This window comes from Aeromonas sp. AE23HZ002T15, from assembly GCF_054165525.2.
Genome location: NZ_CM201342.1, coordinates 976,011 through 1,032,157 on the forward strand (window position 1 = coordinate 976,011; position 56,147 = coordinate 1,032,157).

Consider the following 56,147-nt stretch of genomic DNA (forward strand, 5'->3'; position numbering starts at 1 on the left):
TATGAATTCATGAGCACTCTTTCCTGCACATAAGCGAGCAGCACATGGGTCTTGATCACGGCTTCCCAGCAAGATCGTGGACAGGTTTAGACCGGGTTATCGATATCGATAAAGGTGACATCCAGCCCATGCACTGTGGCGAGCCATTCCCCCAGCGCCTTGACGCCGTAGCGTTCTGTGGCGTGATGGCCGGCGGCGTAGAAGTGCATGCCCATCTCGCGGGCGGTGTGGATGGTCTGCTCGGAGGCTTCGCCGGAGATGAAGGCATCTATGCCCTGCTCCGCCGCCAGATTGATGTAGCTCTGGCCGCCGCCGGTGCACCAGGCCACGGAGCGGATAAGCTCGGGGCCAGTATCGCCGCAATAGAGCGGCTCGCGGCCGAGGCGCTCGGCAATCAACTTGGCGAAGTCCGGCCCGCTCATGGGCTCCTCCAGCTTGCCCACCATGGCCACGCTCTTGCTGTTCCAGGGCTCCAGGCCACGGCGCACCTTGATGCCGAGCAGCCTGGCGAGCTGGGCGTTGTTGCCCACCTCGGGGTGCACGTCGAGTGGCAGATGATAGGCGAACAGGTTGATGTCGTGGGTCAGCAGAGTCTTGAGGCGACGCTGCTTCATGCCGGTTACCTGGGCCGGTTCACCGCTCCAGAAGTAGCCGTGATGGACCAGGATGGCGTCGGCGTTGACCGCCACAGCCGCATCGAGCAGGGCCTGGCTGGCGGTGACGCCGGTCACCACCTTGCGGATGCGCTCACGCCCCTCCACCTGCAAGCCGTTGGGACAGTAGTCCTTGATGGCATGGGGTTCGAGCAGGTGGTTGAGCAGGGTTTCCAGTTTTCGATGAGAGATCATGGGGGTCTCCTAACAGGGGCTGGCGCCGGCCATGGCGGCGCTAGCCCGGATACGGAACATCAGGTCCCCATGATAATCGAGCCGGGCCAGCAAGGCCACGGCGCAGGAGGGCGAGTGTCAGGCGGGCAGCTCGATGCCGGCGTCCCGCATCTGTGCCAGCTTGTAGCGCAGGGTGCGCGGGCTGATGCCGAGCCGATCCGCCACCGCCTTGCGGCTGCCGTTGCACTCCTGCAGGGTGTCCAGGATGATCTGGTGCTCCTGCAATTTCAACTCGCTGCCGAGCCCCTCGCTCGCGGCCGGTCGCTCCAGCGGGCGCAGGGCCTCGTTCATGTCCTCGTCGCTCTCCTCCAGCAACAGCTCGGGCTCCCCGATCACCCCGTCCGGGCTCAGGATCAGGGCGCGCTGCACCACGTTGTCGAGCTCGCGCACGTTGCCGGGCCAGGGGTGGGCCAGCAGCCGTGACTTGGCGCTCTCTTTGAGCCTTGGGGCTGGCAGCCCCATCTGGCTGGCGTGCAGCGCCAGCAGGTGCTCCGCCAGGGGGATGATGTCGCCGGGCCGCTCCCAGAGCGCCGTCCAGCGCAGGGGGAAGACGTTGAGGCGGTAGTAGAGATCCTCGCGGAACAGGCCATCCTGCACCGCCTTCTTGAGATCCCGGTTGCTGGTGGCGATGACCCGCACGTCCAGCGGGATCATCTTGCGGCTGCCGAGCCGCTCCACCTCTTTCTCCTGCAGCACCCGCAGCAGCTTGGCCTGCAGGCCGAGATCCATCTCGGTGATCTCGTCGAGCAGCAGGGTACCGCCCTGAGCCTGCTCGAACTTGCCGGGACAGCCCTGCACGGCGCCGGTGAAGGCCCCCTTCTCGTAACCGAACAGGGTCGCCTCCAGCATGTTCTCCGGAATGGCGGCGCAGTTGATGGCGATGAAGGTCTGCTCCGCCCGGTTGGAGTTGTCGTGAATGTAGCGGGCCAGCACCTCCTTGCCGGTACCGCTCGGGCCCGTCACCATGACGGTGGCCTCGCTGCGCGCGACCCGGGTCGCCAGCTGGAACAGCTCGGCGGTCTTGGGATCCCCATGGACCACGGCCCGCTTCTCTATCTTCTGGGGTGGCACGTAGCGGCTCACCTGGTTCAGCAGCACCTCGGGGGAGAAGGGCTTGGCGAGATAGTCGATGGCCCCCTCCCGCATGGCCCGCACGGCGCCGTCGATGTTGGCGTAGGCGGTCATCAACAGCACGGGCACCTGGGGATATTGCTGGCGGATGTTGGCCAGCAAGGTCAGGCCGTCCATGCCCCCCATCTGGATGTCCGAGATGACCATGTCGAAGCTCTGACGAGAGAGCGCCAGCAGGGCTCGCTCGCCGCTATCGGCCTCGCGGCACTCATAACCGCCGAGCAGCAGGGTATCCACCAGGGCCTCGCGCAGGCCGCCGTCATCCTCCACCACCAGAATACGGGCCTGAGTCATGCCACACCTCCAAGGCGCACCACGGCCTGATGCAGGGGGAAGGAGAGGGTAAAGCAGGTCCCCTCACCGGGCACGGAGGCGACGCTGACCTCCCCCTGATGGGCCCGCACCACGGATTGCACCACGGCCAGACCGAGGCCTGTGCCCTGGGAGCGGGTGGTGAAGAAGGGTTCGAAGATCTGGCCCAGCAAGGCGGCGGGCATCCCCTTGCCGTTGTCGAGCACCCGCAGCTCCACCCGGGCGCCGCGGCGCACCGCACTCACCAGCAGAGAGGTCGCACCGGCCTGCTGGGCGTTGGCGATCAGGTTGTTGATGGCCCCTGCCAGGGCGCTGTTGTTGGCGAGCAGGCAGAGATCCGGCTCGGGAGTCTCCATGTGCAGGGTGCAGCCCTGCTGCTGGCAGAAGGCCTCGGCCCCCGCCTGCACCTCAGCCAGTAACCCCTGTACCGAGACCGGGGCCACCACCTGGTTGTCGCCGTTTCGGGCGAACAGCAGGATGTCGTTGATCTGCTTTTCGAGATCCTGGAGCCTAGCCATCAGTTTTTGCTGGAACTGGCTGCGGGATTCGGGCTTGAGGGTACGGTTCGCGAGGTTGGCCGCATAGAGCATGGCGGCGGAGAGGGGGGTACGGATCTGGTGCGCCAGGGAGGCGGCCATGTTGCCGAGGGCAGACAGCCGCTTCATGTGGTTGACCCTGTCCTGCAATTGGCGGGTCTCGGTGAGATCCGTGATGAACACCAGCTGGCCGGGTTGATCCGCCAGGGGCTGGGTCGAGAGCTGGACCCGGCGCCCATCCCGCAGGGAGATCTCGTGGCCGTCGTCTTCACGGGGCTGGAAGCTGCGGGCGATGATCTCGCGCCAGGGCTGACCCTCCAGCGGCTCCCCCAGCAGCGCCAGGGCGGCCGGGTTGGCGCGGGTGATACAGCCCTCCCCGTCCAGCAGCAACACGCCGGTCGGCAGTGCCTGGAAGATGGCGTAGAGCTGGCTCACCTCGTGAGACTGGAGCGGATTGTCCTGCTGGAGAATTGTCATAAACCTGACCTCAAACTGGGTTTGGGGTAAGCCTATTCAATTTCCATGCCATTAAAATATCTGTTTAATATCAATATGTTGAAGTCAGGCGTCAAAGCCTTGACCTCAGGCTTCCTTGCTCATGCCGTACTTCTTCATCTTCTCCACCAGGGTGGTGCGGCGCATGCTGAGCAGGTCGGCGGCGCGGGCCACCACCCCGTCCTGGGACTCCAGGGCCTGGCGGATCAGCTCCACCTCCAGATCCGCCAGCATCTCCTTGAGATTGACCCCCTCCTGGGGCAGCTGCATGGGCAGTGCCACGGCGACCGGGGTCTCCAGCTCGGGGGGGCTCTGGAACACGGCGGCCAGGGCGTCCCGCTCATCCATCTCGGTGAGGCGCTCGTCCCGCGGCTCGCAGGGGAGCAACCGGTAGCGGCCGGGCAAGTCCGCCACGTCGACGATCTGGTTCGGGTACAGGATCAGCAGCCGCTCGATGAGATTCGAGAGCTCCCGCACATTGCCGGGCCAGGGGTACTGCATCAGGGATTCCATGGCGCGCTGGGTCAGGCGGATGATGCCCTTGTGCTGCTCCGCGTGGCGGTTCAGCAGCTCCTGCAGCAGCAGGGGGATGTCGTCCGAGCGCTCGCGCAGGGGGGGCGTCTCGATGGGGAAGACGTTGAGGCGGTAGTAGAGATCCTCCCGGAACACCTGGGTGCGGATCATCGCCTCCAGATCTCGGTGGGTTGCGGCGATGACTCGCACATCCGCCTGCACCGGCTTGCCGCCGCCGACCCGATCAAACTGACGCTCCTGCAGCACCCGCAGCAGCTTGACCTGCATGGGCAGCGGCATGTCGCCTATTTCGTCGAGGAAGAGGGTGCCGCCTTGGGCCAGCTCGAAGCGACCGCGACGGGCGGCGATGGCACCGGTGAAGGCCCCCTTCTCGTGGCCGAACAGCTCGCTCTCCAGCAGCTCGGCCGGGATGGCGCCGCAGTTGATGGGGACGAAGGGGCCCTGGCTTCGGGCAGAGAGTTCATGGATGGCGCGGGCCACCACCTCCTTGCCGGTCCCGGACTCACCGAGGATCAGCACGTTGGCGTCGGTCTCGGCCACCTGGCCGATGAGGCGGCGCACCTCCTGAATGCCCCTCCCCTTGCCTACCAGCAGGCGCAGCAGGGCCTGGCCCTTGTCGTGCAGTTGCTGGCGGGGATGCAGGGAGAGGAAGGCCTGACAGAAGTGCAGATGGCGGGTCAGGGATTCATAGGTGAAGGGCTCGTCGCTGCCACCGATGAAGTTGCTGTTGGAGTGATCCGCCTGCTGCAGGGAGAGGAAGGGAATACGGGGGAAGGCGCCGAGCAGCTCGACGAGGGGGCGCTCAAGCAGCTCGCCCGCCAGGATCCCTTGCAAGGGACCCGAGGATTCCACCGCCATGTCGAGCTCGGCCTCTTCCACCTCCTGCCAGGGGATCCCCATGAAGGAGAGCACAGTACCCAGTTGCTGACGCCGCTGTTCATCGGCATCGACAATCAATACCCCCATCGCCATCATATCCATCCTGTCGAAGCCTCTGAAATAACTTATTGTTTTTTAACTATTTTAATCTGGACGTGTCGATGCATCGCCCATTTTGTCGAGATGCACAAGGTGCCAAAATTCTGGCGGATTGTCAAAAAGTGTCGCATCTGACCCGTCCCTCTGTGGGCGGGATCACGGTGTGGGCATCTTGCCCGAGGAACAGGGAGAGAAGATGACAGGGGAAAGTCGGTAAAAAAGAGGAAGGGCCCGCAAGGGGGCCCTTTTGGAGACTCAGTGACGCATCTGCTCCCGGGGAGCGGCGTAACGGCATGCCGGGAAACGGCTGCAAGCCAGGAACAGACGACCGGCATGGGGGCCCTTCTTGGCCTCCCGCTCCACCAGCAGGGCATCGCAGCGCGGGCAGTGGGGCTGCGCCTTGGGATGCTCCTCTTCGTCATCCGGATCGCTGAACAGGTTGTCCAGCAGCTCGGGTTCCGGCAGCCCCTTCCCCGGTGCCGCCGGAGCTGGGTCTGGCTGCGGGCTGCCCAGCTTGTGCCCATGATGGCTCTCGCTCAAGTCCACCCCGTCGAGTTGCAACGGATTGAAGGTCGGCTCGCGGCGCTCACCGGGCAGCAGATCCTCGGTGGGGGTCACCGCCCTGGAGAGCAGCGGCAACAGCTGCTCGCGCAGCTCCTCCACCTGATAGTGGCTGCTGGCGGGGATCTGCAGCAGCGGTAGGCCGGCGCTGTCACAGGCCTCCTTCAGGAATTGATCCCGCGCCTTGCGCTTCTGGTGGCGGTGGGAGCTGTCATCGAGCTCGACGGCGCAGAGGAAGGAGAGATCCCCTGGGTGGCAGAGCAGGTAGTCAAAATGCTTGGCGCTGATCTTGTTGAAAGCCTGCTGCCACTTGCTCTTGCCCATGCGCGCCTCCGGCGTCAGCACGTCCGCCACCCGCACCTTGGCAAAAACCCGCGCCTTGTCACCCACAGCGAGATCCAGCACCCCGAGGAAGGAGCGCTCCGCCGGGCTGAACAGGGTCTCCTGCAGATCATAGGGCAACGTCTTGCCTTGCTTGCCGCGGGACCAGAAGATCGCCAGCAGCAGGAGCACCAATAACACCAATCCCGATACGACAAGGGTATTCATGAGGGCACTGTCCAGTTCACAAAATGAGAGAGAAGGGGCGCCACTCTAACACAGGGGGGCGACGACACGCATAGCCCCGCGAACGGCGATCGCGGGTATCGGTGTTTTTCATGGGATTTACGCGTGACGGGGCTTCATATGACCTGCCACAGCAGGCACAATGCTGGTGGAACTCATTCAAAGGAGAGCAGGATGCAAAAGCAATTGGTGGTCACCGTCATCGGGGCAGACAAGCCGGGTATCGTCGAGAGCCTGGCCAATACCATCAGCCATGAGCAAGGGAACTGGCTGGCCAGTTCCATGAGCGAGCTGGCCGGACAATTTGCCGGTATCTTGCACGTCAGCGTCCCCGATGAGCACTATCGCAGCCTGTGCGAGGCGCTGGTGATGCTGCCCGGCCTCACCGTGAGCTTCGCCGAAGGCCAGCTCAGCCCGGAACCCGCCCGCCAGGTAATGCTGAGTGTCACCGGCAACGACAGGGCCGGCATAGTCCACGAGGTGGCCAGCATCTTGCGCCAGCTCAACATCAACGTGGCCGATCTCACCACGGGCTGCGAGCCTGCGCCCCACTCCGGCGCCCCCCTCTTCTATGCCCATGCCCTGGTGGCCCTGCCCCCCCAGCTCGAGCTGGACGCCCTCATCCAGGCGCTGGAGTCCCTCTCCGATGATCTGGTGGTCGATATCGATCAAGACCTCACCGAATAGCGCTGGCTGTCATAAATTTGTCATGGTTTGACCCCATAACTGCCGCCCAGACGCAAGCTGATCACAGAGGCACATATGAGCACCGACAAGCAGTATGAAGAGAAAGAGCTGAGTTGGCTCTCATTCAATGAACGGGTGTTACAAGAGGCGATGGACAAGACGGTCCCCCTCATCGAGCGGGTCCGCTTCCTCGGGATCTTCTCCTCCAATCAGGATGAGTTTTTCAAGGTAAGGGTCTCGGACGTCAAGCGCCGCATCCTCATCAACGAGGTGCACGGCGGTGACGACGAGGCCAAGGTATTGCTGCGCGCCATCCAGCAGAAGGTGATGGCCCTTGGGGAGGCGTTCGACAACACCTACAAGGATCTGCTGATCGCCCTCGCCCGCCACAACATCTTCCTGGTCAACGAGAACCAGCTCTCCGACGCCATCCAGCAGTGGCTGCGGATCTTCTTCAAGGAGAAGGTGCTGCGCCACATCATTCCCATCCTGCTGAACAAGGAAGTGAACCCGGTCAAGTTCCTGAAGGACGAGCACACCTACCTCGCCGTCGAGATGAAAAAAGCCGGCCAGGTGATCCAGTACGCCCTGGTGGAGGTCCCCACCGACGATCTGCCCCGCTTCTTCCAGCTGCCGCCGGAAGGCACCCGCCGCAAGAAACAGATCATCATCCTGGACAACGTCATCCGCTTCTGTCTGGACGAGATCTTCAAGGGCTTCTTCGACTACGACGAGATCGCGGCCTATGCGGTCAAGCTGACCCGGGACGCTGAGTACGATCTCTCCGACCAGCTGGACCTCAGCCTGGTGGACAAGATGAGTGATGGCCTCAAACAGCGCCTCACCGCCATGCCGGTACGCTTCGTCTACGAGCGGGAGATGCCCGCCGCCATGATTAGCTTCCTCAAGCTCAAGCTGCAGATAAGCTCTTACGACGCCATCATGCCCGGCGGCCGTTATCACAACTTCAAGGATTTCATCGGCTTCCCCAACGTGGGCCGGGACTATCTGGAAAACCCCAAGCTGCCGGCCCTCGATTGCCACGACTTCGACGGCTTCGTCAACGCCTTCGACGCCATCACCAAGCAGGACATACTGCTCTATTACCCCTATCACAAGTTCCATCACTTCACTGAGCTGGTGCGCCAGGCGGCGTTCGACCCCATGGTGAGCGCCATTCGCATCAATATCTACCGGGTCGCCAAGAAGTCTCGCATCATCCACTCCCTCATCGACGCCGCCAACAACGGCAAGAAGGTGACTGTCGTGGTGGAACTGCGCGCCCGCTTCGACGAGGCGGCCAACATCGACTGGGCCAACATCCTCACCGATGCCGGGGTCAAGGTGGTGTTCGGGGTGCCCAGCCTCAAGATCCACTCCAAGCTCTGCCTCATCACTCGCCACGAGCACGGGGAGGCGGTGCGCTACGCCCACATCGGCACCGGCAACTTCAACGAGAAGACGGCCAAGATCTACACCGACTTCTCCCTGCTGACCCGCCACCCGGACATCACCGCCGAGGTGGAGGGGGTGTTCGAGTACATCGAGTACCCCTATAGGCGCTACAAGTTCAACCACCTGCTGGTCTCCCCCATCAACAGCCGTCGCCAGCTCTATCGTCTCATCGACAACGAGCTGGCCAACGCCAAGGCGGGGCAGCCCAGCGGCATCACCCTCAAGATCAACAACCTGGTGGACAGGGATCTCATCAACCGGCTCTATGCGGCCGGCCAGGCCGGGGTGCCCATCCAGATGATCATCCGCGGCATGTGCGCCCTGCGCCCCGGGGTGCCGGGGCTGAGCGAGAACATCCAGGTCATCAGCATCATAGATCGCTTCCTCGAGCACCCCCGGGTCATGGTGTTCCACAACAAGGGCAATCCCCAGCTGTTCATCTCCAGCGCCGACTGGATGAGCCGCAACATCGACGGCCGCATCGAGGTGGGCACCCCCATCTACGACGAACGCCTGAAACAACGGATCCTGGACATCCTCCAGTTGCAGTTGGGCGACACCTGCAAGGCAAGGGTCATCGATGCCGACCAGAGCAACGAATACGTGAAGCGGGGCAACCGCCGCAAGGTTCGTTCTCAGGTGGCGATTTACGATTATCTCAAACGCATAGAGTCAAACCATGGACAATAGTCTGTACGCCGCTGTCGATCTGGGCTCGAACAGCTTTCACATGGTCATCGCCCGCCTCGCAGAGGGGCGGATGCAGATCGTCGATCGCATCAAGGAGCGGGTCCGGCTGGCGGAGGGGATGGACGAGCAGCGCCGCATGTCCGAGGAGGCCATGGCCCGCGGCCTCGACTGCCTAGGCCTGTTCGCCGAGCGCCTCACCAACATCAAGCCGGATCAGATCCGTATCGCCGGCACCTACACCCTGCGCCGCGCCAGCAACGCCCGCGACTTCGTGCGCGAGGCGGCCCAGGTGCTCAACCACCCGGTCGAGATCATCAGCGGCCAGGAAGAGGCCCGCCTCATCTATCAGGGGGTGGCGCACACCCAGCATATCGAAGGCCAGGTGCTGGTGGTGGACATCGGCGGTGGCAGTACAGAGCTCATCATCGGCGAGGGGTTTGACCACAAGGCCCTCACCAGCCGCAAGATGGGCTGCGTCAGCTTCACCCAGAGCTTCTTTGCCAACGGCAAGCTGAGCGAGAAAGCCTTCAACAACGCCGTGCTGGAGGCCCAGCATCAGCTCGCCCCCATCGTCAACCAGTACCGCAAGCTCGGCTGGCAGAGCTGCCTCGGCAGCTCTGGCTCCATTCGCACCGTGCGCGACGTCTTGCAGGGGGAAGAGTGGACCGATGGCAGCATCACCCTGGCGGGGCTCGAGCGCCTCAAAGCCGAGATGCTCAAGCACAAGCGGGTCGATCAGCTCAAACTCGCGGGTCTGACCGAGGAGCGCCAGGGGGTGTTCGCCGCCGCGGTCGCCATCCTGCTCGGCCTCTTCACCTCCCTGCCCATCGAGCGGATGGAGTACTCTGACGGCGCCCTGCGCGAGGGCCTGCTGTACGAGTTCGAGGAGCGGCTGCAGCACCACGACATCCGCGAGCGCACCGCCCTCGCCCTCATCAGCCACTACCGCATCGACAAGCGCCAGGCGGCCCGGGTCGAGCAGAGCGTGCTCTCATTGTTCGACGCCCTGAGCGATCCCTGGCAGATGCCTATCGAGCCCTACCGCGCCATCCTCGGCTGGGCGGCGCGGCTGCACGAGATTGGCCTTGCCATCAACTACAGCGGCATCCACAAACACTCAGCCTACATCTTGCAAAACACCGATCTTCCCGGTTTCAACCAGGACGATCAGGCCCTGCTGGCGGCCCTGGTGCGCTTCCAGCGCAAGGGACTCAAGCTCTCGGAGCTGCCCGCCCTGCCCAACCACGACGAGCAGACGGTGCTGCGCTGCATCCGCATCCTGCGCCTCGCGGTGGCGGCCCACCACAGGCGTCAGGACAACTTGCTGCCGCCGCTGAAGGTGCTGGCCGCCGGGGATCAACTGGTGGTCACCCTGCCGACCGAGTGGTGCGAGGATAACCGCCTGCTGATGCAGAACCTGGAGAAGGAGCACCGCTATTGCCAGGAGCAGGGCTGGCCCCTGCTGTTTCAACTGAGCTAAACCCCCTCTCCCGATACAAAAGAGGCAGCCCATTGGCTGCCTCTTTTCTTATCGTGGGTTTGCTTGCCTGCTCAGTGCAACTCCGGCAACAGCAACTTGGCGATCTCGAAGTAGATGATGAGGCCGGTACCATCCACCAGGGTGGAGATGAAGGGGGCAGAGACCACGGCCGGATCTATCTTGAAACGGCGCAGCACCATGGGGATCACGGAGGCGACGGTGGCGCTCCAGAGCACGATGGCGATGATGGTCAGGGTCACGACCATGCCGATCTCGGGACCCACCCCCAGACTCCAGGCCCGCACCCAGGCCGCCAGGGCGATGGCCATGGAGATGAGCAGACCGGTGGAGAGCTCCTTCTTGAGCACTGTGCCGAGGTTCCTCATGCTCACCTCTCCCACCGCCATGGCGCGCACTATAGTGGTGGTGATCTGGGTGCCGCTGTTACCGCCGGTGCCGATCAGAAGCGGAATGAAGAAGGCCAGGGCGATGGCCGCCTCCAGCTGCTCCTCGAAGGCCCGCAGCACGGTGCCGGTATAGGCCTCCGCCACGAACAGGATCAGCAGCCAGCCCACCCGCTTGCGCCACAGCTGCCAGGGGGTCGCCTGCAGATAGGGAATATCCAGCGGCGAGGAGCCCCCCTGCAGCTCCGCATCCTCGGTGGACTCGAGCTCCAGGATGTCGGCGGCGTCGTCCACATGGAAGACCCCCACCAATCGTCCCTGATCCTCCACCGGCAGGGTCGAGATGTCGCGGTCAATGAGCAGGCGGGCCGCCAGTTCCTGATCCGCCCGGGCATTGATGCGCACCGCCTCCCGGTCCATCAACTCGCTCACCGGCCGCGAAGGGTCGGCGATGAGCAGGGACTTGAGAGAGAGGCTGCCGAGCAGGCGCTGATCACCGTTGACCACGAACAGCTGCTGGAACGGCTGGCCCTTGTCCCAGGCGTCGTGGAGCCGCTGCTTGGCACTCTCCACCGTCTCCCCCTCATGGATGGAGAGGAACTCGTGGCGCATGTTGGCTCCGACCGATTCACTCGGCCAGTTCAGCAGGGCATAGAGGCCCGACTGCACCGACTCGGGGAAGCGGGAGAGCAAGGTGTTGCGATCGCCGTCATTGAGCTTGCGCAACATACCCAGCAGCTCGCGCCGCGGCATGGCCCCCTGCAGCACGCCGACTATGCTGGCGTGCAGGCGCAGCAGCAGCCTGCCGGCGCAATCCGGTGGCAGGGAAACGAGCAGCTCGGCCCCCTTGGGGGTGGGCAGGGTATCGAAGATGCAGTTGAGCTCTTCCGGCCGCAGGGTCAGCAGTTGGTCGGCCCGCTGTACCGGATCCAGGTTGCGGGCAAGCCAGCCCTGCAGGGCGGGGAGATCGAGCAGTTGATGACGGTTGAGCAGGGTGTGTGTTTTCTTCATCACAGATGTCCTCATGTGATCCCGGGTCAGGCCCGGAAGCAGCCGATACGGCCGCCGTTTGCAAGAAAACAGCAATTTGATTGACGAGTAACAGGCAGGAAATGACGCCGTCCGGCGTGTATTCATCCCCACGTACCAGCTTTAGCACTGCATAACGTATCCGGCATGCCGGAAGCCACTTGGGTTAACACCTTAATCCGATGAAAACTGTCCTGATCTTGGGCGTCTCTGGACGTCGTGAGATCAGTGGCCTGTGTTTATGCAGGAGCCTCGCCTAACGAGATGCTGCGAAATAGGCAGGGCCCTTGGGCCATGCGGGCGGCATCATCGGCGAGGCGCCGGTCCGAGTCAAGCCAAACGGCCACTCAGCAATGGGTTGTTACAAATGGCGGGAAACAGGGCAGATAAGATGGAAACACGATGGAAGAGATGACGCAGCGGTGAGCGAGGCTCCCCCGCAGGGGAGCGCAACGGTCAATGGACAGGCATCAGCGGATATAGTCGAACAGGGTCAGCTGGCTTATCTTGCTGAACGCGAGCTGGGAGGCGCTCATGGCCGCATCTTCCTTAGAGAGGGTCGCGATCACTTCATACATGTCCGCCTCCGAGACCTTGGCCCGCGCCTGCTGATTCAGGGTGCTGAGGCCATCATTCGAGCTCATCACCTGCTCCAGGCTGTTGAGCCGGCTGCCCAGATCCCCCTGCCCCCGATCGACCTGGGTCCTGGCATTGCTCATGTGGGTGGTGGCATCGGCCACCGCCAGCTGGAAGTCATCCGCCGAGATATTGGGGTCGCGCAGGGCCGAGATGAAGTCGGACATGCCGTTGAGCACGTTGTCGTTCTTGGGGGCATCGAGGGCGAAGGTCTGATCCGCCCCCCCCGCGGGCAGGTCCAGGGTCAGCTCCAGCCCGTTGAACGAGATCTTGTTGCCCGCGCTGTAGTCGCCGCTTTGCATCACGGTGCCGCCGGCATCCTTGATCTCATAGCTGGCCGGCGGTCCCGCCAGGGTGCTCACCGTGAAGCTGTTGCTGGCCAGGGACGAGTCATAGTTGTTGCGATAGAAGCTCTCGAAGTTGCCCTGATCCCCCACCCCCACCTTGATGTTGGCGCTGGTGGCGCTGGCGGTGCGCCGGGTCGCCACCATCTCGAACAGATCGAACCCCGAGTCGTTGGCCGGGATCTGCACCGTGGGGGAGACCTGGATGCTGCGCTGGCCCGTGTCCCCCTGGAACACATAGTTGCCGCTCGCATCCTTGACGAAGGGCTGGGTCTTGCTCTGGTTGCCGCCGAAGATGAACTCTCCCTGGGAGTTCTTGCTGTTCATCAGGTCGAACATCTGCTTTTGCAGCCCTTCCAGCTCGCTCGCGATGGCGTTGCGCTCCTCGGAGCCCATGGCCGAGCTGTTCGCCTTCTGGATCAAGGTCTTGGCACTGAGCATGGCGTTGTTGATGGAGGTGAGCACAGTATCCGCGTGGCCCAGGCTGTTCTCCAGCAGGCTACCGTTGACGCCGTACTGCTTGAAGAGATCTATCTCCTTGGTCAGGGCCAGCTTCTGGCTCATGCCGGAGGGATCCTCCCCCGCCCGGGTGAACTTGTCCCCTGTCATCAGCTGGTTGTAAGCCGTGTTCTGACGCTCGCTGACCTTGCTCATGGTGGCCAGGTTGCGATCGTAGATCATGTTGGTGGTGATGCGCATGGATTACCTCACGGAGGAGAGCAGGGTGTCGAAGATGGTCTTTGCCGTGTTGACTATCTGGGCCGAGGCGGCATAGGACTGCTGGAAGCGGATGAGGTTGGCCGCCTCCTCCTCCAGGTTGACCCCGGAGACGCTCTCGTAGATGCCGGTGCTCTGGGTCAGCTTGGCCTCGTTGGCCTGCAGCAGTGTCTTGGCCTGGCTGGTCTTGTTGCCCACCCCTGTCACCAGGGCGCTGTAGGCGTCGTTGAAGGTCATCTTGTCGTTGCTGGTGGCGGCGTTGTTGTTCTTGCGCACCAGCTCCTTGTTCTGCAGCTCCGCCAGGGCCAGACCGTTGGCGTTGTCGGCAAAACCATTCTTGTTGTAACTCAGGGTGAAGCTGTCTTTCGCCTCCACCTTGCCGGTAATGCTGAAGTCATACCCCGGCGCCGTCTTGGGATCGGCATAGACCTTGGGGCCTCCCAGCGGGCTCTCGAGGGCGGCCATCAGGTTCTGCCCCTTGCTGGAGGCCGGCGCCACCCCGATGAGGGTGGTGCCATCCGCCGCATAGACTTCGTAGTTGCCGCTGTTGTCTATCTTCACTACCTGAGGCGCCGCGGGATCCAGGTTGTTGGTACCAAAACCCGAGCCTGTGCCCGTGTTGTAGACACCTGTCATCTTTATCTCGCCAGAGCCGATGTTCTGAGCGTTCTTATCCGCCTTGATGGGGGAAGCCAGCGCGATATCCTCCGGGCGAGTGATGGCGGCTTCGAGTCCTGCGGCGGCATGCTTGGTCGGCTGCAGCAGTATCTTGTCGCCGGCGGCCGGGGTACCGGAGAGATCGATCTCGATGCCATGCCCCGCCACGCCCACCTTGGCGGGCGGCGTGGTACCCGTCATGAGGGAGGTACGGTTGCCGCTGCCATCGATGGAGAAGATCTCATAGCCGGTGGCGCTGCTGAACTGCACCTCGTAATCGAAGGTGGTCACCTCGGTGCCCTTGCCGGGTACGAAGCTGACGCTGGCGGCGCCGCTGCCGGTGTTACTGCCATAGGGCAGCCCCTGGCTGGGCTTGAGGGAGAAGAGATCCCCGCCAATCTCGTTGTCCAGATCCATCCCCAGGCGGTTTTGCTGGTTCATGGCATCCGCCATGGCGGCAGCCAGCTGCCCCAGCTCCCGCTTGGAGGGCTCCAGATCCCGACGGGCGGCGAAGAGGCCGCCGATGCCGCCACCTATGTCCTTGTCGTTGACATCGGCCTTGTTGTTGCCGAGGGTGAGCTGCAGGGTCGAGTCCCGGGAGTCCGGGTTGCCCGCGACCACCTTGAACTGTGCCACCCCGCCGTCCAGCACCAGGGAGTGACCCGTGCTCATGTTCACCAGCATGCTGCCGTTGGGCTGGGTCACGGTGCGGATCTCCATCTTCTCGGAGAGCTGGCGCACCGCCTCGTCCCGCTGATCGAACAGCATCAGGCTCTCTTCCGGCGTCCCCTGGGTACGGATGATGGCCTGGTTCAGATCGTTGATACTGTTGAGCAGGCTGTTGACCCCGTCGGTCTCGTCGCTGATGGTGGCGTTGATGGTGTCGGACTGCTTGTCGAGCTGGGCGGAGAGGGTGTGGTACCTGTTCACCATGCCGTTCAGCTCGCTAAGCGTGGTTTTGCGACCACCGATCTCGGCCGGCGACTCGTTGGCGGTGTGGAATGCCTTGAAATAGGAGGTGATGGTGGTGCCCACGCTGTTGCTGCTGTCGCCGAGCAGGCTGTCGAGCTGGAACAGCTGGTCGTAGCGATTGCCGGAGGCGTGGTAGGCGGAGGTATCGCGGCGCACCTCCCCCTGGGCATAGCTGTTGATGACCCGCTGGGTCACCATGTCCCCCGTCCCCAATCCGACGGAATTGGTGTACACCAGGGTACGCTCACGTACATAGCCCTGGCTATTGACGTTGACGATGTTGTTACTGGTGGTCTGCAGCAACCGCTGCTGGGCCATCACACCCGAGGTTCCAATTCCAAGCAGATCGCTTGCCATAGCTTACAACTCCATCTCTGTGTTGCTGCTTGCGGAGTAGCCGGCGATGGCGTCACTGCGCAAGACCTGTTTCAGTTTGCTGGCGTATTGGGGATCAGTGGCATAACCGGCCTGCTGCAGTGCCTCGAAGTAGCGATCCGGACTGTCCACCTTGGCCAGCGCCCCCTTGTAACGGGAGCCGGAGGTGAGGAAGTCCACGTAGTCGTTGAAGCTCTCCTCGAACGACTCGTAGGAGCGAAACGCCGCCTTCTGGCGAGAGGCCACCCCTTGCTCATACTCCAGGGTACTCACCACCGCCTTGGGCCCCTCCCAGCGGGGATCGGCCTTGATGCCAAACAGGTTGTGGGTTATCTGCCCCTCCCCGTCCTTGATGACCCGCTTGCCCCAGCCGCTCTCCAGCGCCGCCTGGGCCACCAGTACCGCCGGGCTCAGCCCCAGCTTGTCCGCCGCCTTCTTGGCGAGCGGCATCAGCCTGTCCACGAACTCTTCCGGGCTGTCGAACACCAGCGCCGTCTTGTCCAGGGCCCGGTCACGATGCACGGCCTGTATGCCTTGCGCCGGCCCCATGGGGGGAATGGCGCGACGGCGGTGGGAGCTGGCCGTCGATTGACTCCCCCCCATCTCGTTATCAGCAAAATCTTTGCCAACTTTTGAGGCGGCAATCAGATCGTTCGGCGCCGAGGTGGGGGGCTGGTAGGGTTTGTAGACCCGCTCGGTACGCTCCGGCAGCCTGAGCACCCGGCCGTCGTTGTGAGTGAAGGTCTTCTGCTCGGGGGCCAGCTGCTTGGCCACCATCTCGGCGATGCCAATCCCCCCCTTGCTCGACATGTCGGCCACCCGCTGCTCGTCCAGCATCCCCTCGTAGAACTGGGTGTAGCTGCTGTTCATGGGATTGCCTTCCGTCAGCACAGAGTTGGCCTGGCGCATCCCCTTGAACAGGGTCTGGGTGAAGATGGACTCGAACTGGCGGGCCGCCGCCATCAGCGCCTCCCCCTTGCCTTCCTTGCTCTGGCTCATGCGGCGCAGCTTGTCCAGGTTCTGGACGTCCTGCACCATGCCAAGGTTGATCCCGCTCTGGGTGTCGAACTCTGCCATAACCTACCTCTTTGCCGCCCGTGGCAAGCCCTTGCCGCCCAACACCGACCGGATGGCCGCCCGCCCAGCGGCGAGGCCCGTCATCCCCTCATCACCCCAGCGGCCCATTTACAGGATCACCAGCTGACCCTGGATGGCGCCCGCCTGCTGCAGGGCCTCCAGGATGGCCATCAGATCGCCGGGAGCCACTCCCACCTGATTCACCGCCCGCACCAGATCGTCCAGGGTCGCGCCGGTGTCGAGTTTGAACATGCGCCCGGGCTCCTGCTGCACGTTGATGGTGGAGTTGTTGGTGATGGCAGTCTGGCCGCCCGCCAGCGGATTGGGCTGGGAGACCTGCTGGTTCTCGGCGATGGTGACCGTCAGGCCTCCGTGGCTGATGGCCGCCGGCCGCAGCTTGACCTGGCTGCCGATAACTATGGTGCCAGTGCGCGAGTTGACGATGATCTTGGCGGCTTCGCTCGCCGGATCCACTTCCAGGTTCTCTATGGTGGAGAGATAGGAGACCCGCTGGCCCGGATCCCGCGGCGCGAACACCTTGATGGAGGTGGCATCCAGCGCCTGGGCGGTGTTCGGCCCCACCAGATCGTTGACCACGTCCGCCACCCGCCTGGCCGTGGTGAAGTCGGGCCGGTTCAGGTTGAAGGTGATGGTGTCCCCCTGGCTGAAGGAGTTGGGCACCTCCCGCTCTACGGTTGCACCGTTGGCGATGCGCCCCACGGTCGGGGTGTTGACCACCACCTTGGAGCCATCCGCACCCTCGGCCCCGAGGCCCCCCACCACCAGGCTGCCCTGAGCCACCGCATAGACACGGCCGTCCAGACCTTTCAGAAAGGTCTGCAGCAGGGTGCCGCCCCGCAGGCTCTTGGCCTCGCCGATGGCGGAGACGGTGACGTCTATGGTCTGGCCGGGCTTGGAGAAGGCGGGCAGATCCGCGTGGATGGCCACAGGGGCCACGTCCTTGATCTTCGGCTTGATGTTATCCGGCACCTTGATGCCGAAGTTGTTGAGCATGGTCCTGAAGGTCTGCTCGGTGAAGGCGTTGTTCTTCTCCCCCGTGCCGGGCAGGCCCACCACCAGGCCGTAGCCGATCAGCTGGTTGCTGCGCACCCCTTCCACCGAGGTGAGATCCTTGATGCGCGAGGCGTGCGCCAGCCCGAGCGGCAGGCAGCAGCACAGCAAGGCGAGCAGACGAAGTCGATTCATGAGAGCTCCTAAAAGACCACCAGGGCCCTGAATGCTAGATGGGCCACCAGGGGCCGTTGAAGAAGCTGGTGAGCCAGCCCTGTTCCTGGGTGTTGGCCAGATCGCCGGTGCCGCCGTAATGGATGCGCGCGTTGGCGACCCGCTGGGAGGAGACGCTGTTTTCTGAGCTCACGTCCTCCGGGCGCACCAGACCGGTGATGCGGATGTATTCATTGCCGTTGTTGAGCATGATCCACTTCTCGCCGCGCACCAGCAGATTGCCGTTCGGCAAGACCTTGACCACGCTGACCGAGATGTTGCCCTGCAGGCTGTTACTCTGATCCGCCTTGGCCTGGCCCTTGAAGGCGCTGCTCTGATCCACGGAGGCGGACAGATTGTAGGGGCTGGCCGTCACCGGCACCCCGCCAAGACTCACGGGTGACAGGTCAAAGCTGTTGTCCTTGCCGCTCTGGGTATTGGCCTTCTTCGACGCCGAGGTGGACTCCGCCAGCTCTATGGTGATGATGTCACCGATCTTGTGGGCCTTGATGTCCGAATAGATGCCGTTGACCTGCTCAGGTTGGAAGATGGCGCCGGTGGGGCGCACCGACACGGGCTCGGATTCGCCGTAGACGGGGGCGAATTCGGGATCGTCGGGTCTGGCGGTGTTGGGGGTACTGGTACAGCCAGCCAGCGTCAGCAGGCTCAGCATCCATATGGCTTTCATCATGGGTCTCCTACATCAGGTGCGCTGGGTCAGGAAGGACACTAGGACCTCCACCGCCAAGCGTTGCCAAGATAGTCTCTTTATCACGCCGCCTTCCCTTAGGTCCGCTGAGTCAGGAAGGACATCATGGAGTCCACCGCCGAGATGACCTTGGAGTTCATCTCATAGACCCGCTGGGCCTGGATGAGGTTCACCAGCTCCTCGGTTACGTTGACGTTGGAGGTCTCCAGCATCCCCTGCTTGATGACCCCTAGCCCGTCCGCACCGGCGGTGCCCTGGATGGGCGCGCCGCTGGACTGGGTCTCGAGGAAGAGGTTTTCCCCCATGGGTTGCAGGCCTGTGGGGTTGACGAAATCCGTGGTGTTGATCTGACCCACCACCTGGGACTGACCATCCCCCTTGAGCTGCACAGAGACCTGCCCATCCTCCCCTACTGTCACGCTCTGGGCATTCTCGGGGATCTGGATCTCCGGCTGCAGCGGATAGCCGTTGCCCGGGGTGACGATAGTGCCCTCATCGTTGAGGGTAAACTGGCCGTTGCGGGTATAGGCGGCGCTGCCATCCGGCAGCTGAATTTCGAAGTAACCGCGCCCGCTTATCATCAGATCCAGGGAGTTGTCCGTGGTCTGCACATTGCCCTGGCTATGGTTCTTCTGGGTGGCGACCACCTTGGCCCCCGCCCCCAGCATCAGGCCGGAGGGGAGTTCGGTGTCCGCCGAGGAGCGCCCACCGGGCTGGTTGATGTTCTGATAGAGCAGATCCTCGAAGATGGCGCGGGCCTTCTTGTAGCCGACGGTGCTGGCGTTGGCCAGGTTGTTCGAGGTGACCGATATGTTGGTCTGCTGGGCATCGAGGCCGGTCTTGCTGATCCAGAGTGCAGGATTCATTTAATGCTCCTTGATTAGCTGATACGCAGCAGCTGGGTTTGGGCCTCGTCATTCTCCTCGGCGGTCTTCATGATCTTGACCTGAGTTTCGAACTGACGTTGCAAGCGAATGAGGTTGGTCATCTCGTCAACCACGTTGACGTTGCTGCCTTCCAGCGAGCCCGCCAGCAGGCCGACATTGGCGGAGGCCGGTTCGGTCTGGCCATCCTTGCGACGGAACAGGCCATCCTGCCCCTTGGCCACCGCATCGGCGGGAGGATTGACCAGCTTGATGCGCTGGAAATCCTCCGGCAGGTTGGCGGCGGCCCCTTCCGGGCGACCGCTGATGGTGCCGTCCCGGTTGATCTCGATCTTCTCCATGGGCAGGGGCAGCACGATGGGCTGACCGCCGTCATCCACCACGTTGAGACCGGTGGAGGTCTGCAGGTTGCCGGCTTCGTTCAGCTGCAGGTTGCCCATGCGGGTATAGGCCTCACCGCCGTTAGGATCCTGCACCGCAATCCAACCCGGACCGTCGACGGCGACGTCAAGATCCCGACCCGTGGTCTGCAGCAGGCCGTGCTGCAGGTTCTGACCCGGACTCTCCGTCATGGCAAACACCCGCGTGGGCAACCCTTCGCCAAACGCCTGCATGCTGCGCGCCTGCTCGAAGTCAGACTTGAAGCCGATGGTGTTGGCGTTGGCCAGGTTGTTGCCACGCACAGCCAGGCTGTTCATGTTCTCCTTGGCCCCGGACATGGCGATATAAAGCAGGTGATCCATGGGATCCTCCGTCAAACTGATGACTCTCGGGGGACAACTGCAAGTAGGATGCCAAGTGAGGGTAGTGGCGAGACAGGCAAGGAAAAAGACAGGGAATATAGAGAACGACAAGGGGCGCCGAAGCGCCCCTTTATCACCGACCTGCAGATTAGCGGATCTGCAAGATGCTCTGCTGCAGGGAGCTGTTCACTTCTAAGGAACGGGAGTTCGCCTGGAAGTTGCGCTGGGCGGTGATGAGATCCACCAGCTCAGTGGTCAGGTCCACGTTGGACTGCTCCAGGGCCGAGGACTTGATGGAGCCGAAGGTGCCGGAGTTCGGGGTACCCGGCAGGGCGTCACCGGAGAGCATGGACTGACGCCAGGAGGTGTCCCCCACCTGGGTCAGCCCCTGGGAGTTGGCAAACTTGGCCATGGCCACCATGGCCACCTTGACGGTGGTGGCGTTGCTGTAAGTGGCGGAGACGATGCCGTCCGCCCCGATCTCGACCTTGGTCAGACGACCGACGGTGGAGCCATCCTGGGTCAGCTTGCTCACTTCAAAGGGCGAGGCGTACTGGGTCACTGTACCCAGTTTGAGCTCGATCTCCTGGGTGCCGTCGGCACCGTTGGTGATGATGCCGGCCCCCGCCGCCCCCAGTTGTTCGGTTTTGATGACGGCCGGCGTGGTCGGCGTCACCATCTTGCCGGAGGCATCGAAGGTCACACGGGCACTCAGAGGCGCCTGGCTGACGCCGGTCGCCATGGTAGTGGCAACCCCACCCGCGACGTCGATGGGCTTGTCCCCTTGATAGAGGTACATGCGCCAGGCCGTCGGCACAGCCGCCTGGGTCGGGTCGGCCGGGTCGGCTTCTTTCACGAAGTACTGAGTGATGGTGTGGGGCTCACCCAGAGAGTCGTAGACCACCACTGAGGTGGAGGATGAGTAGGTGCTCGAATCCTTGGGATCAAATTTGGAGGCATCCCCCGCCCCATTGCCCGCCGCCAGCGCCTTTGCCGTAGAAGGCAGGTTGAAGCCGGCCTCGACCTTGGAGGTCTGTACCGGCTCACCGGCCCTGTCCGGGATCTGGATAGGCTTGGTGGCGTTGATGCTGACCGCCTTGGGGGTGCCGTCGGAGTTGATCTCATACCCCTGCAGGTAGCCGCCGGAGTTGCTCACCATGTAGCTGCTTTCGTTGAGCTTGAAGGCGCCGGAGCGGGTGTAGGTACGATCCAGATTGGACAGGCCATCGGATGTCACGAAGAAGCCGTTGCCCTGGATGGCGAGATCCAGCGCGTTGTTGGTAAATTGCAGCGCCCCCTGGTGGAACTGCTGAGCCACGGCGCCGGTCGCCACACCATTACCCACCTGGGTCTTGGCGTTGACGAAGATGGAGTTCGCATAGACGTCTGCAAACTCGGCGCGGGACTCCTTGAAGCCGGTGGTGTTGACGTTGGCAATGTTGTTCGCGGTGACGTTCAGGTCTTTTTGAGCCGCATTGATGCCACTGAGGGCATTGTTGAATGACATGTCTTTATCTCCTTAGATCACTGCGTTAGGGGTCGGTTCCGGGGTCGTGGTCGACTTGCCGTTCGTCCCGCCAATTTCCAATACATCGGTCAGATAGATGCCACCCAGTCCCTTGAGTTTGAGGGTGCTGGGGTTGGAGCTGGTACCCAGGGTCACGCTCTCCACCTTGGCGTAGGTGAGAGCCGGCATGCTCTCGGACTTGCCATTCACGGTACCGTGCGCCTCGATACTGTATTTGCCGCTCTTGACCAGGTTGCCGTCCTTGTCCTTGCCATCCCACTCGAAGGCCACGTTGCCCTTCTTGTCTCCCTCGAGGGAGAACTCCTTGATGACCTGGCCGCTCTCATTCTTCACCGTCACCTTGATGTTGCTGGCGCCGTCGCCGGTGGCGATCACACCCGAGATGTTCTCCCCCTTCTCCAGGTAACCGGTATTGGAGGGTATCAACACGTTCTGGCCCACCAGGGCCGACGCCTGCAGCGCCTGGCTGGAGGTCATCAGGCTGTTGAGACTCTCCATCTGGGTGGAGAGGCTGCTGATCCCCTGGGAGGTCGACATGGATGTCATCTGGGACAACATCTGGGCGTTATCCACCGGCTTGAACGGATCCTGATAGGAGAGCTGCATGGTCAGAAGCTTGAGGAAAGACTCCTGATCCAGCTCCTTTTTCTGGGTGCTGGTGTTGGCCGTACTGGTCTGGTTCGTGGTCCGGTTGACCCCCAGCAGGCTGTCGTAGGTATCTGCCATCTATGCGCCCCCTTATCAGGACTTGCCGAGGCCAAGGGTCTGCTGCAGCATCTTCTTGGCTGCATCGGCGACCTGGACGTTGGTCTGGTAGCTGCGGGAGGCGTTGATCATGTCCGCCATCTCTTCCACCATGTTGACGTTGGGCTTGAAGATGAAGCCGTCCTTGTCCGCCATGGGGTGATTGGGGTTGTACTCCTTGAGCAAGGGGGCATCGCTCTCGACTATGCCCTTCACATCCACCCCGACCGAGGCCTGCTTGTCGGACATGGCCTGATCCAGCTGGGCGGCAAAGACTGGCCGCCTGGCATGGTAAGTTTTTTCCACGCTGGAGCTGACGCTGTCGGCGTTGGCCATGTTGCTGGCCACCGTGTTGAGGCGAACGGACTGCGCGCTCATGGCAGAGCCTGCAATGTCAAAGACCTTGAACAAACTCATTACTGTTCTCCTTTCAGCGCCTTGAGCAGGCCGCTTATCTTGCCGTTCATGAACTCGAGGGAGGCCTGGTACTCCAGGCTGTTGCGCAGGAACTCGCTGCGCTCCTCCTGCACATCCACGGTATTGCCGTCACCGGTATCCGGTTGCAGGGGGTTGCGGTACTGGGTCGTGCCCGGGGCATCCATCTGCAAGGCGAAGTGTTTCTCGCTGGTGGTGGCAAGACCGAACCCTTGCTGGCTCTGGGCTTGTTGCAACGCCTGTGAGAAATCGATGTCCCTGGCCTTGAAGCCCGGGGTATCCGCGTTGGCGATGTTGCTGGATAGCACCTCGGCACGCTTGGCGCGAACGCTCAGCGTGTACTGGTGAACCCCAAATGCCTTGTCGAATGAAATTGCCATAGCACACCTCCTGCTTCACGAATGTTTAGCAAGAGGTGTGCCAAAGAGGGACTAGAAGGGTGTTATTTGACTTTGTAGACGATGCCGGGGTTGCAGCGGATCATCTCGAACTTGTCGGTGAGGCCGGCCAGGGACTCCGAGGCTCCCAGCATCAGATAGCCGCCAGGATTGAGGCTGCTGGCAAACTGGTTGAGGATCTTGGACTTCACCTCGGGGGCGAAGTAGATGAGCACGTTGCGACAGAAGATGATGTCGAACTTGCCGAGCAGGCTGTAGCTCTCCAGCAGATTCAGGGGGCGGAAGCTGGTCAATTTTCTGACACGCTCCGACACCCGCATCTTGTTGTCACCGCAGGGCTCGAAGAACAGCCGCTTGCGCTCGGGGGAGAGGCCTCGGGCCAGGGCCAGGCTGTCATAGACCCCCTCCTTGCACTGGTTGAGCATGGTGCTGGAGATGTCGGTGCCCACGATCTGCACCCCCCCCGGCAGGGTACCCGGCCGCTTGACCTGCTGCTCCAGAGCCGTCATGGCGATGGAATAGGGCTCCTGGCCGGAGGAGGAGGCGGCAGACCAGATCTTGATGGGACGGCCGCTCTTGCCCAGTTCGGGGAAAATCTTGTCGCTCAATAACTGAAACGGATAGGTATCGCGAAACCACAGGGTCTCGTTGGTGGTCATGGCGTCCACCACGGCCATCTTCAGCTCCCGCTCCCGGATCCCCATGGAACGGGTCACCAGTTCAGACAGACTCTCGATACCAAACTGAGTCATCAAGGGCGACAGGCGGCTCTTGACCAGATACTGTTTGTTGTCACCCAGCACGATCCCGCTCTGTTGCGCCAGAAAATTGCTGAATTGTTTGTATAAGTCGTCCGAAAGTGTCTTCATGCAGTTTTTTCTTCTTTATTAGAGTGCGCCTTGTACGGCCTTGGCCAACTCATCCGGCTGGAACTTGGCGATGAAGTTGTTTGCACCAACCTTCTGAACCATGGCCTGATTAAACACCCCACTGAGGGAAGTGTGCAGAATAACATGCAAATCCTTGAGTGCGGGATTGTTGCGGATCTCGGCGGTGAAGGTGTAACCGTCCATCTCCGGCATCTCGATGTCCGAGATGACCAGGGCCAGCTGATCCAGGATGGGCCCCTGCTTGGCCATCTCCAGCAGCATGTTGAGGGCCTCACGCCCGTCCTTGGCCAGCACGCACTGCACGCCGATCGCCTCCAGCGCCCGCTGCACCTGCTTGCGCGCCACCGAAGAGTCGTCCGCCACCAGCACGGGACGGCCATGGGGATTGCGCTCCACGCTGGCATCCACCAGCTCGGCGCTCACCTCGGTGGAGACCGGCGAGATCTCGTTCAGGATCCGCTCCACGTCCAGAATTTCCACCAGCTCGCCGTCCACCTCAGTCACCGCCGTCATGTAGTTGATGCGACCGGCCCCCTTGGGAGGTGGCAGGATGGACTCCCAGTTCATGTTGATGATGCGCTCGACCGAATGCACCAGGAATCCCTGAATGGATCTGTTGTACTCGGAGATGATGATGAAGCACTTGGAGAGATCCTGGATGGGGCGCTTGCCCATCGCCATGCTGAGATCGATGACCGAAATGGTCTGGCCACGGATGTGAGCCACCCCGCGGATGCAGGAGTTCAGCTTGGGCATGACGGTCAGGGGAGGACACTGCAGCACCTCGCGCACCTTGAAGACGTTGATGCCAAATCTTTGACGTCCGTTGAGACGAAACAACAATAACTCCAGCCGGTTTTGCCCCACTAGCTGGGTACGTTGATTGACCGAATCGAGAATACCCGCCATAAACACTCCCTAAAAACGCTTGGCATTAATCATGCATATGTCTTCGCATACAGGCTGGCGTGCGTCAGACTCTTGTTGTCTGGGCTGCCGAATTCTGCAGCAAGCATAGTTAACTACGGTGGTATACGTGAACAGCTTATCGACCGGCAAGCAAAAATGATTAGTAGACTTTTCCTCATCTTACTGCCCTTTTGCGGCCTCTCTCAGGCCATGGCGTCCGAGGTCACCCAATACCTGCAAGAGCAGGCACAGGAGTTCGTGCTCGGCCAGCTGGATATCCCCCTGGATGCCCAGGCTGAGGTGACCGCCGCCTCCATCGATGAACGCCTCCCCTTGAACCGCTGCGAAGAGGCGCTGACCATCTCCTTCCCCGGCAAGATAGAGATCCGCCGCAACACCACCGTCTACCTCAAGTGCGAGGGGGAAAAGCCCTGGGATCTCTACCTGCCGGTGCGGGTCAGCATCCAGAAACCCTATGTCACCGTTTCGGTCCCCGTGGCCAAGGGGGATATCCTGAGCGAGGGCATGCTGACCCTGGCCTATCAGGATCAGACCCTGATCCGCGGCGACTATCTCAGCGACCCCGCCCCCCTCATCGGGGTGCGCAGCAAGCGCGAACTCAAACCGGGCCAGCCCATCCGCCTCACCCAGGTGTGCGTGGTGTGCAAAGGGGATCAGGTCACCCTGAGCGCCGAAAACAGCAGCATGCAGATCAAAACCATGGCCCGAGCCTTGCAAGATGGCAGCTTCGGAGACATGATCAGGCTCGTCAACATCCGCTCGGGCAGGCAGGTACAAGGCAAGGTCGATGCCGTCGGCTCGGTGGTGGTCACGTTCTGATTGTTTTGTTAATGATCCGATATTTTTTTCTAAAGTTCTGACCGCCGTCACCGATAACCAGATAAGCGAACAGCAAAGCAGACGAAGGTAACCCTATGGCTATCAACAATATCAACAACTTGGCTAACAGCCGGCTGCAAAATAATGCAACCAGCACCGCCAACAAGTCTACGACTTCGGCCGAAGGCAGCCGCGCGACCCCCGTCAAGGCTGACTCTGTCTCCTTGACCAGCGAGGCACAGCAATTGCAACAGATGAGCAAAACCCTCAACACCGTCTCGACCGGCAACGAGAGCCGCGTCGAGAGCCTGAAGAAGGCCATCGCCAGCGGTGAATACAAGGTCGATAGCGAAGCCGTCGCCAAGAAGATGTTCAGCTTCGAAGCGGATCTGGATAAACGGCTCGGATGATGGACCTGCCTTCGCTGCTCCGCGCCCAGGACGACAACCTCTCCCAGATGCAAGGCGTACTGGCAGAGGAGTTTGACCTGCTCAAACAGCACAGGGCACTGGCCCTGCCGGCCCTGGCCGAGCGCAAGCAGCAACTGCTGACAGCCATCGAAGCCCTGGACAAGACCCTGGCCGAGCAGCCGGATCTGCGCCAGCAGCTCAGCGCCTTCCCCGCCCAGTTGCAAGCCCTGCAAAGCAAGCTGGATGCCTGTCAGGAGCAAAACGACCTCAACGGCCGCCTGCTCGAACTCAGCATCATCTCCAACCGCCGTCTGGCCAGCTTCCTCAGCAAGCTGAGAGACAGCAGCTCCCTCACCTATGACGCCAAGGGCAACACCCGCTCGGGGACGCGCTCCCTCGGCATCAAGGCCTGATAGCCCCTTTTCTTCCTCTTACCGTTACAACGCCAGCCGCATCAGCTCTGCCCCATCGGCGCAGCCGTGAATACTCAGGATGCCATCTTCGTAACGGCCATAACTTGCCGCCCACTCGCCCCGCGGGAAACAGACAGACCCCGGATTCATCAGCACCAACTCTCCCTCCCGTTTGAGCACTGGCAGGTGGGTGTGGCCGCTGATGAACAGGCTGCCCGCCGGCAGGGGCACCGCCTCCGGCTGATAGAGGTGGCCGTGGCTGACGAACCAGCGCCGCCCGTCCACCAGCAGCTGGTTGTAGGGCGCAGTAATGGGGAAGTCGAGCAACATCTGATCCACCTCGGAGTCGCAATTGCCCCGCACCGCCATGATCCTCGGCGCCAGCTGGTTGAGCCGCTCGGCCACCGCCGCCGGGGCATAGCCCTCGGGTACCGGATTGCGCGGACCGTGGTTGAGCAGATCCCCGAGCAGCAGATAGTGATCCGGTTGCCAGGGCTCTAGCCGCGCCAGGGTCGACTCCAGCGCCGGCAGGCTGCCGTGCAGGTCGGAGATGATGGCTATCTTCATGGTGCGCTCCCTTCCTGTGCCACAGACGGCTGGCTGAAATAGAGATCCTTGGTGGCGATGGATCCCTTGAGATTGCTGCTCGGCAGGCCGTGCAGGGAGGGATCCACCAACCGCATCTGGTTGTAGTGATAGACGGGAATGGCGGGCATCTCCTCCATCAGCAGCCGCTCGGCCTGATGGTAGAAGCCGTTGCGGGCGTTGCCATCCAGGCTGTCCGCCGCCTGTTGCAGCAGGGCATCGAAGGCGGGGTTGCAGTAGCCGCTCTCGTTCTGGGGATCCTGACAGCGGAAACTGCCGAGCATGGAAGACGGCTCGACATAATCACCAAACAAGAATGACCTGGCCAACATGAAATCACCGCTGTCCTTCGCCACCTGGTAGGCGTTCCACTCCATGTTGTTGAGCGCCACCTCCACCCCCAGGGGCTTCCACATGGCGGCCACCGCCAACGCCAGCTTCTTGTGATTCTCCGAGGTGTTGTAGGTCAGGGTCAGCTTGAGGGGGTGGGTGCTGTTGTAGCCCGCCGCGTTCAGCAGGGCCGTGGCCTTGGCGAGGCGAGTCGGCTGATCCAGCGTGGACCAGTCGGAGCCAAGCTCCTCATAACCCGGCATGGCTGGCAGCAGGGACCAGGCCGGCGGCTCCCCCTGGCCGCTCACCTTCTCGGTCAGCAGCCGGCGATCGATGGCCATGGCGAGCGCCTGACGCACCCGCACATCCTGCAGCTCGGGGCGGCGCAGGTTGAAGGTGTAGAGATAGGTGCCGAGCAGGGGCAGCCCCCAGATCCGCTCAGGGGTCGCCTCCCTGGTCTTCTGGTAATACTCCAGCGCCACCTTGTTGGTGAGCTGAATTTCCCCCGCCTCGTAGCGCAGTCGCTCCGCATGCTGGGAGGCCAGCGGCAGATAGGTGACCCGCTGGATGCGGGTATGGGCATCGTCCCAGTACTGGGCGTTGCGCTCCGCCTCGATCCGCTCGTTCGGCACCCAGTTCACCAGCTTGTAGGCCCCGTTGCTCACCAGCTTGCCGGGCTGGGTCCACTGCTTGCCGAACTGCTCGATCACCTGCTGGTTCACCGGCACGAAGGGGCGCTGGCTGATGAGCTGCAGGAAGTAGGGCACGGGCCGCTCCAGGGTCACCTTGAGGATCTGGTCGCTCTCGGCCTCCACCCCCAGGGCGTTGAGATCCAGGGCGCCGGCATAGATGGACTGGGCGTTGTTGATGCCGGTGGCGAGCAGCAAGCCGGCGGACGGAGAGCCTTGCGCCGGGCTCAGCAGTCGCCGCCAGGCATAGACGAAGTCCTGGGCTTTGAGGGGGTCGCCGTTCGACCACTTGAGCTGGGGGCGCAGGAAGAAGCGCCACACCAGCCCGTCCTCGCTGGTCTCCCAACGCTGTGCCTGGGCCGGCACTATCCGGCCCTGCCCATCCTCGCTCACCAGCCCCTCGAACAGGTCCACCAGCACCACCTCCCCGGGAAAGCCTGAACGGATCTGGGCCGGATCCAGAGACTCGGGCTCTGCCCCGTTCCCCTTGACCAGGGTCTGTCTGTCCGCCAGCACGGGGGCTTGCACGACCGTGGTCGCCTGCAAGGGGGAGGCCAGCATCAGGCCAAGCAGAAAGGGGGGAAACCAGCGGCGAGCGGGTTTGGGGGCAAGGGGGTAAAGCATGACATCAACCTCATTCAATTCTGTTCACTGCAACATAGGGGGAAGGCCGGCGGCGCGCCTTGAACAAGAATGCATGATGCCGCGCTTGTTATCCCCGAAGACGGCCCGTATTGTATCGGGCTTGCCCGGCAGATGGAGTCTTTCGGGCTATTTTTTTCAGAAGTTTTTTGCGATGTCCGCCAGCCTGGGAGCCCCCATGACCTGGCACGCCTTTTCGACCATGTATGCAGGGATATGTTATGGGGTACGAGTGGCTGGCGCTGGCCGCAGCCGGCTTATGGGCGGTCGCCGCCCTGATTTCCGTCAAACCGGCCCGTCATCTGGGGGCCTTCGCCTACAGCCGCTGGCGGATGTTCCTGGTCAGCCTGATGCTGGGAGGCGCCAGCCTGGCCACCGGCGGCTGGCAGACCCTGACCGAGAGTGCCCTGCCCCTGCTGGCCCTGTCCGGGCTCATCGGCATCTTCGTCGGTGACACTGCTCTCTTTGCCTGCATGAACCGGCTGGGCCCGAGGCGCAGCGGCCTGCTCTTCTCCTGCCATGCGCTCTTCTCCGCCCTGCTCGGGCTCTGGCTGTTTGGCGAGCAGCTCGGCGGCTGGCGGCTGGTGGGGGCCTTGCTGGTGCTGGCCGGGGTCATGCTGGCCATTCTGTTCGGGCGGCGCGGCGGCGCGCAGGACAACGAGTGGGAACAGGTACGCGGTCACCTCGCCATCGGCATCGCCCTCGGGCTCACGGCCGCCCTGTGCCAGAGTCTGGGCGCCATCATCGCCAAGCCGGTGATGATGGGCGGCGAGGTGGATGCGGTGAGCGCCTCCGGCGTTCGCATGGGCAGCGCCCTGCTGGCGCACTGCACCCTGCGGCTGTTGCGGGTGCCGCTGGCCATGCCGCACTACCCCATCAACCGGCGGGTGCTCGGCATGATAGGGATCAACGGCTTCCTCGCCATGGCCCTCGGCATGACCCTCATCCTGGTGGCCCTGCGCCAGGGGGATGTGGGCATGGTGGCCATCCTCTCCTCCACCACTCCCGTCATACTGCTGCCCCTGCTGTGGTGGCATTCGGGCACTCGCCCCGCCCTGCCCGCCTGGGCGGGCGCCCTGCTGGCGACCCTGGGCACGGCCCTGGTCCTGGGGATGGGGATGGGGGGAAGCTGATCCCCTTGGCCTCTTCCCGCTCAACGAGTCCGGGCGGGGGAAGGTAAGCGCTTCCCCCGCCCGGCGGTCTCCCTCGTCATCCCCTCCATCCTGCCGCTTCGTTAGCCCCGTCGTCATCGACGACGGTTATTGCGTGGCAGGATCGGACATCCGTTGCCGGGTCGAGAGATTAGAACTGCGCGATCTCCTCGGCGGTCAGCTCGCGGTACTCCCCTTCTGCCAGGTCGTCATCCAGAGTCAGGGCGCCGATCCGTTCCCGATGCAGCCCCACCACCTTGTTGCCGATGGAGGCAAACATCCGCTTCACCTGGTGATATTTGCCCTCGTGGATGGTCAGGCGCGCCTCGCACTCCCCGAGCAGTTCAAGCTGGGCCGGCTTGGTCTTGTCGCTCTCGTTGCGAAGATAAACGCCATCGGCGAACAGGGAGATGGCATCCTCGCTCACCGGATCCGCCAGCCAGACATGGTAGGTCTTGGCGCATTCGTGGCGCGGGGAGGTGATGCGGTGGGACCACTGGCCATCGTCGGTGACCAGCACCAGCCCGGTGGTGTCGAGGTCCAGACGCCCCACCACGTGCAGCTTGCCCATGGAGGGCTCGTCCATCAGGAAGAAGACGGTGGGGTGATCCGGGTCTTCGTTGGAGCAGACATAGCCTTCCGGCTTGTGCAGCATGAAGTAGCGGTTCTGCTGGTTCAGGGTCAGCATGACACCGTCAAACTCGATCTGGCTCTGCTCGTTGATATGAAAGGCCGGCTGCTTGACCTGAATGCCATCCACCATCACCTCCCCCTGGCGGATCAGCTTGCCCGCCTGGGAGCGAGTCAAATCGGAGCAATCGCAAATAAATTTATCGAGCCGCATGCACAACCTCGGAGTCCATGATGAAAGGGGCGTCATTATATCGGCCAGGCCCCGCAACGCCAGTACTATGGCCGCACTCTGGCCGGCCCCCTGGCGGACGGCTAGCCGCCAGCGGCCATGACGCCACCGCCGCCCGGTGGTAGACTGCCAACAGAGGGCCCACGTTACGCATAATAAGAATCGCAGGAAGTCGTATGAAGTCGAACACGCCTCATCCCGTCATCCCCGTCAGCCAGTTGCAGCCCGGCATGTATGTCATCGCCATCACCAGCCAGACCGGCACCATGGAGATCGCCCAGATGGGGCTGGTCACCGATCGCAAACAGATAGCCTCTCTCGTTCGCCGCGGCGTCAGCACGGTGCGGGTGGATCTCGCCCGCAGCAAGCTGGCGGGCGTCGACCAGATCCTCTCCCCCGACCCCGCCGCCCCTACCGCCGGTCCCCAACGGCCGGGCAGCCCTGCCAACGGCGAGGGGCGCGAACTCAAGATCCGCCGTCTCTATCAGGAGGCGCGGGAGCTGCAGGGCAAGTTCATCCGGCAACTCAAGGCGGGAGAGCCCATCGACATCACCCCCCTCGCCGCCGTGGCCGAGGAGATGGTGGATACCATGTTCAGCCACGGGGATGCCATGCTATGCCTCGCCCGGATCCGGGCCAAAGATGCCTACCTGATGGAGCACTCCATGAACGTGGCCATCCTGCTGGCCAACTTTGGCCGCTACCTCGGCCTCGAGCGCAACGTGCTAAAGGAGCTGACCCTGGGGGGATTGCTGCACGACGTGGGCAAGATCATGACCCCGGACGAGGTGCTCAACAAGCCGGGCAAGCTCACCGATGAGGAGTTCGGCATCATGCGCCAGCACGTGGTGCACAGCCACGACATCCTGCTCGCCACCGCCGGCATCACCCCTACCATGCTGGAGGTGGCCGCCAACCACCACGAGCGGCTCGACGGCAGCGGCTATCCCCGTCATCTGAAGGGGGAGCAGCTCTCCCTCTACACCCGCATGAGCGGCATCGTCGACGTCTACGACGCGGTGACGGCGGACAGGGTCTACAAGCAGGGGATGCAGCCGACCCAGGCGTTCCGGATCCTGCTCAAGGGGGCGGATCACCACTTCGACCGGGAACTGGTGACCCGTTTCATCAAGTGCATGGGGGTCTATCCGGTCGGTACCCTGGTGCAGCTCTCCAACCAGCGCCTCGCCATCGTCATGCAGCGCAATCCCCAGGAGCCCCTCAAGCCGGTGGTCAAGGTGATCTATCACGCCGCCCAGCGCCACTACCTGGAGGTGCAGTGGCTGGATCTCGCCCGCAGCGGGGGACAGGAGACCATAGAGTGCACCGTGGACCCCAAGGAGTTTGGCATCAGCCTGGCCCACTTCGTCTAGCGGCTCTGGGCGCCGGGGGCCTGTTCACGGCAATGGCGGATAAGAAACTCCTCATCCAGGGGGGACAGATCAAAACGCAGGCTCGCCTCCTCGATGGCCCGCAGATCGTGCTGATGGTGCTCGCCCAGCCAGCGTATAGCGCGGCGCAAGTCTTCACCGTGAGGCAGCAGGGAGTTATCGCTCATGGGGTTAGCTCCGACCAAGGGGCCCGGGATGCCGGGCCCTCCCCCAGAGTCTAGTATTCCCTCCCCTTCCCGGCCTTAACCGAAGGCCCGTTGCCAGTCCTCATCAAACTTCACCAGGGCCGCATCCACCGCCGGCACCCTCAGCAACTGCTCGGCCACATCCAGCGGCAGTGTGATGGACTGGCAACCCGCCAGCAGACAGTCCAGCGCCTGGCGCGGGGTACGGAAAGAGGCGGCCAGCACCTTGCTGCCCGGTGCATGCAGCGCCAGCAGCTGCTGCAGCTCCTGCACGGTGGCGATGCCATCCCCCCCCTGGGCATCGAGCCGATTGACATAGGGCGCCACATAGTGCGCGCCGGCCAGCGCCGCCAGCGCGCCCTGCAACGGGGTGTAGACGGCGGTGCCCAGGGTCGGTACGCCGTTGGCCGAGAGGGTCTTGATGGCCGCCAGCCCCTCTTCACACACCGGGATCTTGACCACCAGATCCCGGTCAAGATCACGCAGGGAAAACGCCTCGCGCACCATCTCTGTCTCGGTCTTCGCCATCACCTGGGCAAACAGCCGCCCCTTGGGTCCCAGCACCTCCCGCAGGGCGGGCAGCAGCTCGGGCAGCGGCATGCCGCCGGCAGCCGTGATGGATGGATTGGTGGTGACCCCCGCCAGCGGCAGGATCCTGGACCAGCGACGTACCGCGGCCACATCGGCCGTATCGAGATAAAGCTCCATCTCTGACTCCTTAATGGGATGTTCAAGCCGCCCCATTCTAGCGACAACCGATCCCGAGAACACTTGATCAAAATCAAATCAACTTACGAACGAAAGCAAATAGAATGTCGAACATAGCATTTGAGCGGGTGTCGTTCGCCACCTTCAGTCGGCGCAGCGCACCACCGGCAGCCCCGAGCACCATGATGAGGTCCCATGATTTTCGATCTGCAGCGTTATTCCACTCACGATGGCCCCGGCATCCGCACCCTGGTGTTCCTCAAGGGTTGTTCGCTAGCCTGTCGCTGGTGCCAGAACCCGGAGAGTCGCTCCCCCAGACCCGAGCTCCTGTTCGACCCCAGGCGTTGCCTGAGCGGTTGCGACCTCTGCCAGAACGCCTGCCCGACTGCCATCAGCCGCCGGGAGGAAGTCCTGCAGATCGATCGCGCCCATCTGACCCGGGACCATCTGCTGTCCCTGCGGGATCTCTGCCCGAGCGAAGCCCTGACCGTCTGCGGCCATGAGCCTTCTCTCGATGAGCTGATGGCCGAGATCCTGCGGGATCGCCCCTTCTTCGAGCGCAGCGGCGGCGGGGTGACCCTCTCCGGCGGCGAGCCCTTCATGCAGCCGGAATTTGCCGCCACCTTGCTTGCGCGCTGCAAGGCCGAGGGGCTGCACACCGCGGTGGAGACCTGTCTGCACGTGCCCTGGCAGCAGATAGCCCCCAGCCTGCCCCACCTCGATCTGGTGCTGGCGGATCTGAAACACGTCGACGAGCAGCGCTTCTTCGGCTGGACCTGCGGCAAGGCGGATCGGGTGCTCGCCAACCTCAGGCGCCTGGCCGAGCAGGGCATCCCCCTGCAGATCCGGGTGCCCCTCATCCCCGGTTTCAACGCGGATGAAGATTCCATCAAGGCCATCATAGAGGCCGCCGCCGGCCTGAAGGGGGTGACCGAGATCCACTTCCTGCCCTATCACACCCTCGGCATGGGCAAATATGCCCTGCTGGACTTGCCCTACGAGGCGCCGGGCCGGCCCCTCGATGATCCGGATTTGCTCCACTTCGCCCACACCCACGCCCAACGCCAGGGGCTGACCCCTGTCACCCGAGGATAAGATCATGACCCAGCTCGACCTCAATACCCTGAGCCCCCGGATCCGCGCCCACAAGGAGAGCCTGATCCATATCGTCCAGCCGCCGGTCTGCACCGAGCGCGCCCGCCACTACACCGAGGCCTACCAGGCCCACCTGGCCCGCCCGCTGCCGGTGCGCCGGGCCCTGGCCCTGGCCCACCACCTGGCCGAGCGCACCCTCTGGATCAGGCACGACGAGCTCATCGTCGGCAACCAGGCGAGCCAGGTGCGCGCCGCGCCGCTCTTCCCCGAATACACCGTGGGCTGGATTGAGAAGGAGATAGACGAGCTGGCCGAGCGGCCCGGCGCCGGTTTTGCGGTGAGCGAGGCAGACAAGCAAGTCATCCATGGCCTCACCCCCTTCTGGCGCGGCCAGACGGTGCAGGATCGCTGCTTTGGCATGTTCACCGAGGAGCAAAAAGCGCTGCTGGAGAGCGGCATCATCAAGGCCGAGGGCAACATGACCTCGGGAGATGCCCACCTCGCGGTCAACTTCGAGGAGCTGCTCGGCAAGGGGCTGGCAGGCCTGCAGACCCGCGTGAGCGAGCGCCGCGGCCGACTCGATCTGGCCGACTGGGCCGATCTGCAAAAAGAGCAGTTCCTGCAGGGGGTTGCCATCACTCTGGATGCGGTCAGTGCTCACATCGAGCGCTACGCCGCCCTGGCCCGGGAGATGGCCCGGCAGGAGCCGCGCACCGAGCGGTGCGAAGAGCTGCTGCAGATCGCAGCCAACTGCGCCCACATCGCCCACCAGCCGCCGGAAACCTTCTGGCAGGCACTGCAGCTCTGTTACTTCATCCAGCTCATTTTGCAGATCGAGTCCAACGGCCACTCGGTGTCGTTTGGCCGCATGGATCAATATCTGTACCCCTGGTATCGCAGGGAGGTAGAGCTGGAAGAGACTCTGCCCCGCGAACGCGCCATCGAGTTGCTGCAATCCTGCTGGCTGAAGCTGCTGGAGGTGAACAAGATCCGCTCCGGCACCCACTCCAAAGCCTCCGCCGGCAGCCCCCTGTACCAGAACGTCACCATAGGGGGCCAAAACTGGCGCAACGGCGAGGCGAGTGATGCGGTCAACGGCCTCTCCTACGCCATCCTGGAGTCCTGTGGCCAGTTGCGCTCCACCCAGCCGAACCTCTCGGTGCGCTACCATGCCGGCATGAGCGAGGACTTCCTCGACGCCTGCATCCAGGTGATCCGCTGCGGCTTCGGCATGCCCGCCTTCAACAACGACGAAATAGTCATCCCCGAGTTCATCAGGCTCGGGGTGAGCGTGGAGGATGCCCACCACTACGCCGCCATCGGCTGCATCGAGACCGCCGTGCCCGGCAAGTGGGGCTATCGCTGCACCGGCATGAGCTTCATCAACTTCGCCCGCATCCTGCTGGCGGCCCTGGACGGCGGCCGGGACGCCACCACGGGCCAGGTGTTCCTGCCCCAGTCAGAGACCCTGCGGGACGCCTCTTTCGGCGCCTTCGAGGAGGTGATGGCCCGCTGGGACGAGCAGGTGCGCTACTTCACCCGCAAGTCCATCGAGATCGACTGCGTGGTCGACAGCGTGCTGGAGGCCCAGGCCCACGACATCCTCTGCAGCGCCCTGGTGGACGACTGCATCGAGCGCGGCAAGACCATCAAGCAGGGGGGCGCCGTCTATGACTGGGTCTCAGGCCTGCAGGTGGGGATAGCGAACCTCGGCAACAGCCTGGCGGCCATCAAGAGGCTGGTGTTCGAGCAGGGGATCATCGATCAGGCCGTGCTGGCCGAAGCCCTGGAGCAGGACTTCGCGGGACTGTCCGGCGAGCTGCTGCGCCAGCGCCTCGCCAATGCGGCGCCGAAGTACGGCAACGATCAGGACGAGGTGGATCTGCTGCTGGTACGCGCCTACCAGAGCTACATCGACGAGCTGAAGGGGCTGCACAACACCCGCTTCGGCCGCGGCCCCATAGGCGGCACCTACTACGCCGGCACCTCCTCCATCTCCGCCAACGTGCCGTTCGGCGCGGCCACCATGGCCACCCCGGATGGGCGCCATGCCAAGACGCCGCTGGCGGAGGGGGCGAGCCCGGCCTCCGGCTCCGATCGCCTGGGGCCCACGGCGGTGTTCAATTCGCTGGGCAAGCTGCCCACCGCGGCCATCCTCGGCGGCGTGCTGCTCAACCAGAAGCTGAGCCCGGCGAGCCTCGAGAACGAGCGGGACAAGGCCAAGCTGATGAGCCTGCTGCGCACCTTCTTCGAGGTGCACAAGGGGTGGCACGTGCAGTACAACATCGTCTCTCGCGAGACCCTGCTGGCGGCCAAGGCCCATCCGGATCAGTACCGGGATCTGGTGGTGCGGGTGGCGGGTTACTCCGCCTTCTTCACCGCCCTCTCCCCGGATGCCCAGGACGACATCATAGCCCGCACCGAGCACAGCCTCTGAGGGGCGGACGAGGCGGTGAAAATACCGAATTAACAGGCTTTTCACCGCCTTATCGCCGCCGGCACAAGATGCTATCATCCCGCCCATCGAGCACAGTCTCTGACGGGTATCTTCATGGCGGCCGCGGCCGCCATGCCTTTTCATCGTTCGCATCGAGCCACAGCCATGAACCTACGCCGCCAACAGATCCTTACCCTGGTTCACCAGGCCCGCAAGATGAGCGTGAGTGAACTGGCCCAACACACGGGCGTCTCCGAGGTGACGGTACGGGGCGACCTCACCGCCCTGGAGAAGCAGGGGCTGCTCAAACGGGTGCACGGCTCCGCCATGGCGCTCGACAGCGACGATCCCGACGCCCGCATGAACATCAACTACCCGCTCAAGGAGCGCCTCGCCGAGCGGGCCGCCCAGTTGGTGGAGGACGGGGAGACTGTGTTTATCGAGGGGGGCAGTGCCAACGCCCTGCTGGCCCGCCACCTGGCTCTGCACAAGCGGGTGACCATCATCACCATCAGCAGCTTCATCGCCCACCTGCTCAAGGACACCCAGACCCAGGTCGTGCTGCTGGGGGGCCTCTACCAGCAGCAGAGCGAGAGCGTGGTGGGGCCCCTCACCCGTCTGTGCATAGAGCAGGTGCACTTCTCCAAGGCCTTCATCGGAGTCGATGGCTTTCACCCCGAGATGGGCTTCACCGGCCGGGACATGATGCGGGCCGACGTGGTCAACAGCGTGCTGGCCAAGGGGGTGACCAACGTGGTCATCACCGACAGCAGCAAGTTTGGCGCCATCCATCCCAGCCCCCTCGGCGCCCCGGGTCAGATAGGCGTGCTGGTCACCGACGACGCCCTGCCCGCCCCCATGCGCAGCGCCCTCGAAGCCCGCGGGGTGACCCTGCACTGCGTCGCGGCCTGATCCCTTTGGGGAGAGATTGCCCCTCCTGCCGTCTCACGGGTTGACGCCGATCACCCTTTAGCGGTTATGCTCGAGCCTCTGCCCGAGCGCCGGCCCGTCCGACGCCTTCTCATACCAAGCCATGCGAACAAGGACGTATATGCAAGCCAAGGACAAGTGTCTGGCCGCCCTGGTCATTCTCTGCTGGGGACTCAACTTCGTGGTGATCAAGTGGGGACTGGAGGGGATACCACCCCTGCTGCTCGGGGCCCTTCGCTTCATCGGGGTGGTGTTCCCCGCCATCCTGCTGGTGCCCAGACCCGCCATGCCCTGGCGCTGGCTGCTGGCCTATGGGGGCGCCATCAGCCTGGGGCAGTTCGCCTTCCTGTTCAGCGCCATGAAGTTCGGCATGCCGGCGGGCATGGCCTCCCTGGTGCTGCAATCCCAGGTGCTGTTCACCCTGCTGTTCGCCATGATCTGGCTGGGGGAGCGCTGGCAGACCCATCACTGGGTGGCCTTGCCCCTGGCCGGGGGCGGCCTCTACCTCATCGCCGCCTTTGGTGAGGGCAACCTCACCCTGCTCGGCTTCGTACTCACCCTGTGCGCCGCCGCCTGCTGGGGCCTTGGCAACGTCATCAATCGCCAGATCGGCCTGCGCTACCAGACCACCTTGCCGAGCCTCATCGCCTGGGGCGGCCTGGTGCCCATACTCCCCTTCCTCGCCCTCTCCTGGCTGTTCGAGGGGCCGGAGCGCATCGCAGACAGCCTGCTGCACTTCAGCTGGCAGGGGCTCCTGTGCGTCATCTATCTGTCGTTTATCGCCACCTGGCTCGGCTATGGGCTCTGGGGGCGGCTGCTGATGCGCTACCCAGTCGCCCAGGTGGCTCCCCTCTCCCTGCTGGTGCCCTGCGTCGGCATGGTGACCGCCGCCCTCTTGCTGGACGAGCACCCCAACATGCTGCAATGGCTGGGCTCGGCCCTGGTGCTGCTCGGCTTCGTGGTGCACCTGCTGGGAGGGCGCCTGCGGCTGTTCAAACCACAGACCGATCACTGAGGCGACAACCCATTGACCCACACGGATAAACTTTCCATATTGAAACAGGCCCCTCGGGGCCTGTTATCGTTTGTTGCCGGCAGGACGCCCATCATCAGGAGAGCAAGGATATGCTGCACCCTTCGTCACCGACCCTTTCACGGCTTTCGCGCATCTCACGATTCACAGCCCTCACAATCCCTCTGCTTTTTAGCACCTTCGGCTGGTGCGCTGCCTTGCCGGCCGATCTTGTGTGGGAGAGCAACGACACAGACCCCGTCTACGCCGATCCCGCCGCCCAGCGAGGGGGCACCTTTCACGACTTCATGACCAGCTTCCCCCTCACCCTGCGCAAATACGGGCCGGACTCCAATGGCGGCTTCGCCGGTTACATCCGGGAGGGGACCCTGCCCCTGCTCGCCACCCACCCGATCACCGGCAAGCCCATGCCCATGCTGGCGAACCAGTGGGCGTTCGGGGCCGACAACAAGACCCTCTATTTTCGCATCAACCCCAAGGCCCGCTGGTCGGACGGCCAGCCGGTCACCACGGACGACTGGCTGTTTACCCTCAAGATGATGCGCAGCAAGGAGATCAACGACCCCTGGTACAACAACTACTACTCGACCCAGATAGTCGATGTGACCAAGTTCGACGACCACACCTTCTCCATCACCAGCGGCACCGAGAAGAGCCGGGAGGATCTGCTGGACTCCCTCCCCTTCTCCCCCGAGCCGAGCCACGCCATTCAGCTCACCGCCAACTGGGTCAAGGAGTACAACTGGAAGGTGTTGCCGGTCACCGGCGCCTATCGGATCGGCGAGGTCAAGAAGGGCAAATCCGTCACCTTCCTGCGGGTCAAGGATTGGTGGGGCAACGACGAGCGCTACTTCCAGCACCGCTTCAATCCGGACAGGATAGAGGTCAAGGTGCTACGGGATCAGAACATCGCCTGGCAGCACTTCCTGCGCGGCGAGCTGGACACCTTCGGGCTCGTCATGCCGAACTGGTGGCATGACAAGAGCAAGACGGCGGAGTTCGAGAAGGGCTATATCGAGCGGCTCTGGTTCTATACTCAGACCCCCCAATCCCCCATGGGGCTCTACCTCAACACCGCCGATCCCCTGCTGAGGGATCTCAACGTGCGGCTCGGCATCCAGTATTCCCTCGACATCGACAAGATGATAGCGACCCTGTTGCGGGGGGATTACCAGCGCCTCAACACCTATGGCTCCGGCCAGGGAGTTTTCACCAATACCGATCTCAAGGCGCGCCCCTTCGATCCCAAGCTGGCGCGGGAGTACTTCGCCAAGGCAGGCTTTACTAGGACGGGGCCGGACGGCGTGCTGCAAAACGACAAGGGACAGACTCTCTCCCTCACCATCACCTACACCACGGCGGAGCATGCCCAGCGGCTGACCCTGCTGCGGGAGGAGGCGAAGAAAGCTGGCCTCAACCTGGAGCTGAACCTGATGGACGCCTCCGCCGGCTTCAAGTCCATGCTGGAGAAGAAGCACCAGAGCGCCTGGATGGGCTGGAGTACCGGCCGCTATCCCGCCTACTGGGAGTATTTCCACAAGGTGAACGCCAACAAGCCCCAGACCAATAACATCATGAATATCAACGATGACGCCATCTCCGCCCTGGTGGAGCAGTACGACAAGGCGTTCGACTTCGCCAGGAAGGCCGAGCTCTCGCGCCAGATCCAGCAGCGGCTGTTCGAGCTCGCGAGCTTCGTGCCCGCCTATCAGGTGCCCTACACCCGGGCCGGCGCCTGGCGCTGGATCAAGCTGCCCAAGACGCCGGCAACGCCACAGAGCGATCTGCTCTACTGGCCGCTGGACGGCGCCAACTCGGGTTACAGCTACGGCGGCCTGTTCTGGATAGATGACAAGGTCAAGCAGGAGACCCTCGCCGCCATCAAGCGCGGCCAGGGCTTCCCCCCCGTCACCCTGGTCGATACCCGCTATCAACAGCCCTGAACCTGAGGGAAAAAGATCTCACCCTATGGGAGCGAGTTTTTATCCATCGCAATAAACGAAAGACCCTGCACCATAGGGTCGGGGTCTTCAATCAGCACTAGCGTACCCATTGTCATAAAAAAGACCCCGCACGATGGCGGGGTCTTTTTTTGCAGCAAGGAAAGCGGCGAGGCTTAGCCGCGCTTGGCTTGCTTCTGGGCGATGGCGTCGGCCACGTCGGCCGGCTCCAGCACTATACCTTCCTGATCCGGGGTCGGGAACACGGCGACGCAGAGCTCATCTTGCTCCATGCCATCGACCCAACGCTCCAGCCACACCTTGAGGGTGATGGATTGCGGCTTGCAATCGGCCCACTCGCCTTCGGCCCAGGCCTTGGCGTATTCCGGGTGCGGCCAGACGGGAATGCAGTCTTCATCTTCTGTGGTCAACATCATGACGCCGTGTTCGTCGGTCAGGACAAACAGCTCTTCGTGCTCGACCAGCTTGCTGATGAAGTGATCAAAGCGGTAGTCGGCGTTCAGTTGCAGCGCAGCATTGCGCTCGGTGTCGCTAAGTTCATAGCTCATCGGTCAAGTCTCTCATTCAATAAAGGGCGACATGTTCACATCTTGCCGGCGGCTTGTCCAGCAGGAGCGCGTTATCGGCGGGCGGTTCACGCCAGGGTCGGGACCACGAGGGCGACGCCGGGCGTCTCGCTCAGGCGCTGACGCAGCCAGTAGGCAGACTCCACCTCCACGAAGCAGAGTTGCGCCCGCCCGGCCTGCCCCCCTTGCATGATCTGCTCGAAGCGCGCCAGTTGCTGCTGCTCCCAGGCGCTCGCCAGCTTGGCACCGTGGGCCTCGTCCACCACCTCGCGGCGCAGTTCGAACAGGTTATCGGTGATCGGGCTGTTGATCTTGGCCGGGTTGCTCCAGTACATCAGCAGGTTGTCCATCATCTCCTCGTCGTAGCTCGCCAGCGCGTCGAGTTCGGGGGTATCTCCTCCCTCGCTGGTCGCAAAATCGCACCAGCCCGAGGCCAGCGACGCCAGCACCTGATGGGGTCGCCCATGCTGATGCAGCACCGTCAGATCTGTCCCCTTGATGGCAGGCAGCCACAAGTCCCCCTGATGAGCGTCGAGCAGGGGTAACAGCAAGGAAGGGGCATAGACTGGAAAACGGGGGGCAAGCCTGTGCAGCAGAGAAACCAGTGTGACTGTGATCATGAGCGACGCCTTGAGCTGGAAGGCCGGGAGCATGCCTGGCCAAAAAGACAGAAGAGGAACTATTCTACCATGTTTAATGGTCGACGGGCGGGCCAGCTCGCTTGCCCATGTTGGGAGTGCGGCCAAAAAAGCAGCGCTTGCACAACGCCAGCTCTCACAAAGCCCAATACTTTGAGCCAGCGCCCACTAAAGTGAAACCGGGAATGTTAGTTTGCATACATCTTTAGCGTTAAGGAGTGCATCCATGAGTGGGATCGACCAGGTTTCCGAGGATTTTGTGAATGAGCTGAAAATACTGGCATGCTTTGATCCGGCCAACATGAGCCAGGGGATCAAGCTGCGCAGCGATCTCTCCCCGGCGCTGAGCCTGGCGGCAGAGCGCCTGCACAGCCAGGGCATGATCAGTGCCGTCGACGGCGGCTACCTGACCCCCTTTGGCATGACCATGCTCGAGCATCTCCAGCATCTGTTGGTGGCGCTCAAGCCGAATTGAGCTCCTGTGGCGCCCAGAGCGAGAAGTTGAGCAACTCCCAGTTCTTCTGGTGTCGCAACAAACAGGCAAACAACAAAGGACCTTCGGGTCCTTTTACTTGGCCGTCCACCAGCCACTCCCCCGCCCGCTTGGCCACGGGCTGAGCCTTGACCTCCTCGGGCTGGGCCGCCTTACCCAGGCGAACCTGCACGAATTGCTGGCACACGGCCACGGCCTTATCGGCCACGGGGTCGGGCGCAGGCGTCGCAGCAAGCAGGGAGGCAGTCAGCAGCAGGGATGGGATCATGGTGGTTGGCACGACTCAGACATGGTTCAAGAATATGCCATAAACAAAAAGCCGCGGTACCAGAGGCAACGCGGCTTTCTTAAATTCTGTAAGAATTACAGAGCAGTTACGTTCTCAGCCTGCGGGCCTTTCTGACCTTGGGTCACAGAGAACTGTACGCGCTGACCTTCAGCCAGGGTACGGAAGCCGTTACCGCTGATGGCGCTGAAGTGAACGAAAACGTCCGGGCCGTTTTCTTGCTGGATGAAGCCAAAACCTTTGGTTTCGTTGAAAAACTTAACGGTACCGGTGATCATGTTGGACATATCTTTAACCTGTATTCAAAATAATTACTTATGCTTTTCAGCGGGTAAAGCTCAAAAACGGGATTTACTTATGAACAACAGGAAAAGATGTAAAACATCGTATTCATTGACATAACAATCGCCTTTTCAAGCTGCCTGAGATTATACGTCCCTTTGTCGATTACGCAAACAAATTCGTACCCTGCCAGCGGCAGGGTACGAGTGCTTACACATCGGCAGATTCCAGTGCCTGGACCAGGGCTTTGAGGAAGCGCGCCGCCTCGCCGCCGGTGCAGGCGCGGTGGTCAAAGGTCATCGACAAGGGCAGCGCGCGAACCGGTCTCGCCTCCCCGTGGATGAACACCACCTTCTCGAACAACTTGCCCGCCCCGACGATGGCCACCTGGGGCGGTGTGACCACTGGGCTGGCGTAGCGGCCCGCGATGGCACCGAAGTTGGTGAGGGTGATGGTCGCCCCCTGCAGCATCTCCCGCGGCACGGCGCGCGCCTTCACATCGGCGATCATCCGATCCAGCCCCTGACGGATATCCGCCCGCTCCCGCTCGGCCACGTTCTCCATCACGGGCACATAGAGGCCGTGTTTGGAGTCGACGGCGATGGCCACGTTGATCTCGTTGAACAGCCGCCTCGAGAGCGTATCCCCGTCGAACCAGGCGTTCATGGAAGGCTCGGCCCGGCACGCCACCCCGATGGCCTTGATTAGGCGAACGGTGACGTCTTCATCGGCGCGCCAGTGGCGCAGGTCCACCTCGTCGGTGAGGCTGACCGGCACTACCGTCTTATGGGACAGCTCCATCGCCTTGGCCATGGCCCGGCGAGAGCCCTTGAGGAACTCGTTGCCGCTCTCCTGCATCGCCTCGAACGCCGCTTGCACGTCCTGCTCGGTCACCATGCCGGCGCTGCCGCTGCCCTGGATCTTGTCGATGTCGAGGCCGAGTTTTTGCGCCAGCAGCCGCACCGCGGGCATGGCCTGCACCAGGCTGCCGCCGGGGGCCATGGCGCCCACCACGAAGTGATCCTCGATATGCTGCTGATGGGCGCTCACCTTGCCCACCACTGTGCCGTCATCTTCCCCCCCTTCAAACTCCACCAGGGGGGCGCCGATGTGGAGGATGTCCCCCTCCTGGCCGCACAGACGGGCGATGACCCCGGCCACTGGCGAGGGCACGTCCACCAGCGCCTTGGCGGTCTCTACCGACAGCAGCACCTGATCGACGCTCACGGTATCGCCGGCGCTCACCTTCCATTCCACTATCTCGGCCTCGGCCAATCCTTCGCCCAGATCCGGTAATTTGAAAAATTTCATGACCCGTTCTCCATCCGCTGGGAAATCACCGCACGTTGAAAAATTCCATGCCCGTCGTTTGCGCGATCGCTCAACCGCCCATCTGTGTAAAAGGTCATAGCCAATTCTTCTCCATCAGCTGGTGTGCCGCATCCGCAATATCCTGCTCGGTGATGAGGTAATACTCCTCGTTGCGATAGTAGGGCACGGCGGCGTCCACCCCGGTGAGGCGCCTGGGCGGCGCCTTGAGGGAAGTCAGCGCCTCCTCGGTGACCCGCGCCACGATTTCGGCACCGACCCCGAAGCTGCCGCAGGCCTCGTGCACCACCAGCAGCCGACCTGTCTTGCGCACCGAGCTGAGGATGCTCTCCATGTCCAGCGGCTTGATGGTGGCCAAGTCCAGCACCTCGCACTGAATGTCCCGCTCCGCCAGTTGGGCGGCGGCCCGCATCACCTCCTGAATGCAGGCCCCCCAGGCAACTATGGTGAGATCCCGCCCGGGCCTCAGGGTGAAACAGACGTCGAGCGGCAAACCGATGCCGTCATCCACCACGTCCGATTTCATGGAGCGATAGATGCGATCCGGCTCGAAGAACATCACGGGATCCGGGTCCCGGATGGCGGAGAGCAGCAGGCCATACGCCCGCTTGGGGCTCGACGGGATCACCACCCGCAGGCCGGGAATATGGGCGAACAGCGCCTCCACGCTCTCGCTGTGGTGCTCAGGCGAGTGAATGCCGGCGCCATAGGGAGAGCGGTAGACCAGGGGGCAGGAGAGGCGGCCACGAGTGCGATTGCGCATGCGCGCCGCCTGGCAGATGATCTGCTCCATGCCGGGGAAGATGAAGCCCTGGAACTGGAACTCGGCCACGGGCTTGAGCCCCTGGGTGGCCATGCCGACCGCTACCCCGGCGATCAGCCCCTCGGCAAGCGGGGTGTCTATCACCCGCTTGAAACCAAACTTGTCGCGCAAGCCCACGGTGGCGCGAAATACCCCGCCGTTGACCCCCACGTCCTCGCCGAGCACCACCACGTCCGGGTCGCGCTCCATCTCGTGATGCAGAGCCAGGTTGACTGCTTCAAGCAGCGTAATTTCACTCATGATGTGTCTCCCCGCCCTGCAACTGCATCCCCTTGGCGATGATGCGTTGACGCTGGGTGCGATAGTCCTTCGGCAGCTCGGCGAACTGGTAGTCAAGCAGGGTTTCAGGCGCCTGGGGCGCCGTCCCCTCGTAGGCGGCGACGGCGCGCTCGACCTCACGGGCGGCCTCTGCCAGCAGCGCTTGCTCCTGCAGCTCATCCCACCAGCCCTGCTCGGCCATGAACTGGCGCAGCCGCTTGACCGGCTCCTTGGCCCAGGCGACTTCCACCTCGGCGGATTCCCGATAGCGGGTGGCGTCATCGGCTGTGGTGTGATCCCCGAGCCGGTAGCTGACCGCCTCGATCAGGGTCGGCCCCTTGCCGCTGCGGGCCCGCTCCATGGCGGCGCGGGTCGCCTCATAGACGGCCACCACGTCGTTGCCGTCGACCTGCAGGCTGCGCACCCCGGCCCCTATGCCCTTCTGGGCCAAAGTGGGGGCGCTGGTCTGCAACTTGCGCGGCACCGAGATGGCCCACTGGTTGTTGTTGATGATCATCACCATGGGGAGGTGCCAGACCCCGGCGCAGTTGAGCCCCTCGAGGAAGTCCCCCTTGGAGGTGCCCCCATCGCCGATGGTGACCACGGCGACCCTGGGCTGGTTGCGCAGCTTGAAGGCCGCGGCGATGCCGGCGGCGTGGGTGATCTGGGTGGCGATGGGCACGCAGATAGGCAAGTCTTCCGATAACTCGCCATCTGGCTTATAGAAAACACTGCCCCGCTCATCCCCGCCCCAATATTGCAGGTTTTGCTCCATGGGCACGCCCCTCACATAGAGGGTTGGCATGTCCCGATAATAGGGTACGTAGACATCCTCTGGCCGCATGGCAAGCCCGACCCCGATCCCCACCGCTTCCGCCCCCAGGTGGGAGGGAAAGGTGCCGAGTTTGCCGGTTCGCTGCAGCGCTATCGCTTTCTTGTCATAGCTGCGCACCATCACCATGTTGCGGTAGAAGGTGTGCAGTGTCGCCTTGTCCAGCCAGGTCGGCAGTGTCGCGACCGGGCGCCCCTCCTCATCGAGGTAACGAAGGAAAGGGATGTCGACATGGGTCATAACTGGCTCCTTGCCGTTGTCAACGTCACCACCATGAGGTGACCCTCAAAATGTAAACAATATGTTAACTTGGTGGCAATGGGATTTCGTCAGGTTAGACCAGTAGAAACTTCTTTAATTTCAGAAAGAAGATGAGATTTTCGGCGAGCAGGAACGAAGAAGGGAGCCCGTTCGGGCTCCCTGTCGGGGGGATTTCGGGATCACTCCCAATCTCTGTTCTGCCCCCGCGGCCGCCTGGGGCGCCACTTCGTCGGGCAGAATCGGGCTCAGATCACTCCCATAACCGGGTCGGCACTACCAGCAGCATGGTGCGCTGGCCGATGGCCACGTTGGCGTTGGGGAAGACCACCGCCTCCCGCGGTTTCTCTACCCTGTACTGCTGCTCCCCGTCCTCCGCCAGCACAAATCCCTGGGGAAACTCGGTGAAATTGTCCACGTCGCTGGCAAACAGGAAGCGGAACTGCTCGGAGCGCTTGTTGATCACCCGATCGATGGCGAACAGGGTGAAGTCATCCGCCCGCCAGGGCTCCAGCGCCATCTCGTCCTGGGTCACCAGCTCCTGCAACGCCTGACGGGCCTCGATAAAGCGGGTCATGTCGTTCTCGCCAAAGGGGCGCACCTTGCCGAGTTCCACCGTGAAGGCGTGGGCGCCGTGGCGATGGGAGCTGTAATAGCTGAAGGTGGTGGTCGGCCCGCCGGAGAGCAGTATGGTGCGCACCCCGCAGGCACCGAGGAACTGCACCTGCTCCCTGCAGTGGGGACGCTCGTGGGGGAAGGGGTAGACCGCAAACTTCTCGTGGCGCGAGCCGCGGATCGCGGTGTGCAGATCGTAGTGATAGCGGGGCCTGGCGGGGTCGGCGAAGAAGCGGCTCACATATTGCTCGAGGCGCATGGCGCGGATCCGTTCCCGGTTGCACAGCCCCTCCCCCTTGCTGTGGGCGCCGGAGAAGAGGCGGTTCATGTTCTCCTCCACCTCCCGCAGCCCCAGGTTCATGGCCGCCGGGTTGCCAAACAGGAAGAGCACCCGGTGGCGGGCCTTGAGCTCACCGCCGAGCAAGCGCGACAGCAGCTGGTTGCAGATCTCGATGGGGGCGGTCTCGTTACCGTGAACCCCGCAGGAGAGCACTATGTCCTTGCGACCACCCGGCTCATCACCGGCGCCGCTGGCGGGCTCCAGGCAGAGCACCCCCGTGTCCCACACGCTCACCTTGTCACCGTTTGGCAGCGCATAGGCGAAGGGGTCGAGCTGCCACTCGTGGCGGCGGGTCAGGGCCAAAAAGTCATGCTGGGGAATCATCCGTCTCACCCTCTTGTCGGTTCACACTTGTCGATGTCAGACAAGGCGGATTATACGCAAGGCGCCTTGGCTTAGAATCAGTTTTTAAACAAATTCAAACAGTAAGGATACAAATGTGACAACAAGTGATGACAAGTGACGCTATGGGGATGGCGAGCGGAAAGCGTGGACGTACAGGGCATTCAAACGGGGCGGTACGAAAGGGGATCAGGCCAGTGATGGCGGTACGACAGGGACTATGGGTAAAGAAACACTATCAACAGAAAAACGAGGCATCCATGCCCGGTCGATCAACCACGCCAGAACGGCTTGGTGGTCTCTTGATAACGGTCGGCTTCGTTCAGGCCGATGTCTTTGAGCAGGTAGGCAGGCAGCTCGGAGAGCTGTCGACGGCTGCGGCTGCGCTCCAGCCAGGTCAGGACGGTCGTTTTCACACGAGCCATCAGGTTAGATTGGCTGGAATGCTGGTAACCGGCTTCGGTATAAGTCATGTTGGCCATGGGATGGCTCCTCTCAATTGAGTTCGACACTGGGTTCAAATTTGTTGCGCAGAGCTTAGTCAGGGAACAGAGGCGTCTCAATTGACGAATTTTGATACAATGGATTAGTAAAACTAATGATAAGACCCACAGAAGATGATGTTATAACCAATTGATTTTAAACGATAATGTTATTTTAATGCTCTGAATGGTGACCCCGCAGCATTTTCTCCTGCCGCCTTCGCTTCTAACTATGCAATTTCTCGCAGTAGCTATGCATGCCCTCAAGCCGTCAAGGGGCCCGATAACCACGGGTTCACAACCAGTTGTTAATCAAGTGATCTTTCATTGATCCTTATTTAACAGGCAGATACAGATAACCAACACTCAAACGACGCCAACTTTTCCGTCCCGGCTGGCGGATTGTGAAGGGGACACTTGGCGCCCAGCTCCCATGCTGATATGGTTATTTATACAGTAGTTTAGCCAAGTCCCCCCTCGCCGCCTGTCACGCAAAGCGGCAGGGGATGACCACAGGATATGCCGATGGATGCCTTTACCCCCACCGCCGCCCTGCGCCAGCAGATGGAGACCCTGGAGGCCGCCCTGGCGCGCCTCGCCGACCTGCTCGGTCAACTCGAGCCGCTGGAGGCCCATGTCTATCCTCTCCCCGCCGTGCCCATGGGGGAGGAGCACGATCCCATCGACACCATAGAGGTCGGCTATCTGAGCGGCGAGGCCGCGCTGGCCGCCACCCTGGCCGCCTATCGGGATCACAGCGCCCGCCCCGGTTGCTCCACCAAGGCGACCCTGCGCCTGCCGGGCTGGCTGCGTTTCCCCGCCGCCAGCGCCCCCCTGCTCACCCCGCTGATCAAGGAGATCAACGGCCACAAACTCGCCTTCAAATCCCTGGTGCAAGAGGCCGGTGGACGAGATGAGAAGTTCGAACTGGTGCACGGTGCCCTGCCCGGCGTCATCACCTTGCAGGTCTATCGCAAGCTGACCCTGCTCACAGGGGAGCTGCATTCCCTTGGCTTTACCTGGGCGGACAAGCAGAGTATCAGCCGGCTCACACGGGAGCAGGTGCTGGAGATGCTGGAGCGCAGCCGCCGCTATGTGCCGGCCCTGTCGGACAACGAGGAGTGGAGCAAGATGGTGGATCAGGAGGTGTACGACATCCGCCGTCTGCCCGCCAACGTGGAGCTGCGGATCCGGCGGCCGGTCAAGACCCACCCCATGATCAACCTGCTGTGGCAGGACAGGGAGCCGCGCAAACAGCAGCTCAAAGCGAGCCTGCCCCTGCTGCTCTGCTCGGACACGGCGCCGAGCGTCACCCACCTCGGCCACTATCCCCCCAAGCTGCGCCAGGCGCGGCGGGATCGCAAGATAGGCGGCGAGGCCATCATAGAGCGCCTGCACCTCTACCGCTATCAGGGGTAGGCAGGGCTTCGCCCGTGGGGCCAAAACGACGAGGGGAGCATCGCCGGATGCTCCCCTTGTTGCTTTCACCCGAAGAGGCTCTCAGCTCATCAGCAGGGCCCGCAGGCTCTCCACATCCAGCCCCTTCACCTCGGACTGGCCGCTCAACAGGCCGTCGGCCAGCGCCCGCTTCTCGTCGTGCAGGGCCACGATCTTCTCCTCCACCGTCTGCTCGCACACCAGGCGATAGACGGTCACCGGCTGGGTCTGCCCCATGCGGTGGGCTCGATCGCTCGCCTGATCCTCCACCGCGGGGTTCCACCAGGGATCCAGGTGCAGCACCGTATCGGCCTGGGTCAGGTTAAGGCCGGTGCCCCCCGCCTTGAGGCTGATGAGGAACAGGGGCACCGGCTCGTGGCGGAACCGCAATATGGACTCCTGGCGGGACTTGGCGGAGCAGCCGCCATCCAGATAGCAGTAGTCCCACTGCTTCTGTTCGATACGCGCGCGCAGCAGGCTCAGGAGATCCACGAACTGGCTGAACACCAGCACCCGGTGGCCGCCGTCGATGGCCTCCTCCAACAGGTTCATGGCCTCGTCCAGCTTGCTGCTGGTCTGATCCCATTCCGGCATCACCAGCTGGGGGGAACAGCAGAGCCGGCGCAGCCGGGTCAGGCCGCTCAGCACGTGCATCAGGGCGCGGCCATCGGCGCTTTGCACCTGCTGCACCACCTCCCGCCTCGTCGCCTCGTAGAGCTGGCGCTCCTCCGGGGAGAGGCTGATGTGGTGGATGATCTCCGTCTTGTCAGGCAACTCGGTCAGCACCTGCTGCTTGAGGCGGCGCAGGATGAAGGGGCTGATCACCGCCCGCAGCAGCGCCATGTGGCGGGGATCCTTGACCGCCTTGCCGAAGCGGCGCTTGAACTCCCCCAGGCTGCCGAGCAGGCCCGGGTTGATGAAGGTGAAGAGACTCCACAGCTCGCCGAGGTGGTTCTCGATGGGGGTGCCGGAGAGGGCGAGGCGAAAATCGCCGTCGAGCTGGAACAGCAGCTTGGCGCGCTGGGTACCGGCATTTTTGATCTGCTGCGCCTCATCCAGCACCATGCTCGCCCAGTGGCGAGACTTGAGGGCCTGGGAGAGGCTGCCGAGCATGCCGTAGTTGACCAGGATGATCTGGCCGGGTCTGGCCTCCTGGATCAATGCCTCCCGCTCGGCCGGGTTCTCGAAGATGACCACCTCCAGCTCGGGGGCGAAGCGGGCCACCTCCTCCTGCCAGTTGGTGACTACTGACTTGGGCACCACCACCAGGGCTGGGCCCAGATGCTGGCGCATGCGCAGCAGGATCAGGGCCTGCAGCGTCTTGCCAAGGCCCATGTCGTCCGCCAGGCAGGCGCCGAAGCCGTGGTGGGCCAGGGTCGCCATCCAGCGCACCCCCTCCTTCTGGTAATCCCGCAGCGCAATCAACAGCTCAAGCGGACACTCCACCTCCTGCTGCCACTCCTGCTGGAGGGACTGCCAGGCATCATCCCCCGCCGTAGTCACCGCCGACAGCAAACGGGCCAGGGGGTAGGCCAGCTTGTTGTTGATACGCTGATCCGTGTCCAGCATGGCCCCCAGCATGGTGAGGCGCTCCACCAGCTTGTCGGTCAACATCAAGCTGGTCTTGTCGTCGAGCTGGACGGTGCGCTGGCCCGGGGTGAGCTGGCGCAGGATGAGGCGAAGGTCGAGGATCTGGTGCTCGTCCAGGGCCAGGGCCCCCTCCACCTGGAACCAGTCCTGGCGCCGCTCGATGCGAAGGCTCAGGGCCGCCTCGTCCAAGCTTTTGAGGCGTGCGCTGTCCTGGTGCCAGTGAATGACCACTCCGGCGTCCACCAGCTCGGGCAGGGCGTTGACCAGGGTCAGTGCCTGCTCCCCCTCCAGCTTCCACTCGTTGCCCGGCAACCCGATGGGCAACTGGTTCCGCAGCCGCTGGGCCTCTTCCTTCTCCGCCGCCAGATCCCGCTGCCAATATTGGTACGCCTTCATCCCCTGCCGGACGATGGCCTCCCCCTTGCCGAGAGGCAGGGGGGGCAAATCCCCTTCCCGGGTCACCAGCTGGACCACCAGCTGGCCATCCTGCCAATCCAGCTGCACCGAGGCCACCCCCGGCCAGGGGCTGAGCTCGGCATTGCCGTGCAGACCCGCCACCTGACTGTGCCAAGGGAGATCCGGGATGGCATCCAGGGTGCGTTGCAACTCCGCCAATCCGGCTTCGGGCAAGGGGGGAATAGCGGCCAGGGCAGGCAGTCTGTCCAGCAAGGCTTGCGGCGTCAGAATAAGCTGCCACAGATCCTGCGCCAACGGCACTATATGGGCCCCACGGGCCGCCGCCTGGGGGTTTAGCAGGACGCGCATACCCGGCATCTGGGCAGCATGCTCCGAGACATGAGCTATTTGTTCCAAAGCCTGAGGGTCGCTCTGACTCTCGTCCGGCACGATCTGCAACAGGGGGGCGCTGATGGCCAGTTGCAGTTTCTGTCCCTTGGCGTTGAACAGGCGGGGATGTTCGGCAAGGGGGGCCCAGGCCTCCCGCGGCAACTTGCCGAGGGTACGCGGCAGGGTGCGTACCAGCGCCCAGTCGGCCTCGTCCAGCAGGGCCGCATACTGGGTGGAGAGCAGGGCCGGATCCACTCGCCGACCGGCGGTCCACTCCCCCTTGGTGCTCTGCTTCTGGATCTTGCACTCGAGCTCAGGCCCCTCGGCGTGGAGCAGCCACACCAGCCGCTCCTGCGCCTTGCGCACGCCGCTGGAGCGCCCAAGGCCCTGCAGCCAGTTCAACCAGCTGGCGGAGGCGGGCGCCTTGTCATCCTCCGGATCTTCACTGCCCTGCCCCGCCGCAGCGACCTGCAACTGATTGAGGGGGAGGCGCTGCGCCCCCTGCCCCAGCAAGCTGCGCAGCAGATCCTGGCAAAAACCCATCAACCGATGGCGGGGCTCGGCCTCCAGCAGGTGGGAGAGATCCCACTTGTGCAGTATGGCCACCTGGGGGCTCTGCTCCCCGTGGCGCGCGAGGGCGCAGAGATCGAGCCAGAGATAGCCCCAGTGCAGCTCCTCGAGGGGCAGTTGCAGGGTATCGAACAGGCCGACCGCCTGACCGTGGCGATCGCCGGCCCACTGCCCCAGCAGATCGCCGAGCAGCGGGAAACCGTTGCGCGAACCCGGCTGGCCGAGGCTGCGCTGCCACTGCTTGCGCTGCTCGCTGGCGAGCACGGGATCGGCCTGCTGCAGCCAGCCAAGCCAGAGCAGGGTGCTGAACATGGGGGGCCAGGCGGGGCGATCCCCATCGGCCTGCCGCCCCTCCTTCGATTGCGCCAGGGCCCCGAGCAGACGCTCCCCCAGGGGTTGCTCATCGGCCTGCTCCGCCAGCCGCTGCAGCGCCGGCCAGTGCGTGGCAGCCTCGCCCCTTGCCTCATCCGAGCCACAGAGCCATTGCCATTCGGCAGACAGCGCCAGGACTCGCGCAGACAGAGGGGCCGCACAGGCGGCGGCGACCTCTGCCAGCGGCCAGCGGGCCTCGGGCTCGGCATCCAGCAGGGCTTGCAGGGCGAAGTGGTCCAGCAAGAGTCGCTGCCAGGCGGGGCTGGCCCCCGGCAGCAGGCGATGGGCATCGGGCAAGTCCAGCAGGCTCAGCAGCTCGGCACTCTGGTAGTAGGCGGGGATCTGGCCCGCCTCCCCCAGACAGAGCTCGCGCACCAGGGATTGCGCCATCTCCTGACCGGTGACGGAGGGTACCCGGGACCAGTCCGGCATGGGGCAATGACCGCCGCGCACCCCCAAGATCAACGCCAGCGTCCCCTCGGCCGTCAGGCTCCACTGCTGCTCTCCCCGCAGGCGCACCAACCCCTGCTGCTGCAACTGCGCCAGTTCCTCGGCCAGCAGTCCGGGGGACTGGGACCTTGACCTCGATGCCTGCAAGGCGTCGAGCAGATAGCGGGGGCTGGCGGCGCGCTGCAACTGCAGCTCGCTGAGCAGGGCATAGCAATCCGAAGAGAGGGTGAAGGCTGACATCAGGACTCGTGGGCTGGTGCAAAGGCGGAATTTTACCGAGAAAGGGGCGACGGCTCGACCCTTAAGCACGAATTAGTACAAAAAAAGCGGACTGCCTCATAAAACCCGGCAGGGGAAATGTGGCAAGGATCGGCAACAAACGGGGGAAAATAGGCAGGAAGGCGGTGAGATGGCAGACGTTGGCGACGATCGATGGATGCCGCCATCAAGCAATAAACCGGCGCAATAAAAAAGGCGCCAAAGCGCCTTCTTGCAAGCCATCAACGGATTTCAGCCTTCCAGCTGTGCCAAGCGGGACTCCAGGGCCAGCAGCCGCGTCTTGAGGCTCTCCACCTCCTCCTCGAGCTGACTCAGGCGATCGGCGTCATGGCCACTCGCAGACGCGGCGGCATAGCCGCTGGCGGGCGCAGCCTGTGCCAGCGCCTGCAGATCGATCTCCCCGCTGAACAGGTGAGCGTAACGGGACTCCCGCTTGCCCGGCTCCCGGGGCAACTTGACCACATAGGGGCCCCGCTCGGCGAGGCCGGCCAACACGGCATCCACCTGGGTCACATCGTCGAAACTGCACAGGCGGTTGGTGCGCGAGCGCAGCTCACCCGGCGTCTGGGGACCCCGCAGCAGCAGCTCGCAGATGATGCCGAGCTCCTGGGCCGTGAATTTGAGCTCACCGAACTCGGTGTTGCAGAAGCGGTGCTGATAGCGCGGCACCCGCGCATTGAAGCCGGCGGTGTTGACCACCAGGCGACGGCGGATCAGCTCGTCGATCACGGCGCGAATGTCCAGCTCGGCGAGATCCAGCACGGGCTCGCGATTGCTCTTCTGGTTGCAGGCGTTGACCAGCGCGTTGAGGGAGAGGGGATACTGATCCGGCGTGCAGATCTCTTTCTCTATCAGACAGCCGATCACCCGGGCCTCCAGCGGGCCTAGCACTAACTCCATTTCAACCTCCCTTGCCAAACGTTAAGAGACTCATCTTAACCAAGGCGTACACAGCGTCCAGCCCTGAACCGCAATTTTGCGACCAGGGGAAACAGTTGATGAAACATCGCACAGCGATGGGTCAAAATCAGAGTCACTAGAGCCCTGAAGCTAGGCACTCCAAGGCCGACGGCTCAGTGTCCCGGCCCGGGCCCAGCGATCATTGCGATAGGATCATGGCGCTTAGAGAGACTTGTCGACGCTGGTGTCAGAGCCCGAGGTCAGGATGCGCACCCTGTCCCCCTTGGTGAAGCTGAGCCTGGGATCGCTCGCCTGCACTATGCTGAGCACCTTGCCCCCGTCCGTCTTGATCTGCAGCTCCACCGATTGGGTCGACTCGGACTGGCCATGGCTGCTCTGGCGCCGGCGGGAAACCTCGGCACCCGCCACCGCGCCGGTGACGGTGGCTATGGTCTGACCCGAGCCGCCGCCGAACTGGTTGCCGACGGCCGCGCCGAGAGCCGCGGCCCCTATGGTACGAAGGGGTCTGGCCCCTTGATGGGAAGGCTCAGTGGTCTGGGTGATGAGATGACTCTCCTGTACCGTGCCGTATTCGACCTGGGCGCTGGTCCCAGCCATGGCGGATGAGGTGGTCAGGATAAGCAGACTGGCGGCGATGAGTTCCACTTTCTTCACGATATAGACTCCGATGGCGAATGAGTGCCCAGAGCTCCGGGCGACTGGTTGATGAGTGGCTGGTAGATAATCGATAGTTTTTGCCATTTTCCAACGAGACTACACCGCCAAAGCTGACTGCAAGCTTGCCTGACATGGAAATGATAACGGCCGCAGAGCGGCCGTTATGAAAGAGTGCAGAACCGTCCAGCCATCAGGAAGAAGGCTTGCGCTCCAGGGTCGCGGCGACCGATTTGGCCGCCGAGGCGGTGAGCAAGGGCTCACCCGGATAGAGCACCAGGGCCTGGGTCCGCAGCCGATTGGCCTCCTCCGGGCGACCCAGGGCATTGAGGGCGATCACCATGTTGGCGTAGATGTTGGCCCGCGGGGTATGGCGCACGAACTCCTTGCCCCAGTCGAGGTAAGCCTCCAGCTCGGCCTTGTTGTTCGTCTGCAGTCCCACCATCAAGCGCACCGCGTTGACGTCGAACTCTACCCGGGTCAGCCAGGCCATGGGGTTGACCACCTCCAGCAGCAGGGTCGGATCCTTGTAACCGCCGCGCTCATACTTGGTCACCACCCAGGCGGTATGGATAGCGGTCAGCATGAAGGGCACCACTACCAGGGGGATCGCTATGGCCGCGAAACGCAGCAGCAGCCAGGGACGATAGACATATTCCCGCCAGCTGACCTGACTCCCCTCCTCCACCTCGGCATCCACCACATAGATGAGCAGCAGCAGGGCCCACCAGAGGGCGATGGCATGGTAGAAGGGATACTCGGTCTGGCTGTGCAACAAGATGGGGGTCACCAGCGCCAGCAGCGCGGCCCCCTTGACCCAGCCCGCTCGGCTCAACCGCCACAGCAGAGCCCCCCCCATCAGCACCATGCCGAGCATGGGGGCCAGCCCTCCCT

General features: G+C 63.0%; 52 protein-coding genes and 1 riboswitch (1 of these 53 only partly in view). Of the genes, 15 read left to right on the forward strand and 37 right to left on the reverse strand.

The window, feature by feature from the left end:
• Positions 1–86: 86 nt before the first annotated feature.
• The 5 genes from ACT5M9_RS04435 to ACT5M9_RS04455 all read right to left on the reverse strand — a co-directional run bounded on the left by ACT5M9_RS04435 (position 87) and on the right by ACT5M9_RS04455 (position 5,983).
• Complete coding sequence (locus tag ACT5M9_RS04435; protein WP_457981409.1) at positions 87–848, reverse strand: Nif3-like dinuclear metal center hexameric protein; 762 nt, start codon at positions 846–848, stop codon at positions 87–89.
• 117 nt (positions 849–965) lie between these two features.
• The gene (locus ACT5M9_RS04440; protein WP_457981407.1) at positions 966–2,312 is read right to left on the reverse strand and encodes a sigma-54-dependent transcriptional regulator; all 1,347 of its coding nucleotides are present in this window, start codon (positions 2,310–2,312) and stop codon (positions 966–968) included.
• A complete protein-coding gene (locus ACT5M9_RS04445; RefSeq protein ID WP_457981406.1) occupies positions 2,309–3,343 on the reverse strand; it encodes a sensor histidine kinase in 1,035 nt (344 codons plus the stop codon). Before ACT5M9_RS04445 ends, ACT5M9_RS04440 begins: the two co-directional genes overlap by 4 nt.
• Positions 3,344–3,448: 105 nt before the next feature.
• A complete protein-coding gene (locus ACT5M9_RS04450) occupies positions 3,449–4,870 on the reverse strand; it encodes a sigma-54 dependent transcriptional regulator (RefSeq protein ID WP_457981660.1) in 1,422 nt (473 codons plus the stop codon).
• A 258-nt stretch (positions 4,871–5,128) separates the two neighbouring features.
• On the reverse strand, positions 5,129–5,983 hold the full coding sequence (locus ACT5M9_RS04455; protein ID WP_457981404.1) for a DUF2726 domain-containing protein: 855 nt from the start codon (positions 5,981–5,983) through the stop codon (positions 5,129–5,131).
• A 192-nt stretch (positions 5,984–6,175) separates the two neighbouring features.
• Here ACT5M9_RS04455 and ACT5M9_RS04460 point away from each other — a divergent pair, with 192 nt between their 5' ends.
• The 3 genes from ACT5M9_RS04460 (at position 6,176) to ppx (ending at position 10,313) form a co-directional block, all read left to right on the forward strand.
• Entirely contained in the window at positions 6,176–6,688 is a 513-nt protein-coding gene (locus ACT5M9_RS04460) for a glycine cleavage system transcriptional repressor (RefSeq protein WP_457981402.1), read from the forward strand.
• A 75-nt stretch (positions 6,689–6,763) separates the two neighbouring features.
• Positions 6,764–8,833: a polyphosphate kinase 1 gene (gene ppk1 / locus ACT5M9_RS04465; RefSeq protein WP_457981401.1), complete on the forward strand. Its 2,070-nt coding sequence runs from the start codon at positions 6,764–6,766 to the stop codon at positions 8,831–8,833.
• On the forward strand, positions 8,823–10,313 hold the full coding sequence (gene ppx / locus ACT5M9_RS04470) for an exopolyphosphatase (RefSeq protein WP_457981399.1): 1,491 nt from the start codon (positions 8,823–8,825) through the stop codon (positions 10,311–10,313). Before ppk1 ends, ppx begins: the two co-directional genes overlap by 11 nt.
• Before the next feature lie 71 nt (positions 10,314–10,384).
• Here the strand turns inward: ppx and mgtE are convergent, their stop codons facing one another.
• The 14 genes from mgtE to ACT5M9_RS04540 all read right to left on the reverse strand — a co-directional run bounded on the left by mgtE (position 10,385) and on the right by ACT5M9_RS04540 (position 24,988).
• A complete protein-coding gene (gene mgtE / locus ACT5M9_RS04475; protein ID WP_457981398.1) occupies positions 10,385–11,728 on the reverse strand; it encodes a magnesium transporter in 1,344 nt (447 codons plus the stop codon).
• A gap of 119 nt (positions 11,729–11,847) precedes the next feature.
• Positions 11,848–12,017: riboswitch (M-box (ykoK) riboswitch) on the reverse strand.
• Positions 12,018–12,216: 199 nt separating this feature from the next.
• A complete protein-coding gene (gene flgL, locus ACT5M9_RS04480) occupies positions 12,217–13,425 on the reverse strand; it encodes a flagellar hook-associated protein FlgL (protein WP_457981397.1) in 1,209 nt (402 codons plus the stop codon).
• A gap of 3 nt (positions 13,426–13,428) precedes the next feature.
• On the reverse strand, positions 13,429–15,429 hold the full coding sequence (locus tag ACT5M9_RS04485) for a FlgK family flagellar hook-associated protein (protein ID WP_457981396.1): 2,001 nt from the start codon (positions 15,427–15,429) through the stop codon (positions 13,429–13,431).
• Positions 15,430–15,432: 3 nt separating this feature from the next.
• Positions 15,433–16,524, reverse strand: a complete 1,092-nt coding sequence (gene flgJ, locus ACT5M9_RS04490; RefSeq protein ID WP_457981395.1) for a flagellar assembly peptidoglycan hydrolase FlgJ — start codon at positions 16,522–16,524, stop codon at positions 15,433–15,435.
• A gap of 108 nt (positions 16,525–16,632) precedes the next feature.
• The gene (locus tag ACT5M9_RS04495; RefSeq protein WP_438548906.1) at positions 16,633–17,730 is read right to left on the reverse strand and encodes a flagellar basal body P-ring protein FlgI; all 1,098 of its coding nucleotides are present in this window, start codon (positions 17,728–17,730) and stop codon (positions 16,633–16,635) included.
• Positions 17,731–17,764: 34 nt separating this feature from the next.
• Entirely contained in the window at positions 17,765–18,436 is a 672-nt protein-coding gene (gene flgH / locus ACT5M9_RS04500) for a flagellar basal body L-ring protein FlgH (protein WP_438549027.1), read from the reverse strand.
• A gap of 98 nt (positions 18,437–18,534) precedes the next feature.
• Positions 18,535–19,323 carry a flagellar basal-body rod protein FlgG gene (gene flgG / locus ACT5M9_RS04505; protein ID WP_010675290.1) on the reverse strand — a complete coding sequence of 263 codons (789 nt, stop codon included), beginning with the start codon at positions 19,321–19,323 and terminating at the stop codon, positions 18,535–18,537.
• Between the two features lie 14 nt (positions 19,324–19,337).
• Entirely contained in the window at positions 19,338–20,084 is a 747-nt protein-coding gene (flgF, locus tag ACT5M9_RS04510) for a flagellar basal-body rod protein FlgF (protein ID WP_438548905.1), read from the reverse strand.
• 148 nt (positions 20,085–20,232) lie between these two features.
• The gene (flgE, locus tag ACT5M9_RS04515; protein ID WP_438548904.1) at positions 20,233–21,591 is read right to left on the reverse strand and encodes a flagellar hook protein FlgE; all 1,359 of its coding nucleotides are present in this window, start codon (positions 21,589–21,591) and stop codon (positions 20,233–20,235) included.
• Between the two features lie 12 nt (positions 21,592–21,603).
• On the reverse strand, positions 21,604–22,338 hold the full coding sequence (locus ACT5M9_RS04520) for a flagellar hook assembly protein FlgD (protein ID WP_457981392.1): 735 nt from the start codon (positions 22,336–22,338) through the stop codon (positions 21,604–21,606).
• Positions 22,339–22,353: 15 nt separating this feature from the next.
• The gene (gene flgC, locus ACT5M9_RS04525; protein WP_349918491.1) at positions 22,354–22,773 is read right to left on the reverse strand and encodes a flagellar basal body rod protein FlgC; all 420 of its coding nucleotides are present in this window, start codon (positions 22,771–22,773) and stop codon (positions 22,354–22,356) included.
• The gene (gene flgB, locus ACT5M9_RS04530; protein ID WP_349918492.1) at positions 22,773–23,171 is read right to left on the reverse strand and encodes a flagellar basal body rod protein FlgB; all 399 of its coding nucleotides are present in this window, start codon (positions 23,169–23,171) and stop codon (positions 22,773–22,775) included. The genes flgC and flgB overlap by 1 nt, the downstream gene beginning before the upstream one ends.
• Before the next feature lie 62 nt (positions 23,172–23,233).
• Complete coding sequence (locus ACT5M9_RS04535) at positions 23,234–24,058, reverse strand: CheR family methyltransferase (protein ID WP_349918493.1); 825 nt, start codon at positions 24,056–24,058, stop codon at positions 23,234–23,236.
• Between the two features lie 18 nt (positions 24,059–24,076).
• Complete coding sequence (locus ACT5M9_RS04540; protein ID WP_438548902.1) at positions 24,077–24,988, reverse strand: chemotaxis protein CheV; 912 nt, start codon at positions 24,986–24,988, stop codon at positions 24,077–24,079.
• 234 nt (positions 24,989–25,222) lie between these two features.
• On the opposite strand from ACT5M9_RS04540, the gene flgA reads away from it, so the two are divergent.
• From flgA to ACT5M9_RS04555, 3 genes are all read left to right on the forward strand, one after another.
• On the forward strand, positions 25,223–25,828 hold the full coding sequence (flgA, locus tag ACT5M9_RS04545; RefSeq protein ID WP_457981658.1) for a flagellar basal body P-ring formation chaperone FlgA: 606 nt from the start codon (positions 25,223–25,225) through the stop codon (positions 25,826–25,828).
• Positions 25,829–25,923: 95 nt separating this feature from the next.
• Complete coding sequence (gene flgM / locus ACT5M9_RS04550) at positions 25,924–26,238, forward strand: flagellar biosynthesis anti-sigma factor FlgM (RefSeq protein WP_438548901.1); 315 nt, start codon at positions 25,924–25,926, stop codon at positions 26,236–26,238.
• Complete coding sequence (locus ACT5M9_RS04555) at positions 26,235–26,651, forward strand: flagellar protein FlgN (protein WP_457981389.1); 417 nt, start codon at positions 26,235–26,237, stop codon at positions 26,649–26,651. Before flgM ends, ACT5M9_RS04555 begins: the two co-directional genes overlap by 4 nt.
• 24 nt (positions 26,652–26,675) lie before the next feature.
• Here the strand turns inward: ACT5M9_RS04555 and yfcE are convergent, their stop codons facing one another.
• Positions 26,676–27,218: a phosphodiesterase gene (yfcE, locus tag ACT5M9_RS04560; RefSeq protein ID WP_457981387.1), complete on the reverse strand. Its 543-nt coding sequence runs from the start codon at positions 27,216–27,218 to the stop codon at positions 26,676–26,678.
• Positions 27,215–28,879 (reverse strand): peptide ABC transporter substrate-binding protein, encoded by a 1,665-nt coding sequence (locus ACT5M9_RS04565; RefSeq protein WP_457981385.1) that lies wholly within the window; start codon positions 28,877–28,879, stop codon positions 27,215–27,217. Before ACT5M9_RS04565 ends, yfcE begins: the two co-directional genes overlap by 4 nt.
• Before the next feature lie 239 nt (positions 28,880–29,118).
• On the opposite strand from ACT5M9_RS04565, the gene ACT5M9_RS04570 reads away from it, so the two are divergent.
• On the forward strand, positions 29,119–30,030 hold the full coding sequence (locus ACT5M9_RS04570) for a DMT family transporter (protein WP_457981383.1): 912 nt from the start codon (positions 29,119–29,121) through the stop codon (positions 30,028–30,030).
• A gap of 169 nt (positions 30,031–30,199) precedes the next feature.
• Here the strand turns inward: ACT5M9_RS04570 and rsuA are convergent, their stop codons facing one another.
• Entirely contained in the window at positions 30,200–30,892 is a 693-nt protein-coding gene (rsuA, locus tag ACT5M9_RS04575; protein WP_457981381.1) for a 16S rRNA pseudouridine(516) synthase RsuA, read from the reverse strand.
• A 194-nt stretch (positions 30,893–31,086) separates the two neighbouring features.
• On the opposite strand from rsuA, the gene ACT5M9_RS04580 reads away from it, so the two are divergent.
• Positions 31,087–32,283 (forward strand): HD-GYP domain-containing protein, encoded by a 1,197-nt coding sequence (locus ACT5M9_RS04580; protein WP_457981379.1) that lies wholly within the window; start codon positions 31,087–31,089, stop codon positions 32,281–32,283.
• Here ACT5M9_RS04580 and ACT5M9_RS04585 read toward each other — a convergent pair.
• A complete protein-coding gene (locus ACT5M9_RS04585) occupies positions 32,280–32,468 on the reverse strand; it encodes a hypothetical protein (protein WP_438548894.1) in 189 nt (62 codons plus the stop codon). The genes ACT5M9_RS04580 and ACT5M9_RS04585 overlap by 4 nt on opposite strands.
• A gap of 75 nt (positions 32,469–32,543) precedes the next feature.
• The gene (gene fsa, locus ACT5M9_RS04590) at positions 32,544–33,194 is read right to left on the reverse strand and encodes a fructose-6-phosphate aldolase (protein WP_438548893.1); all 651 of its coding nucleotides are present in this window, start codon (positions 33,192–33,194) and stop codon (positions 32,544–32,546) included.
• 195 nt (positions 33,195–33,389) lie between these two features.
• Between fsa and ACT5M9_RS04595 the strand changes: the two genes are divergently transcribed.
• The 5 genes from ACT5M9_RS04595 to ACT5M9_RS04615 all read left to right on the forward strand — a co-directional run bounded on the left by ACT5M9_RS04595 (position 33,390) and on the right by ACT5M9_RS04615 (position 40,632).
• Complete coding sequence (locus tag ACT5M9_RS04595) at positions 33,390–34,289, forward strand: glycyl-radical enzyme activating protein (protein WP_457981377.1); 900 nt, start codon at positions 33,390–33,392, stop codon at positions 34,287–34,289.
• Positions 34,290–34,293: 4 nt separating this feature from the next.
• Complete coding sequence (locus ACT5M9_RS04600; RefSeq protein WP_457981375.1) at positions 34,294–36,726, forward strand: formate C-acetyltransferase/glycerol dehydratase family glycyl radical enzyme; 2,433 nt, start codon at positions 34,294–34,296, stop codon at positions 36,724–36,726.
• A 165-nt stretch (positions 36,727–36,891) separates the two neighbouring features.
• Positions 36,892–37,638 (forward strand): DeoR family transcriptional regulator, encoded by a 747-nt coding sequence (locus ACT5M9_RS04605; protein WP_457981373.1) that lies wholly within the window; start codon positions 36,892–36,894, stop codon positions 37,636–37,638.
• Positions 37,639–37,777: 139 nt separating this feature from the next.
• Positions 37,778–38,671: an EamA family transporter gene (locus ACT5M9_RS04610; RefSeq protein WP_457981371.1), complete on the forward strand. Its 894-nt coding sequence runs from the start codon at positions 37,778–37,780 to the stop codon at positions 38,669–38,671.
• 110 nt (positions 38,672–38,781) lie between these two features.
• Positions 38,782–40,632 (forward strand): extracellular solute-binding protein, encoded by a 1,851-nt coding sequence (locus ACT5M9_RS04615; protein WP_457981369.1) that lies wholly within the window; start codon positions 38,782–38,784, stop codon positions 40,630–40,632.
• Between the two features lie 173 nt (positions 40,633–40,805).
• Here the strand turns inward: ACT5M9_RS04615 and ACT5M9_RS04620 are convergent, their stop codons facing one another.
• Both ACT5M9_RS04620 and ACT5M9_RS04625 read right to left on the reverse strand, forming a co-directional pair.
• Positions 40,806–41,198, reverse strand: a complete 393-nt coding sequence (locus ACT5M9_RS04620; RefSeq protein ID WP_033130508.1) for a DUF2750 domain-containing protein — start codon at positions 41,196–41,198, stop codon at positions 40,806–40,808.
• Between the two features lie 86 nt (positions 41,199–41,284).
• Positions 41,285–41,836, reverse strand: a complete 552-nt coding sequence (locus ACT5M9_RS04625; RefSeq protein WP_457981368.1) for a hypothetical protein — start codon at positions 41,834–41,836, stop codon at positions 41,285–41,287.
• A 244-nt stretch (positions 41,837–42,080) separates the two neighbouring features.
• On the opposite strand from ACT5M9_RS04625, the gene ACT5M9_RS04630 reads away from it, so the two are divergent.
• Complete coding sequence (locus ACT5M9_RS04630; protein WP_438548886.1) at positions 42,081–42,329, forward strand: TIGR02647 family protein; 249 nt, start codon at positions 42,081–42,083, stop codon at positions 42,327–42,329.
• On the opposite strand, the gene ACT5M9_RS04635 is transcribed toward ACT5M9_RS04630, so the two are convergent.
• The 7 genes from ACT5M9_RS04635 to ACT5M9_RS04665 all read right to left on the reverse strand — a co-directional run bounded on the left by ACT5M9_RS04635 (position 42,316) and on the right by ACT5M9_RS04665 (position 48,194).
• Positions 42,316–42,615: a hypothetical protein gene (locus tag ACT5M9_RS04635; protein ID WP_457981367.1), complete on the reverse strand. Its 300-nt coding sequence runs from the start codon at positions 42,613–42,615 to the stop codon at positions 42,316–42,318. The two genes, ACT5M9_RS04630 and ACT5M9_RS04635, sit on opposite strands and share 14 nt — an antisense overlap.
• A gap of 95 nt (positions 42,616–42,710) precedes the next feature.
• On the reverse strand, positions 42,711–42,920 hold the full coding sequence (locus tag ACT5M9_RS04640; protein WP_005331438.1) for a cold-shock protein: 210 nt from the start codon (positions 42,918–42,920) through the stop codon (positions 42,711–42,713).
• A 205-nt stretch (positions 42,921–43,125) separates the two neighbouring features.
• Positions 43,126–44,226, reverse strand: a complete 1,101-nt coding sequence (locus tag ACT5M9_RS04645) for a dihydrolipoamide acetyltransferase family protein (RefSeq protein WP_457981364.1) — start codon at positions 44,224–44,226, stop codon at positions 43,126–43,128.
• A gap of 94 nt (positions 44,227–44,320) precedes the next feature.
• Entirely contained in the window at positions 44,321–45,307 is a 987-nt protein-coding gene (locus tag ACT5M9_RS04650; protein ID WP_457981363.1) for an alpha-ketoacid dehydrogenase subunit beta, read from the reverse strand.
• Positions 45,300–46,397: a pyruvate dehydrogenase (acetyl-transferring) E1 component subunit alpha gene (pdhA, locus tag ACT5M9_RS04655; RefSeq protein WP_457981362.1), complete on the reverse strand. Its 1,098-nt coding sequence runs from the start codon at positions 46,395–46,397 to the stop codon at positions 45,300–45,302. Before pdhA ends, ACT5M9_RS04650 begins: the two co-directional genes overlap by 8 nt.
• 271 nt (positions 46,398–46,668) lie before the next feature.
• Positions 46,669–47,694, reverse strand: coding sequence for a succinylglutamate desuccinylase (astE, locus tag ACT5M9_RS04660; RefSeq protein ID WP_457981360.1), 1,026 nt, complete (start codon positions 47,692–47,694; stop codon positions 46,669–46,671).
• 290 nt (positions 47,695–47,984) lie between these two features.
• Entirely contained in the window at positions 47,985–48,194 is a 210-nt protein-coding gene (locus ACT5M9_RS04665) for a DUF1127 domain-containing protein (protein ID WP_457981358.1), read from the reverse strand.
• Between the two features lie 525 nt (positions 48,195–48,719).
• Here ACT5M9_RS04665 and ACT5M9_RS04670 point away from each other — a divergent pair.
• The gene (locus tag ACT5M9_RS04670) at positions 48,720–49,613 is read left to right on the forward strand and encodes a DNA replication terminus site-binding protein (RefSeq protein WP_457981356.1); all 894 of its coding nucleotides are present in this window, start codon (positions 48,720–48,722) and stop codon (positions 49,611–49,613) included.
• Between the two features lie 81 nt (positions 49,614–49,694).
• Here ACT5M9_RS04670 and ACT5M9_RS04675 read toward each other — a convergent pair whose 3' ends face one another.
• The 4 genes from ACT5M9_RS04675 to ACT5M9_RS04690 form a co-directional block, all read right to left on the reverse strand.
• Entirely contained in the window at positions 49,695–53,639 is a 3,945-nt protein-coding gene (locus tag ACT5M9_RS04675) for a DEAD/DEAH box helicase (protein WP_457981355.1), read from the reverse strand.
• 270 nt (positions 53,640–53,909) lie between these two features.
• Positions 53,910–54,578, reverse strand: a complete 669-nt coding sequence (locus tag ACT5M9_RS04680; RefSeq protein ID WP_457981353.1) for a YceH family protein — start codon at positions 54,576–54,578, stop codon at positions 53,910–53,912.
• A gap of 222 nt (positions 54,579–54,800) precedes the next feature.
• Positions 54,801–55,253, reverse strand: a complete 453-nt coding sequence (locus ACT5M9_RS04685) for an outer membrane lipoprotein (protein WP_457981352.1) — start codon at positions 55,251–55,253, stop codon at positions 54,801–54,803.
• 193 nt (positions 55,254–55,446) lie between these two features.
• Positions 55,447–56,147: the 3' end of a PglL family O-oligosaccharyltransferase gene (locus ACT5M9_RS04690; protein ID WP_457981351.1), read on the reverse strand. 997 nt of this gene lie beyond the right edge of the window; the window shows 701 of its 1,698 coding nt (coding positions 998–1,698); its start codon lies off the right edge, out of view — the gene reads right to left on this strand; the stop codon is at positions 55,447–55,449.

Bases quoted from the DNA above. Each gene is read 5' to 3' on its own strand.
- ACT5M9_RS04435 (WP_457981409.1), bottom strand. From the start codon at position 848: ATGATCTCTCATCGAAAACTGGAAACCCTGCTCAACCACCTGCTCGAA.
- ACT5M9_RS04440 (WP_457981407.1), bottom strand. From the start codon at position 2,312: ATGACTCAGGCCCGTATTCTGGTGGTGGAGGATGACGGCGGCCTGCGC.
- ACT5M9_RS04445 (WP_457981406.1), bottom strand. From the start codon at position 3,343: ATGACAATTCTCCAGCAGGACAATCCGCTCCAGTCTCACGAGGTGAGC.
- ACT5M9_RS04450 (WP_457981660.1), bottom strand. From the start codon at position 4,870: ATGATGGCGATGGGGGTATTGATTGTCGATGCCGATGAACAGCGGCGT.
- ACT5M9_RS04455 (WP_457981404.1), bottom strand. From the start codon at position 5,983: ATGAATACCCTTGTCGTATCGGGATTGGTGTTATTGGTGCTCCTGCTG.
- ACT5M9_RS04460 (WP_457981402.1), top strand. From the start codon at position 6,176: ATGCAAAAGCAATTGGTGGTCACCGTCATCGGGGCAGACAAGCCGGGT.
- ppk1 (WP_457981401.1), top strand. From the start codon at position 6,764: ATGAGCACCGACAAGCAGTATGAAGAGAAAGAGCTGAGTTGGCTCTCA.
- ppx (WP_457981399.1), top strand. From the start codon at position 8,823: ATGGACAATAGTCTGTACGCCGCTGTCGATCTGGGCTCGAACAGCTTT.
- mgtE (WP_457981398.1), bottom strand. From the start codon at position 11,728: ATGAAGAAAACACACACCCTGCTCAACCGTCATCAACTGCTCGATCTC.
- flgL (WP_457981397.1), bottom strand. From the start codon at position 13,425: ATGCGCATCACCACCAACATGATCTACGATCGCAACCTGGCCACCATG.
- ACT5M9_RS04485 (WP_457981396.1), bottom strand. From the start codon at position 15,429: ATGGCAAGCGATCTGCTTGGAATTGGAACCTCGGGTGTGATGGCCCAG.
- flgJ (WP_457981395.1), bottom strand. From the start codon at position 16,524: ATGGCAGAGTTCGACACCCAGAGCGGGATCAACCTTGGCATGGTGCAG.
- ACT5M9_RS04495 (WP_438548906.1), bottom strand. From the start codon at position 17,730: ATGAATCGACTTCGTCTGCTCGCCTTGCTGTGCTGCTGCCTGCCGCTC.
- flgH (WP_438549027.1), bottom strand. From the start codon at position 18,436: ATGAAAGCCATATGGATGCTGAGCCTGCTGACGCTGGCTGGCTGTACC.
- flgG (WP_010675290.1), bottom strand. From the start codon at position 19,323: ATGAATCCTGCACTCTGGATCAGCAAGACCGGCCTCGATGCCCAGCAG.
- flgF (WP_438548905.1), bottom strand. From the start codon at position 20,084: ATGGATCACCTGCTTTATATCGCCATGTCCGGGGCCAAGGAGAACATG.
- flgE (WP_438548904.1), bottom strand. From the start codon at position 21,591: ATGTCATTCAACAATGCCCTCAGTGGCATCAATGCGGCTCAAAAAGAC.
- ACT5M9_RS04520 (WP_457981392.1), bottom strand. From the start codon at position 22,338: ATGGCAGATACCTACGACAGCCTGCTGGGGGTCAACCGGACCACGAAC.
- flgC (WP_349918491.1), bottom strand. From the start codon at position 22,773: ATGAGTTTGTTCAAGGTCTTTGACATTGCAGGCTCTGCCATGAGCGCG.
- flgB (WP_349918492.1), bottom strand. From the start codon at position 23,171: ATGGCAATTTCATTCGACAAGGCATTTGGGGTTCACCAGTACACGCTG.
- ACT5M9_RS04535 (WP_349918493.1), bottom strand. From the start codon at position 24,058: ATGAAGACACTTTCGGACGACTTATACAAACAATTCAGCAATTTTCTG.
- ACT5M9_RS04540 (WP_438548902.1), bottom strand. From the start codon at position 24,988: ATGGCGGGTATTCTCGATTCGGTCAATCAACGTACCCAGCTAGTGGGG.
- flgM (WP_438548901.1), top strand. From the start codon at position 25,924: ATGGCTATCAACAATATCAACAACTTGGCTAACAGCCGGCTGCAAAAT.
- ACT5M9_RS04555 (WP_457981389.1), top strand. From the start codon at position 26,235: ATGATGGACCTGCCTTCGCTGCTCCGCGCCCAGGACGACAACCTCTCC.
- yfcE (WP_457981387.1), bottom strand. From the start codon at position 27,218: ATGAAGATAGCCATCATCTCCGACCTGCACGGCAGCCTGCCGGCGCTG.
- ACT5M9_RS04565 (WP_457981385.1), bottom strand. From the start codon at position 28,879: ATGCTTTACCCCCTTGCCCCCAAACCCGCTCGCCGCTGGTTTCCCCCC.
- ACT5M9_RS04570 (WP_457981383.1), top strand. From the start codon at position 29,119: ATGGGGTACGAGTGGCTGGCGCTGGCCGCAGCCGGCTTATGGGCGGTC.
- rsuA (WP_457981381.1), bottom strand. From the start codon at position 30,892: ATGCGGCTCGATAAATTTATTTGCGATTGCTCCGATTTGACTCGCTCC.
- ACT5M9_RS04580 (WP_457981379.1), top strand. From the start codon at position 31,087: ATGAAGTCGAACACGCCTCATCCCGTCATCCCCGTCAGCCAGTTGCAG.
- ACT5M9_RS04585 (WP_438548894.1), bottom strand. From the start codon at position 32,468: ATGAGCGATAACTCCCTGCTGCCTCACGGTGAAGACTTGCGCCGCGCT.
- fsa (WP_438548893.1), bottom strand. From the start codon at position 33,194: ATGGAGCTTTATCTCGATACGGCCGATGTGGCCGCGGTACGTCGCTGG.
- ACT5M9_RS04595 (WP_457981377.1), top strand. From the start codon at position 33,390: ATGATTTTCGATCTGCAGCGTTATTCCACTCACGATGGCCCCGGCATC.
- ACT5M9_RS04600 (WP_457981375.1), top strand. From the start codon at position 34,294: ATGACCCAGCTCGACCTCAATACCCTGAGCCCCCGGATCCGCGCCCAC.
- ACT5M9_RS04605 (WP_457981373.1), top strand. From the start codon at position 36,892: ATGAACCTACGCCGCCAACAGATCCTTACCCTGGTTCACCAGGCCCGC.
- ACT5M9_RS04610 (WP_457981371.1), top strand. From the start codon at position 37,778: ATGCAAGCCAAGGACAAGTGTCTGGCCGCCCTGGTCATTCTCTGCTGG.
- ACT5M9_RS04615 (WP_457981369.1), top strand. From the start codon at position 38,782: ATGCTGCACCCTTCGTCACCGACCCTTTCACGGCTTTCGCGCATCTCA.
- ACT5M9_RS04620 (WP_033130508.1), bottom strand. From the start codon at position 41,198: ATGAGCTATGAACTTAGCGACACCGAGCGCAATGCTGCGCTGCAACTG.
- ACT5M9_RS04625 (WP_457981368.1), bottom strand. From the start codon at position 41,836: ATGATCACAGTCACACTGGTTTCTCTGCTGCACAGGCTTGCCCCCCGT.
- ACT5M9_RS04630 (WP_438548886.1), top strand. From the start codon at position 42,081: ATGAGTGGGATCGACCAGGTTTCCGAGGATTTTGTGAATGAGCTGAAA.
- ACT5M9_RS04635 (WP_457981367.1), bottom strand. From the start codon at position 42,615: ATGATCCCATCCCTGCTGCTGACTGCCTCCCTGCTTGCTGCGACGCCT.
- ACT5M9_RS04640 (WP_005331438.1), bottom strand. From the start codon at position 42,920: ATGTCCAACATGATCACCGGTACCGTTAAGTTTTTCAACGAAACCAAA.
- ACT5M9_RS04645 (WP_457981364.1), bottom strand. From the start codon at position 44,226: ATGAAATTTTTCAAATTACCGGATCTGGGCGAAGGATTGGCCGAGGCC.
- ACT5M9_RS04650 (WP_457981363.1), bottom strand. From the start codon at position 45,307: ATGAGTGAAATTACGCTGCTTGAAGCAGTCAACCTGGCTCTGCATCAC.
- pdhA (WP_457981362.1), bottom strand. From the start codon at position 46,397: ATGACCCATGTCGACATCCCTTTCCTTCGTTACCTCGATGAGGAGGGG.
- astE (WP_457981360.1), bottom strand. From the start codon at position 47,694: ATGATTCCCCAGCATGACTTTTTGGCCCTGACCCGCCGCCACGAGTGG.
- ACT5M9_RS04665 (WP_457981358.1), bottom strand. From the start codon at position 48,194: ATGGCCAACATGACTTATACCGAAGCCGGTTACCAGCATTCCAGCCAA.
- ACT5M9_RS04670 (WP_457981356.1), top strand. From the start codon at position 48,720: ATGGATGCCTTTACCCCCACCGCCGCCCTGCGCCAGCAGATGGAGACC.
- ACT5M9_RS04675 (WP_457981355.1), bottom strand. From the start codon at position 53,639: ATGTCAGCCTTCACCCTCTCTTCGGATTGCTATGCCCTGCTCAGCGAG.
- ACT5M9_RS04680 (WP_457981353.1), bottom strand. From the start codon at position 54,578: ATGGAGTTAGTGCTAGGCCCGCTGGAGGCCCGGGTGATCGGCTGTCTG.